The sequence below is a fragment of the Robertmurraya massiliosenegalensis JC6 genome, assembly GCF_000311725.1.
GTDB lineage: Bacteria > Bacillota > Bacilli > Bacillales > Cytobacillaceae > Robertmurraya > Robertmurraya massiliosenegalensis.
The window spans coordinates 253,235-310,905 of record NZ_HE978512.1 but is presented as its reverse complement, the minus strand read 5'-3'; the positions used below and the strand labels follow the sequence as shown (position 1 = coordinate 310,905).

Annotated in this window: 56 protein-coding genes (1 of these 56 cut by a window edge); 54 read left to right on the top strand and 2 right to left on the bottom strand. The window is 35.8% G+C overall.

The window, feature by feature from the left end; genetic code table 11:
* Positions 1–771 precede the first annotated feature (771 nt).
* Complete coding sequence (locus BMSHG_RS25930; RefSeq protein WP_019153873.1) at positions 772–1,824, bottom strand: LCP family protein; 1,053 nt, start codon at positions 1,822–1,824, stop codon at positions 772–774.
* Positions 1,825–2,081: 257 nt separating this feature from the next.
* Positions 2,082–2,717, bottom strand: coding sequence for a YigZ family protein (locus tag BMSHG_RS07750; protein WP_019153872.1), 636 nt, complete (start codon positions 2,715–2,717; stop codon positions 2,082–2,084).
* 502 nt (positions 2,718–3,219) lie between these two features.
* On the opposite strand from BMSHG_RS07750, the gene BMSHG_RS07745 reads away from it, so the two are divergent.
* The 54 genes from BMSHG_RS07745 to BMSHG_RS07480 form a co-directional block, all read left to right on the top strand.
* Positions 3,220–4,359, top strand: a complete 1,140-nt coding sequence (locus BMSHG_RS07745; RefSeq protein WP_019153871.1) for a sensor histidine kinase — start codon at positions 3,220–3,222, stop codon at positions 4,357–4,359.
* 29 nt (positions 4,360–4,388) lie between these two features.
* Positions 4,389–5,075: a response regulator transcription factor gene (locus tag BMSHG_RS07740; protein ID WP_019153870.1), complete on the top strand. Its 687-nt coding sequence runs from the start codon at positions 4,389–4,391 to the stop codon at positions 5,073–5,075.
* A 331-nt stretch (positions 5,076–5,406) separates the two neighbouring features.
* Positions 5,407–6,174, top strand: coding sequence for a PP2C family protein-serine/threonine phosphatase (locus BMSHG_RS07735; RefSeq protein ID WP_019153869.1), 768 nt, complete (start codon positions 5,407–5,409; stop codon positions 6,172–6,174).
* A gap of 15 nt (positions 6,175–6,189) precedes the next feature.
* Positions 6,190–7,875, top strand: coding sequence for a serine/threonine protein kinase (locus tag BMSHG_RS07730; RefSeq protein WP_019153868.1), 1,686 nt, complete (start codon positions 6,190–6,192; stop codon positions 7,873–7,875).
* 13 nt (positions 7,876–7,888) lie between these two features.
* Complete coding sequence (locus BMSHG_RS07725; protein ID WP_019153867.1) at positions 7,889–8,422, top strand: hypothetical protein; 534 nt, start codon at positions 7,889–7,891, stop codon at positions 8,420–8,422.
* 62 nt (positions 8,423–8,484) lie between these two features.
* Positions 8,485–14,799, top strand: a complete 6,315-nt coding sequence (locus BMSHG_RS07720; protein WP_019153866.1) for an InlB B-repeat-containing protein — start codon at positions 8,485–8,487, stop codon at positions 14,797–14,799.
* Positions 14,800–15,429: 630 nt separating this feature from the next.
* Positions 15,430–16,542, top strand: coding sequence for an AAA family ATPase (locus BMSHG_RS07710; RefSeq protein WP_019153864.1), 1,113 nt, complete (start codon positions 15,430–15,432; stop codon positions 16,540–16,542).
* On the top strand, positions 16,535–17,782 hold the full coding sequence (locus BMSHG_RS07705; protein WP_019153863.1) for a CpaF family protein: 1,248 nt from the start codon (positions 16,535–16,537) through the stop codon (positions 17,780–17,782). Before BMSHG_RS07710 ends, BMSHG_RS07705 begins: the two co-directional genes overlap by 8 nt.
* Positions 17,783–18,226: 444 nt before the next feature.
* Entirely contained in the window at positions 18,227–19,129 is a 903-nt protein-coding gene (locus tag BMSHG_RS07700) for a type II secretion system F family protein (protein WP_019153862.1), read from the top strand.
* A 3-nt stretch (positions 19,130–19,132) separates the two neighbouring features.
* Positions 19,133–19,993 (top strand): type II secretion system F family protein, encoded by an 861-nt coding sequence (locus tag BMSHG_RS25925; protein WP_019153861.1) that lies wholly within the window; start codon positions 19,133–19,135, stop codon positions 19,991–19,993.
* A 48-nt stretch (positions 19,994–20,041) separates the two neighbouring features.
* On the top strand, positions 20,042–20,227 hold the full coding sequence (locus BMSHG_RS07690) for a Flp1 family type IVb pilin (protein WP_019153860.1): 186 nt from the start codon (positions 20,042–20,044) through the stop codon (positions 20,225–20,227).
* A 53-nt stretch (positions 20,228–20,280) separates the two neighbouring features.
* The gene (locus BMSHG_RS25920) at positions 20,281–20,922 is read left to right on the top strand and encodes a TadE/TadG family type IV pilus assembly protein (RefSeq protein WP_019153859.1); all 642 of its coding nucleotides are present in this window, start codon (positions 20,281–20,283) and stop codon (positions 20,920–20,922) included.
* Between the two features lie 54 nt (positions 20,923–20,976).
* A complete protein-coding gene (locus tag BMSHG_RS07680) occupies positions 20,977–23,229 on the top strand; it encodes a DUF5702 domain-containing protein (RefSeq protein ID WP_019153858.1) in 2,253 nt (750 codons plus the stop codon).
* 15 nt (positions 23,230–23,244) lie between these two features.
* The gene (locus BMSHG_RS07675) at positions 23,245–23,871 is read left to right on the top strand and encodes a TadE/TadG family type IV pilus assembly protein (protein ID WP_019153857.1); all 627 of its coding nucleotides are present in this window, start codon (positions 23,245–23,247) and stop codon (positions 23,869–23,871) included.
* 14 nt (positions 23,872–23,885) lie between these two features.
* On the top strand, positions 23,886–24,404 hold the full coding sequence (locus BMSHG_RS07670) for an A24 family peptidase (protein ID WP_019153856.1): 519 nt from the start codon (positions 23,886–23,888) through the stop codon (positions 24,402–24,404).
* A 63-nt stretch (positions 24,405–24,467) separates the two neighbouring features.
* Positions 24,468–25,988, top strand: a complete 1,521-nt coding sequence (locus BMSHG_RS07665; protein ID WP_019153855.1) for a DUF6382 domain-containing protein — start codon at positions 24,468–24,470, stop codon at positions 25,986–25,988.
* A gap of 6 nt (positions 25,989–25,994) precedes the next feature.
* Positions 25,995–26,954: a PP2C family protein-serine/threonine phosphatase gene (locus BMSHG_RS27060; protein ID WP_019153854.1), complete on the top strand. Its 960-nt coding sequence runs from the start codon at positions 25,995–25,997 to the stop codon at positions 26,952–26,954.
* Positions 26,955–27,175: 221 nt separating this feature from the next.
* Positions 27,176–27,793, top strand: coding sequence for a hypothetical protein (locus BMSHG_RS07655; RefSeq protein ID WP_019153853.1), 618 nt, complete (start codon positions 27,176–27,178; stop codon positions 27,791–27,793).
* 118 nt (positions 27,794–27,911) lie between these two features.
* Complete coding sequence (locus tag BMSHG_RS07650; RefSeq protein ID WP_019153852.1) at positions 27,912–28,721, top strand: hypothetical protein; 810 nt, start codon at positions 27,912–27,914, stop codon at positions 28,719–28,721.
* 322 nt (positions 28,722–29,043) lie between these two features.
* Complete coding sequence (sda, locus tag BMSHG_RS27435) at positions 29,044–29,178, top strand: sporulation histidine kinase inhibitor Sda (protein WP_019153851.1); 135 nt, start codon at positions 29,044–29,046, stop codon at positions 29,176–29,178.
* A 277-nt stretch (positions 29,179–29,455) separates the two neighbouring features.
* Entirely contained in the window at positions 29,456–30,295 is an 840-nt protein-coding gene (locus tag BMSHG_RS07640) for a DegV family protein (RefSeq protein WP_019153850.1), read from the top strand.
* A gap of 223 nt (positions 30,296–30,518) precedes the next feature.
* Positions 30,519–32,015 (top strand): DEAD/DEAH box helicase, encoded by a 1,497-nt coding sequence (locus tag BMSHG_RS07635; protein WP_019153849.1) that lies wholly within the window; start codon positions 30,519–30,521, stop codon positions 32,013–32,015.
* Positions 32,012–32,719, top strand: a complete 708-nt coding sequence (locus BMSHG_RS07630) for a ComF family protein (RefSeq protein WP_019153848.1) — start codon at positions 32,012–32,014, stop codon at positions 32,717–32,719. The genes BMSHG_RS07635 and BMSHG_RS07630 overlap by 4 nt, the downstream gene beginning before the upstream one ends.
* A 159-nt stretch (positions 32,720–32,878) precedes the next feature.
* A complete protein-coding gene (locus tag BMSHG_RS07625) occupies positions 32,879–33,286 on the top strand; it encodes a TIGR03826 family flagellar region protein (protein ID WP_019153847.1) in 408 nt (135 codons plus the stop codon).
* 142 nt (positions 33,287–33,428) lie between these two features.
* Positions 33,429–33,692, top strand: a complete 264-nt coding sequence (gene flgM / locus BMSHG_RS07620; protein WP_019153846.1) for a flagellar biosynthesis anti-sigma factor FlgM — start codon at positions 33,429–33,431, stop codon at positions 33,690–33,692.
* 23 nt (positions 33,693–33,715) lie between these two features.
* Positions 33,716–34,198 (top strand): flagellar protein FlgN, encoded by a 483-nt coding sequence (locus tag BMSHG_RS07615; RefSeq protein ID WP_019153845.1) that lies wholly within the window; start codon positions 33,716–33,718, stop codon positions 34,196–34,198.
* Positions 34,199–34,213: 15 nt separating this feature from the next.
* A complete protein-coding gene (flgK, locus tag BMSHG_RS07610; protein ID WP_019153844.1) occupies positions 34,214–35,734 on the top strand; it encodes a flagellar hook-associated protein FlgK in 1,521 nt (506 codons plus the stop codon).
* 12 nt (positions 35,735–35,746) lie between these two features.
* Complete coding sequence (gene flgL, locus BMSHG_RS07605) at positions 35,747–36,625, top strand: flagellar hook-associated protein FlgL (protein ID WP_019153843.1); 879 nt, start codon at positions 35,747–35,749, stop codon at positions 36,623–36,625.
* 65 nt (positions 36,626–36,690) lie between these two features.
* Positions 36,691–37,245: a DUF6470 family protein gene (locus BMSHG_RS07600; RefSeq protein ID WP_019153842.1), complete on the top strand. Its 555-nt coding sequence runs from the start codon at positions 36,691–36,693 to the stop codon at positions 37,243–37,245.
* Between the two features lie 23 nt (positions 37,246–37,268).
* The gene (fliW, locus tag BMSHG_RS07595) at positions 37,269–37,706 is read left to right on the top strand and encodes a flagellar assembly protein FliW (RefSeq protein WP_019153841.1); all 438 of its coding nucleotides are present in this window, start codon (positions 37,269–37,271) and stop codon (positions 37,704–37,706) included.
* Entirely contained in the window at positions 37,706–37,927 is a 222-nt protein-coding gene (gene csrA, locus BMSHG_RS07590; RefSeq protein ID WP_019153840.1) for a carbon storage regulator CsrA, read from the top strand. Before fliW ends, csrA begins: the two co-directional genes overlap by 1 nt.
* A 126-nt stretch (positions 37,928–38,053) precedes the next feature.
* Complete coding sequence (locus BMSHG_RS07585) at positions 38,054–38,866, top strand: flagellin N-terminal helical domain-containing protein (protein ID WP_019153839.1); 813 nt, start codon at positions 38,054–38,056, stop codon at positions 38,864–38,866.
* A 114-nt stretch (positions 38,867–38,980) separates the two neighbouring features.
* Entirely contained in the window at positions 38,981–40,726 is a 1,746-nt protein-coding gene (locus tag BMSHG_RS07580) for a motility associated factor glycosyltransferase family protein (protein WP_019153838.1), read from the top strand.
* The gene (locus tag BMSHG_RS07575; protein WP_019153837.1) at positions 40,723–41,085 is read left to right on the top strand and encodes a hypothetical protein; all 363 of its coding nucleotides are present in this window, start codon (positions 40,723–40,725) and stop codon (positions 41,083–41,085) included. Before BMSHG_RS07580 ends, BMSHG_RS07575 begins: the two co-directional genes overlap by 4 nt.
* Positions 41,082–42,446, top strand: a complete 1,365-nt coding sequence (locus tag BMSHG_RS07570) for a motility associated factor glycosyltransferase family protein (protein ID WP_019153836.1) — start codon at positions 41,082–41,084, stop codon at positions 42,444–42,446. Before BMSHG_RS07575 ends, BMSHG_RS07570 begins: the two co-directional genes overlap by 4 nt.
* Before the next feature lie 68 nt (positions 42,447–42,514).
* Positions 42,515–43,483 carry a UDP-N-acetylglucosamine 4,6-dehydratase (inverting) gene (gene pseB / locus BMSHG_RS07565; protein ID WP_019153835.1) on the top strand — a complete coding sequence of 323 codons (969 nt, stop codon included), beginning with the start codon at positions 42,515–42,517 and terminating at the stop codon, positions 43,481–43,483.
* A 94-nt stretch (positions 43,484–43,577) separates the two neighbouring features.
* Entirely contained in the window at positions 43,578–44,399 is an 822-nt protein-coding gene (gene kdsA, locus BMSHG_RS07560) for a 3-deoxy-8-phosphooctulonate synthase (protein WP_019153834.1), read from the top strand.
* Positions 44,400–44,410: 11 nt separating this feature from the next.
* On the top strand, positions 44,411–44,533 hold the full coding sequence (locus BMSHG_RS29260; protein WP_262362259.1) for a hypothetical protein: 123 nt from the start codon (positions 44,411–44,413) through the stop codon (positions 44,531–44,533).
* 71 nt (positions 44,534–44,604) lie between these two features.
* The gene (locus BMSHG_RS27055; protein ID WP_051030915.1) at positions 44,605–44,895 is read left to right on the top strand and encodes an HAD hydrolase family protein; all 291 of its coding nucleotides are present in this window, start codon (positions 44,605–44,607) and stop codon (positions 44,893–44,895) included.
* The gene (locus BMSHG_RS27050; protein ID WP_019153833.1) at positions 44,895–45,551 is read left to right on the top strand and encodes a class I SAM-dependent methyltransferase; all 657 of its coding nucleotides are present in this window, start codon (positions 44,895–44,897) and stop codon (positions 45,549–45,551) included. The genes BMSHG_RS27055 and BMSHG_RS27050 overlap by 1 nt, the downstream gene beginning before the upstream one ends.
* A gap of 42 nt (positions 45,552–45,593) precedes the next feature.
* Positions 45,594–46,004, top strand: coding sequence for a cytidylyltransferase domain-containing protein (locus tag BMSHG_RS28860; RefSeq protein WP_019153832.1), 411 nt, complete (start codon positions 45,594–45,596; stop codon positions 46,002–46,004).
* A gap of 269 nt (positions 46,005–46,273) precedes the next feature.
* Entirely contained in the window at positions 46,274–47,302 is a 1,029-nt protein-coding gene (locus tag BMSHG_RS07540; protein ID WP_019153830.1) for a 6-hydroxymethylpterin diphosphokinase MptE-like protein, read from the top strand.
* Positions 47,303–47,396: 94 nt separating this feature from the next.
* The gene (locus tag BMSHG_RS07535) at positions 47,397–47,915 is read left to right on the top strand and encodes a hypothetical protein (RefSeq protein ID WP_019153829.1); all 519 of its coding nucleotides are present in this window, start codon (positions 47,397–47,399) and stop codon (positions 47,913–47,915) included.
* A gap of 14 nt (positions 47,916–47,929) precedes the next feature.
* Positions 47,930–49,429, top strand: a complete 1,500-nt coding sequence (locus BMSHG_RS07530) for an NTP transferase domain-containing protein (RefSeq protein WP_019153828.1) — start codon at positions 47,930–47,932, stop codon at positions 49,427–49,429.
* Positions 49,426–50,010 (top strand): SIS domain-containing protein, encoded by a 585-nt coding sequence (locus BMSHG_RS07525; protein ID WP_019153827.1) that lies wholly within the window; start codon positions 49,426–49,428, stop codon positions 50,008–50,010. Before BMSHG_RS07530 ends, BMSHG_RS07525 begins: the two co-directional genes overlap by 4 nt.
* Complete coding sequence (locus BMSHG_RS07520; RefSeq protein WP_019153826.1) at positions 50,003–50,395, top strand: HAD family hydrolase; 393 nt, start codon at positions 50,003–50,005, stop codon at positions 50,393–50,395. The genes BMSHG_RS07525 and BMSHG_RS07520 overlap by 8 nt, the downstream gene beginning before the upstream one ends.
* A gap of 11 nt (positions 50,396–50,406) precedes the next feature.
* The gene (locus tag BMSHG_RS25895) at positions 50,407–51,723 is read left to right on the top strand and encodes a Rossmann-fold NAD(P)-binding domain-containing protein (RefSeq protein ID WP_019153825.1); all 1,317 of its coding nucleotides are present in this window, start codon (positions 50,407–50,409) and stop codon (positions 51,721–51,723) included.
* Positions 51,724–51,806: 83 nt separating this feature from the next.
* Positions 51,807–52,616: a CatB-related O-acetyltransferase gene (locus BMSHG_RS29255; RefSeq protein ID WP_019153824.1), complete on the top strand. Its 810-nt coding sequence runs from the start codon at positions 51,807–51,809 to the stop codon at positions 52,614–52,616.
* Positions 52,617–52,666: 50 nt separating this feature from the next.
* Positions 52,667–53,407: an SDR family NAD(P)-dependent oxidoreductase gene (locus BMSHG_RS07505; protein ID WP_019153823.1), complete on the top strand. Its 741-nt coding sequence runs from the start codon at positions 52,667–52,669 to the stop codon at positions 53,405–53,407.
* A 30-nt stretch (positions 53,408–53,437) separates the two neighbouring features.
* Positions 53,438–53,977: a UDP-4-amino-4,6-dideoxy-N-acetyl-beta-L-altrosamine N-acetyltransferase gene (gene pseH, locus BMSHG_RS07500; RefSeq protein ID WP_019153822.1), complete on the top strand. Its 540-nt coding sequence runs from the start codon at positions 53,438–53,440 to the stop codon at positions 53,975–53,977.
* Between the two features lie 72 nt (positions 53,978–54,049).
* Positions 54,050–54,286: an acyl carrier protein gene (locus tag BMSHG_RS07495; protein WP_019153821.1), complete on the top strand. Its 237-nt coding sequence runs from the start codon at positions 54,050–54,052 to the stop codon at positions 54,284–54,286.
* A gap of 58 nt (positions 54,287–54,344) precedes the next feature.
* The gene (locus BMSHG_RS07490; protein WP_019153820.1) at positions 54,345–55,697 is read left to right on the top strand and encodes an AMP-binding protein; all 1,353 of its coding nucleotides are present in this window, start codon (positions 54,345–54,347) and stop codon (positions 55,695–55,697) included.
* The gene (locus BMSHG_RS07485; RefSeq protein ID WP_019153819.1) at positions 55,694–56,755 is read left to right on the top strand and encodes a LuxE/PaaK family acyltransferase; all 1,062 of its coding nucleotides are present in this window, start codon (positions 55,694–55,696) and stop codon (positions 56,753–56,755) included. Before BMSHG_RS07490 ends, BMSHG_RS07485 begins: the two co-directional genes overlap by 4 nt.
* Positions 56,752–57,671, top strand: the 5' portion of a protein-coding gene (locus BMSHG_RS07480; RefSeq protein WP_019153818.1) for an acyl-CoA reductase. Its footprint extends 271 nt past the window's final position; 920 of the gene's 1,191 nt are visible here — the first part of the coding sequence; it begins with the start codon at positions 56,752–56,754; its stop codon lies beyond the right edge, outside the window. Before BMSHG_RS07485 ends, BMSHG_RS07480 begins: the two co-directional genes overlap by 4 nt.

Below are 57,671 nucleotides of genomic sequence, written 5' to 3'. Positions count from 1 at the left end.
AGTCTGAGCATGTTTTTAACGCCTCTATCTGTATTCCTCTTGCATATGCAACCTTAATACTTCGTGTAGAAACCCATTAATTTGTTTGATCCATAGATTCACCTCTTTTTCAGTTGGGTAATTTGAACAAGGAATATTATGAGGAGCGATAATCACAAACCTTAGGGATTTTATCAAGATGTTTTCCGTAAGAAATTGATTCCCATAATTTCTCTTACTCGAACAGTAACATAAATGTAATTATGCAGCTTTCTTCCAAAGCTCAGGATAATCTATTGATTAGAAGTAGAAAATGCGATTCGCCCAAATGTGAACAAACAAAAAAATTGGCTTTTCTCTGTTACTGAAACCGGTGAAAAAGCGAACACCATTTGTCTAAGTGAAACAGAAACAGCGTCGATTTTTATCAATACTCGGTTAAAATTTTTACGATTCTTCCCAATTTACCGTTCTGTTCCCAATGAGAAACTTTATATAATTACATGCCTTGGTAGAAAAATATCCAATTGACATGTACAAATAGCCAACTACTTAAAATTTCTTAAGATAGTTGGCTATTTGTCGTGCGTACCGAAAAGGTATTTATATATTTCATGTTTACAGTATTCGGAGTATTTTTTATTAGAAGCTATCTAAAGGTACCAAATTAAATCAAATGAGAATTGTGAAAAAATGTCAATTTGAATTTAGTAAGAACTATGAGAAATAACAAAACAGAAGAAACAAAACAAGTTAAGTCTGTTTTGTTTCTTCTGTTTCTATTCATTATTGTCACTGACCATGTGCTTGCTCAATGATTTCATCATGGTCGTCTTCGTTTTGACCGTAGCTTGAGGTTCCAAGTTCTAGGTGGGCCTTTAATGTTGATTTTATTTCGATAAGGTTTGGCTCATCAATTTCGTAGTAATAAATACGGTTACCTTTACTATTTGGGATCCACAAGTCTTGACCTTTAAGATTAAGGTTTTCGATGTCTAATGAAGTTCCTGCTGTAGCGTAATTAAAGAAGGACTTCATTTGATTAAATGATAAATCAGTTTCCATGTTAGCTCCGACTGCTTCAATAACATTAGCGTACTTAGTAAATGAACTTGCAGAAATAGACTTGCTAATAATTGATTTAAGAATTTCTTGTTGTCTCTTTCCACGTTCAATATCGCTATCTAGCTTTCGAGTACGTGCTAGGGCGAGAGCTTCTTCCCCATCTAATTGTTGAAGTCCTTCTTCTAAAGTAATCGCGTTTGCCTCATCTTTTGAATTTTGTTCCGAGAATGTATAAGGAACTTCAACCTCAATACCACCAAGTGCATCAACAATGTCAATAAAAGCATTGAAGTTAACTTTTACATAAAAATCGATTGGGATATCGAGTAATCCTTCTACGGTTTCGATTGTTGTGGCAGGTCCACCATGTGCATGGGCATGAGTGATTTTATCTTTATAACCAAGCTTTGGTACATAAACATAAGAATCTCTTGGAATGCTTAAAAGTTTAATAGAATTTGCTTTCTCGTTAAACGTAGCAACCATAAGAGCATCTGAACGTGAAGAATTATTAAATCCTCGCGTAGCACTATCATCTACACCAATGATGAGGATTGAAGTGTTCTCAACCTTTGTATCAGCCGCTGCAACTCGACTCGTATCTCTGTCTAAAGGTTTATAGGAGTCACCCATTACTGATTCGGCTTTATTATATAGAAATATTCCGTAAGAAGTTAATCCAAAACCTAATAATAAGATAGGTAATAAAATCCATGTGAATACTCTTCTTCTTCTCAACTTGCTTTTGTTTTGCCTTATATATTGTCTAGATTTAGACATCATCGTCATCCTTTATCAATTTTGACTTTTAAAAAATTTATTTTAAATTAATAAACGCCTAACAATTTTACTGTAATATTAAAATGTATCATAGTGTCTGCTTTTTCATTTATCTTCATTCATATTAAAAAAATAAAAACAAATACTGTTTTATTTTACTATTTTTTACGTGATTAGTAAAATAGATACTTATAACTAAAGACCCATATGCTGGTAAGGACAGTTTGTGTACCAATTTATAGAGCTAAAACTCCGATTTATTTTGCATCTTCCTCCAAATACAAAACGTCCCCTTCCCAAACCTTACACTGTCCATTCGTTAATTCAATCATCCATGCTCTGAAGATATCGGCTTGACTTTCTTCGACATAAGTTTCGATTTCGACAGCATCTAGATAGTGGATTTCTTTCACTGTATAGATGGATGATCTCAATTCATTTTCAAGCTTCCCAAGCCAAGTGTAGTCGACATTCGTATGCATGACCTTCATCAGCTTTCGTTCAACGACGCCTGTTGCGTTTATGCCTTCTGATGTTGCTTTCCCATATGCACGAATGAGGCCGCCAGCTCCAAGCTTGATTCCGCCAAAATAACGGGTGATTACGACGACTGTATCCTTCAGGTGCCGCTTTTTCAATACCTCAAGAATGGGGACACCAGCCGTACCGCTTGGTTCACCATCGTCATTAGCTTTTTGAATTTGGTCATGTTCTCCAATTAAATAAGCAGAACAATTATGGGTAGCGTTCCAGTGCTGTTTTTTTATCGTCTGAATAAATTCCTGGGCTTCTTCCTCTGTATTTGCTCTTGATATATGTGCGATAAATCGAGATTTATCAATAATTATTTCATTTTCTCCGTATCCCTTAACAGTCAAATAGCTTGGGAGCATGAGATCACTCCTTTTCTTAGTTTAATCAATTTCGTATTGGGGCACACTTTTAATTAAGTTGAAAAGTATGGTAAGTAACCGTAATTGTGGTATATAAAAAAATTCGACAATTCCATTATAATTCGACAAGATGCTTTGTTTCAAATTAACATCTCTCTGTAATGAAACTTTAACAGTGCTGACTTTTTGTCATGATATAATGAAACACGCGGAAAGATATCTCGAAATAATAAACTCTTACAGAAATATGTTGTAAATATCGATTGCAGCATCAGTAAATTGTGGAATGATAGGTAAAAAGTAATATTAATTATAAACTATTCTCCTCCTTTATAACGATTTTTTGACAGTTTTTGAACATTTTCAAGTTAGAAAGATAGTAACTTTTCCTAATTCAAGGTAAAATATTGTAAACTGATCAATTTTTATAATGACTGATGGAGTATTATAAAAAAATTTTCAAATTGTAGAGGGTTTTTGCTTCACTTGGAGGAATTAGTTTATGATAAAAAAATTCGATACAAAAACTCTTGATTTGATTTTGGACAAAATGGTGGAAACCGTTGGAGATAGTAAGGATGAGATTTTTCGCATTGGTGAGCAATGTCGAGGGGACTATGATTCCTTAGTCGAGGAATTAAGAGATGTGCGAAGAATGGTTGGCCAAATCATTGAAGAGGGCGATTCGTTAGAAATTAAATCGCGTGCTGCAAGAAGGCATCTTTCGGAAGTAAGTATGCATTTTAAGGACTATACTGAAGTTCAAGTAAGAGAAGCGTATGAGAAGGCTCATCAAATTCAAATGGATCTCACATTGAATCGACAGGCGGAGAAACAACTTCGTGATCGAAGGGATGATATTGAACGGAGGCTTGTCGGTCTTACAAGGACGATTGAAAGGGCAGAGCATCTTGTTTCGCAAATCACAGTCGTGATGAATTATTTAATGAGTGATTTGAAACAGGTTGGAGAAGCATTGCAGGATGCCAAGCTGAAGCAGGACTTTGGATTGAAGATTATCGAGGCACAGGAAGAGGAGCGGAAGCGTCTATCCCGCGAAATTCATGATGGCCCAGCGCAAATGATGGCAAATGTCATGATGCGTTCAGATTTAATCGAAAGAGTCTATAAGGAATACGGGGCCGATGAAGCATTGACTGAAGTCAAAAACCTTAAGAAAATGGTCAGAAATGCGTTATATGAGGTTCGCCGTATTATCTATGACTTGCGTCCGATGGCTCTTGACGATTTGGGATTAGCACCGACCCTCAAAAAGTATTTACAAACCATCGAAGAATATCATAATACAACGAAGATCTCTTATGTGAATGTTGGGGAAGAAAAGCGACTCCCGACGAAATATGAGGTTGCGCTTTTTCGTCTCATACAGGAGTCTGTGCAAAATGCTTTAAAGCATGCTGATGCAAATGAAATTAAAGTGAAATTGGAAATAGGGAAAGAATATATAACTGTTTTAGTAAAAGACAATGGACAAGGCTTTGATATAGATGAGAGAAAACCAGAGTCTTTTGGAATTATTGGTATGAGAGAAAGAGTGGAATTGTTGGAAGGAAAAATCACGATCAACTCAAAGATTGGAACAGGTACAGCCATTCTTATTCAAGTTCCATTAAAAAAATAATAGAGAGATTATTGGGGAGGCGAACACGCATGATTACGAAGATTATCATTATTGATGACCATCAATTATTTAGAGAAGGCGTAAAGAGGATTCTTGATTTTGAAAAAACATTTGAGGTTGTTGCTGAAGGCGATGATGGTGCAGAAGCGATCAATTTAGTAGAAACTCACCAACCAGATGTTGTGATCATGGATATTAATATGCCAAATGTAAACGGGGTTGAAGCAACACGTCAATTAATTGAGAAATACCCAACAACAAAGGTTATTATTTTATCGATCCATGATGATGAAAGCTATGTACAGCATGCATTGAAAACTGGTGCAACTGGTTATCTTTTAAAGGAAATGGACGCTGATGCCCTAATTGAGGCAGTCAAGGTCGTGGCAGATGGTGGTTCCTATCTCCATCCTAAAGTCACTCATAATCTAGTAAAAGAATATCGTAGATTAGCAGTAGAAGTAGGAGGAAATGGTGGTGGCTACCAATCACAAGTTGAAATTCGTCGCCCACTTCACCTCTTGACTCGACGTGAATGTGAAGTGCTTCAACTACTTGCTGACGGAAAAAGCAACCGTGGAATTGGTGAAGCCCTATTTATTAGTGAAAAAACTGTTAAAAACCATGTAAGTAATATCCTTCAAAAAATGAATGTAAATGATCGAACTCAAGCTGTTGTAGAAGCCATTAAGAATGGTTGGGTAGAGGTAAGATAATTTAATAGATTATATTGTTTTCTTTAAGCGCCGCAATCTGTCGGCGCTTTTTTGTATTTCAATACATACTAAAGTGCTATATACCTATAAGTGATGATGGGTAATTAGTTGTATATTCCTAGTGTTTATAGAAATATAATCGACAATTAATTGTCAACTGTTGTAAGATGTTACTAAACAATAGGAAATTATGGAAGCAACTCCCTTTTCTTATTTAGACCTATGGGCGGATGTTGATTATTGAAAATTAGTTATTAATATACAAATTTTGCATACCTTGTGTATGAGGTAAAAGGTTGATTATTTTTTACATAATAAGGAAGGTTAGAGGATGAAAGTATTAACCGCAACTTGTACAGATGTTGGCATTACAAAAGAAACCAATCAAGACAGCTTATGTTTAAAGGTTGCTGAAACTTCTATTGGAACAATTGTTTTAGCCGTAATTTGTGACGGCATGGGCGGGCTTTCGAAGGGGGAAGTAGCCAGTGCAAGTGTCGTTAATGCTTTTTCTAAGTGGTTTGACGAGGAGCTTCCGATTTATCTTGCAAAAAATGAAGTAAATAAGATTCAGCATCGCTGGAATCAAATGATTCAGGATCAGAATCAGAAAATTGGGGCCTATGGAAAGGAAATCAATGTAAAGCTAGGTACAACATGGACAGCGTTATTGTTCATAGATACAAAGTTTATGCTGATTGGTCATGTTGGAGATTCAAGAGTATATCGGATTCAGCACAAGCTTGAAGTTCTAACAGAAGATCAAACCGTTGTAGGAAGAGATGTCAGAAGTGGGAAGTTAACTACAGAACAAGCCAAGTCAGATCCGAGGAGAAATGTCCTTTTGCAATGTATCGGCGCATCAAAAATTGTGGAACCGCAATTTATACAAGGTACAGCTGTTCCTGGTGAAGTATATATGCTCTGTTCGGACGGTTTTCGTCACATGATCACGGAAGATGAAATGTATGATGCGCTTTCTCCACAAGTGTTAGGCAATGAAACCGTGATGGAAGAAAAAGCGAAAGAACTGGTGGAACTTAATAAGCAAAGGCAGGAAACGGATAACATCAGCGTTATGCTTATTAAAATTTTGTAAGGATGGGGATTGGACTTGGCTTCAATAGGCTCTGTTATAGAAGGTAAATTCGAAATATTGAAACTGATTGGTGAAGGCGGTATGTCAAAGGTGTACTTAGCCATGGACAAACGCTTGAACAAGCAGTGGGCGGTAAAAGAGATTGTTAAAAGAGGAAGAGATGAACGGAACGAAGTGGTCATCCAAAGTGCGATAGCTGAAGCACATATGATTAAAAAGCTTGATCATCCTTCTTTGCCGCGTATTGTAGACATCATAGAACATACAGATGTGATTTATGTGATTATGGACTACATTGAAGGTGAGCCGCTCGACAAAATTTTAGAGGCATATGGTGCACAACCTCAAGAAGTCGTCATTGAATGGGCAAAACAGCTTTGTGAAGTGCTCGATTATTTACATACATATGATCCGCCAATTATTTATCGTGATATGAAACCGGCCAATATTATGATGAAGCCGGATGGGAATCTTAAATTAATAGACTTCGGGATTGCTAGAGAATATAAGCAAGAGAATCTAGCTGATACCGTCAATTTAGGGACAAAAGGATATGCAGCGCCTGAACAATTCGGTGGCAAAGGACAGACGGATCCGAGGACCGATGTGTACTGTCTAGGTGTTACTTTGTATCACCTTGTAACGGGGCATAATCCAGCAGAGCCACCATATGAATTGCGTTTAATTAGAGAATGGGATCCACAGTTATCGAGTGGATTAGAGAAGATTATTCAAAAATGCACTCAACTAAATCCAGAAGATCGCTATCAATCCTGTGCTGAAGTGCTCTATGCACTAAATCATTATGAAAAAGTGGATGACGAATATCGAGCAAAGCAAAAATCAAAACTTCGTGCCTTTAGTATTGTTGCTGGAGCTGCATTATTAAGCTTAGGTGTAGGAATCACGGGCCAAGCGATGAAAAATCAAACCAATAATGCGGATTATCATAACAATATCCAAATGGCGGAGAAAGCTTCTACTGACGAAAATAAGATTGACTATTACTTAAGAGCGATTGATATTAAACCAACAGAGAACCTAGCTTATGAAGGATTACTGAATGCATTCAAAAATGATTTAGCTTTTACCGTAGAGGAAGAAGAGCAATTCCAGAAAAAAATCAACCCTCACCTAGTGGGATTTCGTGAAAATCCAGATTATGCTGATCTTGCCTTCGAAATTGGAAAAATATATTGGTATTACTACGATTATGGAAAAACTCCAGACAATGACAACCAAATCACACGCGTGAAAAGTTCGGTTCAATGGTTTGAAGATGCCATTACGTACGGAAGTGCTGAAAGTGAGTATTACGAAATGGCTACAGTATATCGTGATATAGGGAAGTTCAATCAAGAAATCACCCTTCATATTGAGGAAGCCTCTGATCAAGGGAAATATAGTCCCTATTGGGAAAATATTAAAGTGATGTTAGAGCTGATTGATAATAATCCCAATGAAAGTGAAATTGTAAAACTAGAACTATATAAGTTAACCATCTATTCTATCGAGACCTATGCTAGAAAGTTTAAATCAGATGGCGTCGAGGAAGAGGATATTCGTTCTGTTATAGAATCTGTAAAGAAAAGGACCAATGATGTTGCCGTTACGACGGAGAAAACGGAGCAAATCAAAAATGATGTGATCGATCGCTTTGGTAATACAGAAAAAGCTGTTGATAATGCATTTAGAAAGTAATAGGGGGATTCGAATGGATGCAGCAACTTGGCTTACGATCTCCATCATTGGATATTCCCTGGCAGGTATCTTACTAATTGTCACGATCATCCTGTTTTTTAAGATGAACATACTTGCGATTATTGGGGATTTAACGGGGAGAACAGCAGCCAGACAAATAGCGGAATTACGAGAAATGAACAAAATGACCGGTAATAAGCGGTTGCAGCCTAACGCTTTTAAAGGATTATTATCGAAGCAATTAACTCGGGATCGTCTCGAGAAAACGGAGGAGTCGTCTCAGCCACCCTTGGGTCCTACAGAAATAATTGATGAGACTGAAATTTTAGAGGATTTAGATGCCACTGTCATTCTATCAGAAGACACAGAAGTATTATCAAAAGAGATAGCAGCAACGGAATGGTTGAATGATACATCGGAACTTTCAAATGACAAACCGGGTACGACGGTATTATCCGATTCAGATGAGGATATAGCTATACCGGCCGTTGGATTTAAAAAAGTGAAGGACATCAAAGTTACTCATTCGAATGAAGTCATCAAGTAAGGAAATAGTCATATGATTTTATGGACGCTAGAAAGGAAAATAGAGGGTAAGGAGAGGAAAAGATGAGCAATAGAAAGAGGGCAAAGGTCACGCGCGTCTTAGCTATCCTTTTGACTGTCATGTTGATTGGGTATAATATTCCGGTTATTGCGCTGACGAATGAAGGGACCGAAGAAACGAATTTTACACTTCATGTAATGAATGATGACGGACCTGTTCCAAATGAGGCTGTATCTGTCCAAAGCACAAATGGTGAGGTTAAGGTTACAAAGAATACGAACAGTGATGGAATGGTAGAATTTCCAGAAATTACGCAAGCTGATTTTGAAGATACTTTTCAATTTACAGTTTCTGGGAAAATGGATGGAATTAAGTTAACTGCAGGTTCCACTGCCCAATATAGTTTTGATGTGGTCACCGGTAAGCTAAGTCTTTATGAGCCAGAACCTGAACCAACACAACCGGAGCCTACCCCCGAGCCTGAACCAGATCCAGATCCGATAGATCCAGAACCAACACCAGACCCAGAGCCAAATCCGACAGACCCCGAGCCAACACCGGAACCCGAGCCAACACTAGACCCTGAGGATGTTAAATACGAAGTAACAGTAGATCAAATAGGTTCTGGTAAGGTTGAAATCAATAAAACTGAATACAATGATGAAGAACCTTTTGCATTTATTCAGGGCAGTAATGTTGAAGTGAGAATCACTCCTGGCACAGGTTATGAAATTTCTTCTGTCCTAATAGGTGAGCAGCCTCAAACAATTTCAGATAAAGAGAGCTTTGTAGGTGAAATCAAAGAGATTTCTGAAGATACGTTAATCAAAGTTGAATTTGTTCAGGAATCCTATACGATCACTTTTGGCTCATACCAGAATGGAACCGTAAAAGGAAATTCAAATGAAGTCATTGACCCCAATGGTGGAACTAACAACGTTTTACACGGTGAAGATACATCTTTCTCCGTTGCCCCTGACGCTGGCTACCATATTGAAACGATCACAATTGATGGAGAGAACATTGACATCGAAAATGATCCCAATGACATACTGAAAGATAATGTTTTTACATACACATTTGAAAATGTGGAGAGTAGTCATACCGTTGATGTTAACTTTGCCATTAATAATTATACGATTACATTTAACTATAATAGTGATGAAGGTGCTGTAAAAAAGGATGGAGAGAGTGAAGAAATCATCTCAGATGGTGGAAACATTATTGTCGATTATGGTTCAGAACCTTCCATACTTGTTAGTCCAAAAGAAGGCTATCATATCAAAAGTGTGAAAATTGATGAAGTAGAGCTTGTTAAACCAACAGAAATAAAACAAATCACAGAGGACCGTCAATTTATGTTACCAAAAGTGCGGAAAGATCAAACTGTGACTGTGGAGTTTGAGATCAACACGTATCAGGTGACATCTAGTGTAGAAGGCGGCCATGGAGAAATTACTCCTAAAGTGACGGAAGTTTCCTTCGGCGGGGAAGTGGACTTGAGCATTACGCCAGTAAATAATTCCTACCAAATCGCTTCATTAACTGTTAATGGTGAAACAGTCAGTGACTATGTGGAGAATACAGATGAAGAACTGGTTACGTATACATATACGTTAAAGGACATTCAAGAAGATACGGAAGTAAAAGTTAGCTTTGAAAGTGTGGACACGTTGGATGGAGTTTGGATAGACTTTATTTCCATTGAAGCGACTACAGGTGAATTAGTAGATTCTTATTTTGATGAGAACGATAACGAAGTTCGAGTTTACTCAAAAGATGCAACGGTCGAGATTGTACCTTTAGCGGATTTATTTAATTTTGTTGATATCTTTGGATTTTTCACAAAAAAAGTAACGATTACGGAATCCACTACAATAAATAACATCATCGTAAAAGCAATCGGTTTGTTACCTGGATTTGGCGGCAAGAAAAGAGCGGAAATTGAATTGCCTGGCAAATTAATGATTGCGTTTGATAGACAAAGTCCTTCCATTCAAACACCGAATGTAACAGGTCCTGATCAGGAGACAGTAGATGGTACCAAGTGGTTCAGTGGGGCAGCGACTGTTTCGTTTGGGATTGACAATATTGAGGAATCGATAGGCGACATTGATTACCGTACTGAAATCGCCAAAGTCTATTATCAAAATCTAGAAGACCCAAGCGATACTGGAACTGAAGTTAGCAGCGAAAATGGTAGCTACTCTTTCAATACAGTAGACGAAGATTTTCAAGGTCAATATAAAATCTGGGCTGAAGATGAAGCCGGAAATATTTCAACTGAAGAAATTGTAGACATTCATATTGATAAGACGAAACCAACACTTACCGACGGGGAAGCTGTAACGATTGAAAAAATTAATGACGACATCATATCGGAAATTATTAATTTCCTCACGTTCGGAACCTTCTTTAATAAAGGCTTGAAAGTGACCGTTAATGTCAAAGATGAAGCTTCTGGAATTCAAAATATTGCCTTGCTGACTAGTGATGAGGAGGTAGTTCCAGAATTAGTTGAGAATAGTTTTATCACTAATGGCTTAACCGCTGAAGCGCAATTTATGATCGATGCTGAAAGCTTTGCAGGAACGTTACAAGCAGTGATTACCGATAAAGTTAACAATCATGAAACCTATGATATTACAAGTGAGAATTCAAATACGAATCCTGATGGTGATGGACTCATTATGATTGATCGTGATGCTCCATCGGCAGAAATTAAGGTTAGTCATGAAGACGGTGTTCATTCCTATATTCGAGGAGATGAAACAGAATTCTATAATGAAGATTTACAAGTGATTGTAGAAGCAAAGGATGAGGCTTCTGGTGTAAATCATGTAAATATTAAAATGAACAACGAGACCCATAAGGATTACGATTTTTCAAATGATCCTGAAATGATGAAAAATCCAATACTCGCTCCGATTGAAACAGAAACTCCCGCTGGATCAAATAACGAGTATGGTGTTGCCGTAAATGTTAAGGATAATGCTGGAAACCGAAGCGAGGAAGTAACCAGGAATATTGTCATCGATAAAGGGGTACCGACGCTTATTGAAGGAAATGAAGCGGTTCACTTTGAAGTGATAAATGACAATTCCATCGCAAGATTATTAAATTACCTCACATTCGGTACGTTCTTTAATAAAGAAATTAAGATTACAGTAAAAGTGAAAGACGATGCATCTGGTATTAACGATATTCGCCTGTTTGCTACACCGAAGGGAATAAGCGGCGAGGAAAAGATATTCGTTCCAGAAAAAATTGAAAAGGATGGCTTATCAGCTACTGCAGAGTTTAAGTTCGATGCTGCGAGTTTTGAGGGAGCCTTTTCTGTAGAGGTTAGCGACAATGTAAACAACAAAAGTGACGTTCCATACCTTGTTACGAATGCTAATTCAAATATCGCCGCAGATAACAGTGGAGTAGTCATGATCGAGAAAAAGGCCCCTAAGGCTGAAATTACTGTTACTCCTAAAAATAACCGTCAACCATATGTGGGAATCGAAGAAACTACTGGCAAAAAGACGGAATTTTATAGTGGAGTTGTCACATTTAATGTTGGGGTTGAAGATAAAGAATCAGGTGTAAATGCGGTTGTCATTAAAGTGAATGGCAAGGAAATTCTAAAAGAAGAAGATAAATACAAATACTATTATGATCAGCTCCATGAAAAGCAACTGAGTCCTAAAATTGATTCTTTTAGCACAACACAACTTTCTAATTCAGGTATTAATGTCAATAAAAATGGCTCCTACCACATTTCTGTAGATGTTATAGACAATGCAGGAAATGTGCATAAGGAAGAAAAAACGATTTTTATAGATAGTACAAATCCATTCATCGAAGATTTCACTTTTACTGCTGAAGGTGAGAAGCCTGGTGATTCCACTAACCCGAATAACTATATGGAGTTAAGGGACTATGGATTCTTCTTTAAAAAGACTACTCAGGTTACGGTCCATGCAATAGACCCGGGTGTACCCAATGAGGCAACAACGAAAGTTAAATCAATGATTGTTTATTTACAAGATTATGAGAATGGCAAGATCTATGCGGTTTCTGCCAACGGTTCAATCTCTGAAATTGACAAATCAAACATTGCAAATATTAAACCGATAGCAACAAGCGGTAAGGTCACTTTTAAAGTTCCCGCTTCGTTTAAAGGACAAATTTTTGCCAAAGCGATGGACCATGTAGGAAATATGGGCAAATTTGAGACACCTAATGGCACAGTCATAGAAGATCAGGCTAAGCATGATAGTGAGAAAGACCATATTAAGTTTGAAAGACCGAAAACATCGTATAAAGATAATCAAAATCTTGATCTTTATGCCAAGAACGTACCGGTAAAGCTAACGGTAAAAGATATGTATTCAGGTCTTAAAAAGGTTGAATGGTCAGTTGTCGCTCCATACGATACAGGAAAAAATCAATCGAATAACAGTACTGAAATTGATCATAAAACATCGTATAAGCCAAACAGTAAGATTGGGAATTGGCTTGTAACAAAGACCGAGAAAAATCTTGTGCAAGAAATGACGCAGACCATAAATGTGAGCAATGATAGTAACAGGATTGTCGTGAACGTTAAAATGACCGATAACGCTGGTAATACTTCGGAGGATGAAATCACCTTCAGTATTGACAAAACTTCACCTACGATTGAAGTTTCCTATGATAACAACACAGCGGATCCTCAAAATGCGGATTATTTCAAAGCGGATCGTACTGCAACCATCGTGATTACCGAACGTAATTTCAACCCTGACGATGTAATCTATGAAATTACTAATCGGGATGGAGCTATTCCAAAGCTAGTAGGATGGAAGACCGTCGCGAATGTCAAAGACCCTAATAAAACAACGCACACGGCAACGGTAAAATATACAGCTGACGGTGATTACACATTTGACATTAAATATCAGGACAATGCCAAAAATGCTGCTGCACCATTTAATCAGCATAGTTTTACAATCGATAAAACGAAACCGGTTATTCATGTCTCGTACAACAATCAGTCTGTTACCAACGGAAATTATTACAAAGAAAGCAGAACAGCAACTATTTCTATAACAGAACATAACTTCGAAACGAGTCGTATTCAAGTGACAGGTACCGCTACTGATAACGGAAGTCCGGTGGCATTTCCTGCAACAAGTGGGTGGCGGACTAACGGTGATGTTCATACCGCAACGATCCATTATGCAGCTGATGCCAAGTACAGCTTTGATATCACGTATACGGATATGGCTGGAAATGTGGCGGATGATTATGTGATGGATGAATTTATTGTTGATCAGACAGCACCAGAGCTAACGATTTCAGGGGTAGAGGACCAGTCAGCTAATAATGGCGAAGTAATACCTGTGATTTCTTACTCTGATACAAACTTCAATAAGGATGCAGTGAGTATTGAACTGAAAGGGGCAAACAGAGGTACCGTTGAACTTGCTGGCGCTTACTCAGTTGCAACTAACGGCCAGGTCTTTACGTTCAAAAACTTTGAAGAAACGAAGGAAGTGGATGATCTTTATACTTTAACAGCCACTCTTACTGACTTCGCAGGAAATGAGTCAAGTGAAACGATTACGTTCTCTGTCAACCGTTTTGGTTCAGTGTATGCGTTTGATGATGCCCTGAAGGAAATTGAGGGGAAATTTGTGCAGGAGGAAACGGATATTATCGTAACAGAAACGAATGTTGATACCTTAAATCCTGATACGATCCATGTCAAAATGACGAAGAATGGAACGCCAACTGACTTGGTGAAAGATCAAGATTACACGGTCACTGAAACTGGCGGAGAAGGTACGTGGAGTCAATATACGTATTTGATTAAAAAGGAATTATTTTCAGGAGACGGTCGTTACACGGTAGGAATCTACTCAGAGGATGCAGCAGGGAATATTAATGAAAACATCGATGAAGAGAAAGAGGCAGAAATTTCATTTGGGATTGATAAAACGAACCCAGTTATCGTTCCGATCGACATCGAGAGTGGAGAACAATATCCAGTGGACCGTAAGGATGTAACGATCTCAATCAAGGATAACTTAGTTCTTGATGGGGCTAGCATCTATTTGAATGATAAAAAGGTAGACCATCAAGAAAATGGGGAGAACTTCACTTTCAATATCCCGAGCTCGAATGAGAAACAAAATGTGAGAATCGTCGCAGTCGATGCAGCAGGAAATGAACTTACAAAAGAAGTGAAGGACCTTATCGTATCAACTAACGTATTCGTTCGTTGGTACAACAATACACAGTTATTTGCCGGTTCTCTTGGAGGAGTCGGTGGAGTAGCGGTTGTCGCATTAGGTTACTATCTTTACCGTAAACAAAAAATTCCAAAGGACGTAGTAGAAAAATAGAAATATAGGGATCATCATTCTAATGGACTTGAGTGGAGAAAAGATGCACTCGATACCCTATTTCGGGTGCATCTTTCAGTTTGACATCCATTGAGATGAAAAATTGACGGAGGATTTCCACTTATTATTACAAAATGAACTTCATTCAGTAAAGCATGTAACCAGAAATTCTCCGCTTATTGTGCTTTTCTAGGTTAGACAAATGAGGGATAAGGTGTCTAGGCATTTCCTGAAACAATCAAATGTAAGAATTGGGAAAATTAACTCATAAAAGTGAGTCTTCTTTAATAAAACTAATGGAGGGTGTGTTAAAGGGTAGCTGAAATGAATCGATATATGTGTGAATATGGTTCTATTTCCTTCCTTTAAATCATGCTTTTGTTATAGGACAATGGTTGGAATTTTGGCAAAAACTTGCAAAAACGGTTAATTCTAGTGACACCGAAGTAGGGGGATACTATAATATATGTATGTATTTGGATATTTTTTAGGAGGATGAACGTGGATAAAAAAACGTCCGTGAGAATTGCTGTGCTTTTAGGAGTGTTATCTGCTGTTCTAATTATTGGTGGAATAGCAAAAATGTATCATATTCTATAAATCTATTGATATAGGTAATTGGGGGTTTTTATGAGTAGAGTCAGCATCATCTTTGCAGATCATGATATTAACTACATAAAATCTGTTTCAAGTTTCATACGAACGTCTGATTTTAGCAATCAGCTTGCTGTTAAATATTTTGATAATGAGTCAGACTTAGATACATATTTGCAGGGACAATCAAAAACGAATATCTTACTAACCACACCGGAATTAATGCCTCTCGATACTTCAAAGATAGACACTATCATCGTTCTTTCTGAAACTCAAAGGGACAAATATAAGTCCTACTCCGCATTATTAAAATATCAACCCTTAACGATGTTATTAACTAATGCATTAGCTGAGTTCTTTGAGCAAAATAAAATCGAGAAAATAGTGCGTTCATCTAATGAATCGACAAAGATTATATCCGTATATTCGCCTATTGGGGGCTCTGGTAAAACAACGATAGCAGTTAATTTATCACGCTTTATCGCCAATAAGGGGCAGCGTGTTTTTTATTTAAACCTAGAGCTTTTGAGTTCACTCCCGTTGTTCTTTCAGACGGAAGATGTCGCTGATTCCTCAGAAGTTTTCTATTATTCAAAAGCAAAAGCGGAACAATTGGATGCAAAACTTGATACATTGGTTCGAAAAGATGATCATCAAGTGGATTATTTTAATATTCAAACGCGTCCTGAAGAAATTTTTGATACAAACGAAAAAGATATCGAAACGATTCTCACATCATTGAGGAATCGAGGAGTTTACGATTTTATAATTATTGATTTAGATTCATCTTTAGATGCACGAGTGCTTGCAAGTTTAAAGTTGAGTCATATTACATTATGGCCACTCGTGATGGATATCCAAAGTTTTCATAAGTCAAAGTCTGCTATAGAGGGGTATAAACGCATTCTTCAAGATGATGATTTAGAATACAGGATCGAGTTTGTTCTAAACAAGTACTTAGGAGAACAAAATATGCCTTCCTCATTACGAGACTATGGTTTGGAAATCAATTATCAATTGCCTTATGTTTCAGAATGGAAGACAATTGGAAATGCGAATTCGCTTACGTCACATCACTTTTTTAATGACCAGATAAAAAAGTTATACGAGAAGCTTTTAGAAAAAAATCGGGGTGTCTTAATTGATTGATGAACGTTTAATTGAAAAGCTAAGAGAAGAAATTCACGATATCATTACGACTTCTGATCGTTTTGACGGTGAGGATGGGGACAAAAAGGTTTTTGAATTGGTGGAAAGCAAAGTGTTGGACTTTTCCAAAGAAGTCTACATGACAGCAACGCAGAAACTTCAGCTTGTTAATCGTATTTATGCGACACTTCGTGGGCTAGATGTTCTCCAGCCTTTAATTGATGATAAAACGATTACCGAGATCATGATCAATAGCCATAAAGAGATATTTGTGGAACGAGAAGGTCGTGTTTACCAAGAGTCGCTTACATTTGAAAGTGAAGAAAAACTCGACCAAATTATCAAAAGAATTGTAGGGAAAGTAAATCGTATCGTCAATGAAAGTAGTCCAATCGTTGATGCAAGATTGCTTGATGGTTCACGTGTCAACGTTGTGTTACCACCTATTGCCTTAAAAGGACCGACGATGACGATTCGTAAATTCCCAGAGAACCCGCTAACCATGCAAGACTTAATAAAATGGGGTGCATTACCTGAGGAAGTGTCAGATTTCCTTGAAAAATTAGTCATTGCGAAATATAACATTTTTATCGGTGGTGGTACGGGTTCGGGGAAGACGACCTTTCTTAACGTAATGTCCAATTTTATCCCAAAGGATGAACGTATTATTACGATCGAGGACTCTGCTGAATTACAAATTAAAAATGTCCCTAACTTAGTGAGCATGGAAACACGTAATGCAAATACAGAGGGGAAAGGCGAAATTAATATTCGTGATTTAATCAAGTCTTCTCTCCGGATGAGACCTGACCGTATTGTTGTGGGGGAGGTCCGTGGTCCAGAGGCACTAGATATGCTCCAAGCCATGAATACTGGTCACGATGGTTCCTTATCGACCGGACATGCCAACTCTACAGTGGATATGTTAAGCCGATTAGAAACAATGGTATTAAGTGGGGCATCACTTCCGATTGAAGTAATCCGTAAGCAAATAAGTTCCGCCATCGATATTATGGTTCATTTAGGGCGGTTACGAGATAAGTCCAGGAAAGTCTTGGCCATTAGTGAGGTCTTGGATGTTGTGAATGGCGAAATTCAACTCAATCCATTATTTGAATTTGTTGAAGAGGGCGAAGTTGACGGGAAGGTTATTGGCTGCTTACAACCTACTGGAAATAGAATTAGGAATGACTTCAAATTAAAGATGGCTGGTATGAATCCTGATAAACTCAATTACTAAGGCTCTTATTATATGAAAAAATTGGATAAAATCCGCATGTATCAGTTTTGTGACACAGCTTAATCGACCAAAGCTGCAAAATAGCAGGAGAAATTCCCCTTAATTAGCAAATATCCTGCAAAAGGGCTTAAATAGCAGGAGAAATTCCGCCTATTGACCAGAAAAACTGGAAAATAGCCGTTCTTGGAATGAATAAGCGGAAAAATTCCTGTTATTTACTATGAAAAGCCTTAAGTAAAGCATATAACCGGAAATTCTCCGCTCAATTATAATCGAATTAAGGAAAGTCTCTTAAACGTAAATGGTTTATATCTTTGAGTGTCCGAAAAGTGTTGCAAAAATAACAAGTGCTTACAAATCCTAAGTGTAAATGTCGGCTTTGGGCTGCATAAAGGCTAACCACAGGCCATAAGAAAACAAAGAAAATGAAAGGAGGTGGAACAGATGGAGATTATTATTTTCGCACTGATAGCAGTTACGATAACTGGACTAATCTTCCTGATCATCGATAAACGAAAAAAAGGATCAGATGCAAAACCGGTGAAAAAAAGTACTTCTATTGAGGGAGAATTAGGAATTAAAAAGAGTTCCAATCCTGAACGTATTGATTACTCGGTCTATCACTTGTCCACATTTGAGAGAGTTTTAGCTATATTTATAGGTGCTTTTTTCAGTTTTTTAATAGGTTATCTCTTTTATATGAATCTAATCGTAGCTCTTATTTTCTCCTTACTAGGGTTGTATTTTCCTAAGATTAGAAGGGTGCATCTGAGAGATAAAAGAAAAAGGGAGCTTACACTGCAATTTAAACAAATGTTGTTTTCCCTTTCCTCTGCTCTTTCTGCCGGGAAATCGGTGGATCAGGCTTTAGTCGAAGTGGTAAAGGATCTTCGTCTATTATATCCAGACCCAAATACGTACATAATTCGTGAATTAGAATTAATTAATAGAAGAGTTGCCAACGGGGACTCGATAGCCAGTGCGATTAAGGATTTTAGTGACAGGGCCGATATCGATGATATTACAAACTTTTCCGATGTTTTTATTACGAGTACGAGTACCGGTGGGGACCTTGTAGAAATCATTAGTAGAACTTCCACCATCATTAGTGAAAAGCTTGAAGTACAGCAAGAAATACAGATCCTAGTCTCCGGTAAAAAGTTGGAGTCTAAAATCATGATGATTGCGCCATTAGGGATTATTGGTTTTATGGCGTTCGCTGCAGATGGCTACTTGGATCCGATGTATGAATTTCCTGGTCCGGGACCTGTCATTATGACAGGGTGTATTGCCACTTTAGCCTTTGTGTATTGGCTGCTTCAAAAAATTATGGATATAAGGGTGTGAATTATGCTAGGAATTTATATTTACCTAGGGGTAATATTTCTTATATTTTTGACTTTTTTTATGATGGGTGGAAAAAAGTATAAGGAGTTTATCCAAGAGTATAAGGCAGATTTTAAGTTTACGGCTTTTGCACCGATGTCATTGGCAATGATTGATACATTAAAAATTATGCAACGTTTAGCACCACAACTTACATCTGTGAATCAAAAGGTCATTCAAGTTTATGACTATCGCCGTGGGCACGGGTACACAAAAATGCATATAGCTGAACTCATCTCAATTTCATTTATTTGTTTATTATTTAGTGCATTATTTGGAGCAATAGATGGTGGTGTAGAAATTATAATACTTGGTTTGGTTCTAGCGACACTATTGCCTTTTTTAATTAATAAACAGCTTGATGACAAGATTAAGAAGAAAAAAGAAGATATCATCATTGAATTACCAGAGTTTGTTAGTAAGATCGTGCTTTTGGCAAATGCCGGGTCCAATATTGAAAAGGCGATTGTGAGAACGGTAAGCCAAAGAAAAGACGCCAATACCCATCCATTGTATCGCGAATTAAAAGAAGTAGCAGCTGGTATTAATAATAATAGTAACTTTGCAGAAATCATGGAACAGTTCAATAAACGATGTGGAGTTCAGGAAGTGTCGGTCTTAACATCTACCATTCTATTAAACCACAGACGTGGTAGTGAACTGATTATCTCTTTAAGACATCTATCACGTGATCTTTGGGAGAAACGGAAAACCGTTGCGAAAATTCGTGGAGAGCAAGCTTCAACAAAATTAGTTTTTCCTATGGTCATCATTTTTATAGTGGTGTTAGTTATTATTGGATACCCAGCGATGTCCATGATCTAAATAAGAAAGAACAAGACAAAAAATAAAGAAAAATGAGGAGGAAGTAAAATGAAAAAGATGAAAGAGATGGTAATGAAATTTTGGAACGATGAGGAAGGAATTGGAATGGTAGAAATTCTATTAATCCTTGCTGTTATCATCACGTTAGCATTAATTTTCAGAGAACAAATTACGGCAATGGTAACAAAAATATTCCAAAGTAATAACGATAAAATGGATGAACTATTAGAATAGATAGTACTGAAATAATCATTAAGATTACCTTGTAAAGAAAGAGGGTTATATCAATGTTATACCCTTCAATTAAAAAGCTAAAACATAATGAAAGGGGAAGTTTTGTTATTGAAGCTTCCCTTGTTTTTCCGATTATTTTCTTCATTATTTTAGGGGTTTTGTATTTAAGTATTTATATATATGAACATGTGCAAATGTATTCTTATGCCAATAAGGCGGCAAATCGAATTTCCTATGTTTGGACGAATACCCATATGGATATTGTCACAGGTGAATTAGACTCACCAGGTGAGAGTGACGGTTTATATTGGCGTTTAACGGATGATCAATTACTTGGCCAGTTATTTGGAACTGGTGGTGAAACATCTGCGATTACACTTGGATCTGGTGGAGGTGGAGATCTCGTCAGCCAAAAGCTTTCGAAGGTTACAGGCTCTGCCCTATCTGATTCGGTAACGGGGCATGTTTATTATGATAACGCCATTGTTGAAAAAAAGGTGGTCGTTGAATTAAATAAGCGCCTTCCTTTTCCAAATTTCATTGAGAAACTTCTGGATAACGATGTAAAAGTGAAAGCGAGCGCAACGATAACTGACCCAGTTGAGTTTATCCGTACTGTAGAACTAATTAAGGTCTATGCTAAGGAACTTCAAGAAAACCTAGAAATCCTTAATACTCAAAAGGCCAATGAATAAAGTGGCGAAGGAAAGAAAAAATAAGAGTTTTACGGTTAGCGCGGAGGGATTTATTTGAAAACTCTTTTTAAATCAGAAAAGGGTGTCGTTTCCATCTTTCTGATGATCATTATTTTGGTGGTATTTATCTTTAATGCGATATTAATAGATTATGCTCGCATTTTTATTGCTGAGAAACAAACGGAGCGTGCTGTCAAAACTGGAGTAAGATCCGCCATGTCTGCCTTTGATAAAACGCTCCTTCCCTATGGACTTTATGGCTTGAAAGAAGACCCGAATCAAATCTTTGAAGATGTCGTGAAGAAGAATTTAGCTGTAGAAGACGCAGAATTTCAATTTATTGATACGAAGCTAGAAAAATCATCTGTAGAGGAGTCAGGAGACGCCTATACACTTGCTAATCTTGATGTCTATGAAGAACAAGTATTACAAAATATGAAATATATTGCCCCCATTGAGTATACGAAAATTATTCTTGATAAATTTAATATTGGGGATTTGCAGCAAGATGTGGCTGGAGCATCGGCGTTTGTCGATGTCATGAGTAAGGTAGAGCCTCTATATAATGAGAGAGAAGAGGCGTTAGATGAGTTTGAAACACTGCTTGGTCAAATCAAAAATAGCGTTGAAAAGAAGGAAATGGCCGAAAAGATTACAACATCACGAAATAACGTACCTCCTAATGAACAAAATTGGAAGGCGTTAGGCGTGGTTAAAGTCCTTGAGGACATGATTGCCCAATTGGATATTCTTGCGTTAGTAATAGGCGAAATTGGCATTAAGAAATTAGAGTTAAAACAAAAAGAGGAAGTTCCTGAGGATGAAACAGAAGAAGAGAAAAAAGAAAGAGAAGAAGAGATTGAGGAATTAGAACAGCAAATTACAGATTTGGAAAAATTGGTTGGTAACTATAAAAAGAATTCTATTAAGTTGGCTGGTGAAGTGGAAAAGCATTTTCAAAATCTTGCTAATAACCAACTTGCTAAGGCCATTGCACAACTAAACACGGCGATTGAGAAAAATAATGAAATTAAATCTCTAGTTGATCAAGCAGCAACGGATAACGGTGCAACTACGGATGACATCAACCTGGCAGATATGTATTATGAGCCAAGTATTATGAGTAAGTGGAAAGACTTATTAACTGAGGCAAGCGATAATGTCGATCAATTGGCTCTAAATGCAACTTCCATCAAAAATGTCTTTACTGGGGAATTAAACTGGGAAAATGCAGCTACATTAGTTGCCAAATTAGCTGCTGGGTTAGTAGGAATTCATGACATTCAAGACAGCTATCAAAAGGCAAAAGAAAGTGTGTTATCGTTGCACAGCGATTTTACGGAAAATAGGCAACGATTCTCTGAAGAAGAGATGGCTGAGAAGGAAGAAAATGAAAAAATTGCAGAGGAAGAAACGGAAGCAGCGAAAAAACAGCAGGAAAAGGCTACAGAAATGGTTGCTGATTTGGTTGAGCAGGATGCCATTTACAAAGCGGTCCATGATAAATATTTAGGATACAAAAGTGTTAATGAAAGCATCGAAGAAGCGAAAGCAGCTGAAATGAATTTAGAGGATTATAACAAGGCTGCAGACTCGGCCATGGGCATTATGGATTCGATTATGGGGGCTTTAAGTAAGGGGCTTTATTCATTTAGAGATGAAATTTACTTTAATGAATATATCTTACGGAATTTCACAAGTGGAGAACCGTACTCAATTACGAATAAAGAATCATATTATTTTGCAAAAAAAGAAGTAGAATATATTATTTATGGCTTTCCAACGGCATATGCGAACTATGCCGCAGCCTACTCCCAGCTATTCGCTATGCGTTTTGCATTTCATCTCGTTAGCCAATTGATGGATCCGATTAATAAGGGTCTGGGACATCCGGCACTTATTTTTATCGTAACTGTAGCACGTGCACTCGGTGGTGCTGTGAGAGATATGCAGCTTATGACTGAGAGAGGGGCAGCGACAGAGTTTTTCCCACCTTATATTGCAAGGAAATTCGGTAAAGTTGGAGCTGACTTTATGGTCAATTATCGAGATCACATCCGCTTTTTCCTCTTAACAAATGGAAAGCATGAAAATAAAATGATGAGAACTCAAGCAGTTACTGATTTTAAGACAGGTGTTGATTTATCAACAAGACCGGTTCAGGCCGTAGGAGAGGCCACTAGTTCTGTTAGTTTATGGTTCTTGCCGGGAGCCTTAGATTTCTTAGGAAAGACAGGCGTTTTAGACGGGCAAGTGATTGACAAGGATCGTTTTGAATTTACGAAAAAAGGCGCTTTTTCTTATTAAGGAGGGGGGATAAAGTTGTTATTTTTGAAGAAAGAAAACGGAAGTATTATTGTCGAGGCTTCCTTAACCCTCCCCATTTTTCTTTTATTTGTGATTTTGCTAACGAGCATGGTGAAGTTGGGTATATACGAAGGAGCAGTTGATCATGCAACAGCGGAGGCGACGAAACAGATCGCATCACATGTATATCCAGTTGCGGTAGTGAATGATATGGCCAAAAATGCTTTTGAAAATACCCATGTTGGGAAGCAATTTAAATATTATGCTGAAACCGCAGGAGATATGAAGGCGAAAGTGGATAGTAATGTAGGACTTCTGAGTGGGATCTTTGATTCTTCTATTGGAAAATATTATAATATGCCATTTGATAAATTAAAAAGTCTCGTTAATTCAGGGATCCCTCTTACTGGTGGTGCAGCATCTTTGTTCGATCCGGTCGTTCTTCATTATATGGATGTTAATTTAGCAAATGAAGAGGATTTAAAAGTAACGAAAGTAGAGTTGCCCAATTTATTAACATCTGGGGGTTCTCCATACTTTGGAATGGAAGTAACCTATAAGGTCGACCTTCCACTGCCATTTTTTAAGAAACAGATAGAAATAAAAAAACAAGCCTATGAGCGCGTTTGGATTGGAAAGTAGAAAGGAATGACCTTATGGCTTTATATTTTTATCCATTCATCATTTTCCTGCTTGCAGCACTATATTTTGATGCCAAATATCAAAAAATCCCCAACTGGTTAACGGTAAGTGGAGCTGTGTTGGGATTACTCGTACATCTGACGTTGGATGGTATGGATGGTTTGATTTTTTCTCTTATTGGGCTTCTAGCAGGATTTATCATTATGTTAATTTTGTATGTTTTTAAAGCCATCGGCGCAGGAGATGTTAAATTATTCGGTGCTATCGGAGCGTTTGCTGGAATCGAATTTACGCTGTATGGAATTATGTACTCAGTTATTTTCGCAGGATTAATTGGTTTATTTATCTTATTAGTAAGCAAAGAATTTATTAGAAGGATGAAGGGTGTTTTTTATAAGGTTTTTGAATTAAAGCTTTCTGCGAATAAACAGGAAGTATTAGAAGATTACAAGAAACATCAGGTTCTTACTTTTCCGTTTATGTATGCTGTTATACCTGGCATGATTACGACCTATTATTATGTTATTTTATAAGGTTCTTTTCTCAACCTAACGATTGTGAGAACAGCTTTTTATAAAAAAAGGAGGGGAGAATTAGTGAGCAAGCTTTATTCCTTCGATTATCGATTATACGATAGTGGTTCTAAACGATTTATTGAAGTATTTAAGAATAATCCTGCCATCACAAGTGAAGAATTAGACTATTTATCTAGCAAAATGATTCAAGCTAATTCAATTCCTTTATTAGTCCCTTTAGAAATGGAAGAAATTAATTTAGATGTGACGTTTCATTACCAAATAACGGAATTACAGACGTTAACAAGTTATATTCAAAACCGGAAGATCACAGCTAAGGAATTTTTTGAATTGCTGAATAGACTTTTAATGAAATTGGAAGCAAGTAAAGAATTTATGCTTAACGAAAGTAAATTTGTCATTCAGAGTGACTTTATTTATGTGAAGAACAATCTGGATGATATACGATTGTTGTATTTGCCTTTAACCGAAATTCCATCTAAACCACCTTTTCAAGTTGAATTAAGAGATTTAATGATTCATGTAATCGGCAGTGTAACCGATCTATCAGGAAATGGCTTTCAAGAAATCTTGAATTACTTGAAAAGTGATGATTTTAAAATAGAACGATTGCGTGATTTACTTAATCAACATATTCATTCCATAAACAGTTTTAAACAACCACCTGTCAGGGCGCAAGTAATTGCCGAACAAGAGAATAAGATTATTGAACCACAGCGAGAAGTTTCCGCACCAAAGACAAAGAAATCAAGTAAGAAACCTTTTGCCAATAAAGTAAAAAAGGGGAAGAAAAAAGATACAACGGCAGACAGGAATGCTGAAGAAATCAAACAGCCTTCAGAAAGAGTCAAGTTAATCACGATATTAGCTGCAATTGTAGTCGTTGCGTTAATTTGGAAAACGTATTTAGATTATCCTAGTGAAGGTCTGCTATTTGTTAGTAGTGGATTGTCCATACTAATTTTCAACATTGTTTTTATTATTCTTGTGATTATTAAGCCTGGAAGTAGGGCCGTACAGTCTAAAAAAGGAGCTACTTCAATCGAAAAGAAAAAGGGCAAATCAATCTTTCAATGGAAAAGTAAGAAGTCTAAAAATAAAGATGCTGTACCAAATGAAATCCTAAGTTCGCAAGTCGAGAATGTGCGACAATATCAGAGTCCTGCTGAGTACTATCAAAATCTACAAAATCAAACAACCCTATTATCAAAACCAGCTACTAATAAAGCAGAGGTCGCAGCAACGGTTTTACTATCTGACGTAGAAGATAAAATGAAACAGTACCCGTATATTGAATTAGTTCATAACGGAATCAGTCAGAAGGTGACTATTGATAAAGACATTTTTATATTTGGCAGAAACCCAGAGGTGTGTGATTATACATTACAAGTAACTGGAGTGTCACGGACACATTTTGAAATTGTTTGTGATAGTGGGGGATATGGCATAAGAGACTTAAACTCCAGTAATGGGACGAAATTGAATGATCAAAAGCTTGTACCTCATCGCATCTATCCATTAAAAGACGAAGATATCATTGTAGTTGCCAAACAACGATATACCTTTCATAGGGAGTTCTAATCAACTGTGAAGATAGCTTGGGAGTATGGACTCTCTACACATGTTGGACCTATAAAGAAAGTGAATGAGGACCGATCATTTTTTCGTTTTTCTAATCAGAGTAAAGTGAATAATTATGCGATTGCATTGATGGCTGACGGTATGGGGGGGTATCAAGCAGGGGATAGGGCAAGTGAATTCGCAGTATCCAAAATAAAACAGTGGTGGGATCATCGTAGTATTCAGATTGAATATGGTGAGCTAACATTGACCGAAAGTATTGAAAGCTTAAAAACAGTATTTTTTGAAATTAATGATGAACTTATCAAGATTAGTCATCAGGATGGTATTATAGCTGGCACGACCTTATCTGTCATTTTGTTTCACCAGAATCAATACGTTATTTGTCATGTTGGAGACAGTCGGATTTATCAACTTTCGCAGAAAATGATTTCCCCTATTAGAAAAATGAGTGATTATGCCTATGCGATTACCGAACCGCTTAGTGAGGGGAGTAATCCGACTCACCCATTAACAGATGAGATGAGGAATATATATCCAGTAAACACTAGTAGTCTCAAAGGATTGACACAGTTGACTGTCGATCACTCCTGGGTAGAAGCAGAAATCAGAAATAGTCGTCTAACAAGAGAAGAGGCAAGGGTCCACCCTAGGAGAAACGTCCTACTGCAATGTTTGGGCATCGAACCTGCTCTTGAAGTATTTGTAAACTCAGGTTATAGTAACGGGGAAGATCTGTTTTTACTATGTAGCGATGGTTTTCACTCCCTTTTTTCCGACTCAATCATCGAAGAACTGCTCCTTTCTAGAACAAGTCAAAACGTAAAGTTGCAATCCATTTCAGATGAGTTAGTGGAGCTGGCTAATCAGCATAAGGACGCTGTAGATAATATCTCTGTAATGTTATTGCAAAGAAAGAAGTTAGAGCGGAATGCCTTAATGAAGTTTTTTTCGAATTTGATTTAAGCTAAGAGGGGAGAGTTTTATGGGAAAAAATTTTTTCGTGGCAACTTAGCTTTTGGTGATCAATTAACTGCTAATGAAGTGCACTGGGAGTTTCTGGATGAATAAGAATTAAGGTTTATAGAGGCAATTGGACATTTACATAAAACTGTGTTGTAGAATGTTTTGTTTCCATATAGAAACAGTACAATTTATTTACTAAAAAGCGCAAAGGGTGATTTTTTATGAAAAAATTATACTATTTATTAACATTAATCCTAGCAATCTCACTAATTGCTGCATGTTCAAATGATGCAGGCAATTCAGAACCAAATGAAGAAGCTGTACCACAAGAGACAGACTCAGAAGAGGTTGATGATACAACGACTGATGATTCGAATGAAGAGGACACTGAAGCAGAAGCTGATGAAGATGCTGGATCAGACATAAGTTTTAAAGATGATATTAAATACCTTCAAATTGGTGAAACAGGATCGTTCCGTGCAACGATTGGTAGTTACGAGATCACACCTGAAAGTTATGAGTTTATCGATAGTTATGGTGATGGAAAGACTTCTAACTATGGAAACCTAATCGAATTTACTCTTCGTTTTAAAAATCTTTCAGATAAGCCGCTAGAAACAGTGTCACTACTATATACGAACGGAAGGGTCATTCCTCTCTCAGATGAAATAATCTTTGGCTTGTCTGTTCATGTAACAGACGAGGTGGAGTTCATCGAGCCAAATGAGACAGTTACAATGAAAGTTGTCTATGATGCAATAGAAGACGATGAATACCATCTTGCGTTCGGTGATCAAATGACTTCAAACGAAATTCATTGGGAATTCCCAGGTAAATAAAGATTGAAAGAATAAACAAAAAGATCTCCGTATACTTACAGGGGTCTTTTTGTAATGAAGTATTGTTTCTTTTAAAGTCAAAATAATTGATTTTCTATATAGGAAAAGGGTGTTTTCTGTGAAAAAATTATATTATTTATTAACATTAATCTTAGCACTCTCACTAATTGCTGCCTGTTCAAATGATGCAGGTAATTCAGAACCAAGTGAAGAAGTTGTACCAGAAGAGGTTGAGGATAAAACTCCTGATTCTAGTGGAGAGGATATCGATGAAGAAGATAATTCTAAAGACGAAAATGAGACAGGATTAGTGCCTGATGTAATACCAGGTGAGTCTGAATTGAAAGAGTTAGAGATTTTATCAGAAACAAGAACTTTTGAGACTGCCGAAGGTCCTATGACTCTTAACGGAGTATATGAAGTGATCGATGAAGATGATCTAGACATCTTAAGAAAATCAGATTTTAAATATGTAAATGAGTCGATTGATTACAATGTGACCTATTTAATTATGGATTACTCGATAAAAGGCGGTTACTTCGTGGATCTTGAACAAACTATATGGTTAAGCAATAGAACAATTCCGAGGTACTTTAATCCTGATGATGAAGGTACTTTAGATGTTGGCTTACTTGTAAAGGAGATCGTGGAGGACCATGAGGAAGAGTTAAACCAAGTAGCAGACAAATATGGATTTGTTGCAGATATCGGAGATAAAAAAGTACAGGAGTTTTTGACAAGTGATGATGGAAGTAGAATCAGAGTGCTTTATCGAGTGATATTAGAGAAGCATGAACAATTAAAACAAGGTGGATATGCTAGCGATGATCCCCTTTACTTACTTATAAGGAAGCCTTTAGTAATAGATGGGGAAGATACCCGAACAGAAGAAGAAAGAAGACACATAATAGAAGTGAAGAAAAACTAAAATTTCTAGTTTTTGGCAAGTGTCAAAACTTCTATGAAAACAAAATAGAAGACGATGAATATTAACATCAAACGAAATTCATTGGAAATTTTCAGTTGAATAATAATACGGTTCAAAAAAAGGTGTGAGTTTAGCGTAATGCAAAGCTCATGCCTTTTATTATGCCAAAAAAACGGTCTTTGACTGTGGTTGCTCTATAAAAAATGATCAAAAATATTAATATAGTGAACAAATTGTTAAATCGTGATTCGAATCATTTACATTTTCCTTTAAAAAAGGTAATAATAGGACATATAGCACAAGCCTAAAGGAGGATTCGAACATGACTTCTTTAAAGATACTTTCGGATAGCGAGTTAAAGGTGGCTTTATACAAAGCGATCGAGAAAAAATTAGAACAGGATTTTATTGATCTTCTAAATATGGAATTAAGAAATAGAGGAATCCAAATTAGTTAAATAGAAATCACATTTCCACTTAATTAATGCAATTTCGTTTACTTTCATATAAAATGGATACTAAACATATAGTAAGTAGCAGGCTCTTTTCCCAATAGTTGTTTTGCCTCATCATTCATCTAGACATGACCATCCAGTTAATCTCTTACATAGCACTTATCATATCTATACTTTTAACTGGAATTACTGTTGATGGGACAAACATTTTTTTCTTCTAAAAATAAATAATCTATACGGAAAAACCTAGTACAAAATGAGTAAGGATGGTATCCCATTTATGAAAACGGCAGTTGTCACGGATAGTACAGCGTACATCCCGAAGGAATTGCGCGATAAGCTAAATATCCATATGATTCCCTTGAGTGTGAATTTCGGCAACGAAACTTATAAAGAAGAAATCGAGATTCAAGCAGATGAATTTTACGAAGAAGTGAAGACCAAAGACCTCCCAACCACCTCCCAGCCTGCAATCGGAGAATTTGTAACCCTATTTGAGAAACTAGCTAAAGATTATGATTCTGTCATTAGTATCCATCTTTCAAGTGGAATTAGTGGTACATTCCAAGGCTCTGTCTCAGCAGGAGCAATGGTTGAGGGAATTGATGTCTATGCGTTTGATTCTGAAATTAGTTGTATGGTGCAAGGTTTTTACGCAATAGAAGCAGCAGAAATGGCAAACGCTGGAAAGGGACACGAGGAAATCCTCGCTCGGCTAACGGAAATGAAAGAATCGGTCCGTGCTTATTTCATGGTCGATGACCTTAGCCATTTACAACGTGGTGGACGTCTTTCCAGTGCCCAAGCGATCATTGGTAGCTTATTACAAGTCAAGCCGCTCCTTCACTTTGAAAACAAACTCATCGTTCCGTTTGAAAAGATTCGTACTCGTAAAAAAGCAATGAAGCGAATCGTAGATCTACTTGAAGAAGATGTTAAAAGCGGCGATGCTTACAAAGCTGTTATCATCCACGCCAAACGTGAAGACGAAGCAAACGAATGGAAAGCTGAACTTGAGGCTAAGTTTCCAAATGTTGAATTTATGCTAAGTTACTTCGGACCAGTAATCGGCACGCATCTCGGCGAAGGCTCCATGGGTCTCGGCTGGGTGAAAAAATAACCGTAAGTGAAATCAAACGTCATTCATCATAAGGTTGGGTGGCGTTTTTGATAAGGATTTTCTCGGAAACAGAGGTACCGTGTGTCCTTACATCGTTGAATTCTGGAAAAAACGGATGGAATTCTGGAAAAAAAGAATTAATTCCTGAACTTTTATCTATAATTCCGTAACTTCTCACAATAATTCCGGAAATCCACCAAATCCCCCATAAAGAGGTGTTAAAATGAGATTTGCCCGTAAAAATGAAATACTCGTACCAGACCGATTGCTCGATGATTCACAACTCACACAAACAATCGCTGAGCTCGATCAACTTCCACATCCACCACGTAATCCTCAGTTTCAAATCAATCCCGAGATTCGAACGCTCCTAATCGGAAAGCAGCTCCTACTCGATGAAATCCCGCACTCATTAGAAGAAATTCAACTGCATTACGAAAATGGCTATATCGCTCTTCGCAAAGGAATGGTCCATTCGAAGAGTCGTCCTCAATGTCAAAGATGTGGAAACAACGATCCACACTGGTTTGCCACTTTTCCATGTTCCAGATGTCAGAAACGGTGCACCTATTGCCGAAAATGTATTATGATGGGAAGAGTGAGCACATGCACGCCTCTTTATAGTTGGGTGGATGCTGAAGGGGGAGAGATTCCGGCAGCAACAAAACTTGAATGGAAGGGCACTCTTTCGCCAGGTCAACAGCTAGCTTCAGACGAAGTTGTTCAAGCAATTTCCAGAAACGAAGATACGTTGATCTGGGCAGTATGCGGAGCTGGAAAAACAGAAGTGCTCTTCGAGGGAATTCACTCTGCCTTATCACAACAAAAGCGAGTTTGTATCGCCACCCCCAGAACCGATGTCGTTCTTGAATTAGCACCTCGCCTTCAAGCAGTTTTTCCCAAAATAGATGTTGCTTCTCTATATGGCGGCTCTGAGGACCGTCATAAATGTTCTCCACTGACAATTTCCACGACGCATCAACTTTTCCGCTTCTATCAAGCCTTTGACACGATGATTGTAGATGAAGTTGATGCATTCCCCTATTCGATGGACGAAACATTGCAATTTGCCGTCCAAAACGCCCGCAAGCCGAATTCTTCGATGATCTATTTAACCGCTACCCCCAACACCCAATGGCAAAAAGATTGTCGCTTAGGAAAAAGAAATTATGTCACCATTCCAGCCCGTTATCATCGTCATCCTTTACCCGTTCCGAGATTTGAATGGTGTGGGAATTGGGATAAGGCATTAAAACAGGGCAAGCTTCCGAAAAATGTGATGAAATGGCTTAAACAGCGACTCGCAACAGAAAAACAGGCACTCTTTTTCATCCCTAGAATTGATTTAATCCCTAAGATCTTATCCATTCTCCGTCAACTTGATCCGCGGATAGAAGCCGTCCATGCAGAAGATCCGGAACGAAAAACGAAGGTCCAATTCATGCGTGATAAAAAAATCCCGATTCTCGTCACGACAACCATTTTAGAAAGAGGTGTGACCTTTCCTAATCTAGATGTGGCCATTCTCGGCTCAGAGGAACAAATTTTCACCGAAAGTGCTCTCGTGCAAATTGCCGGTAGGGTAGGGCGGAGCGCTCAATTTCCAACAGGCGATATACGTTTTTTCCATAATGGGCAGACAGAAGCGATGAACCTAGCAAGGAAGCAAATTCATTCGATGAATAAGGAAGCGGCGAAGAAAGGACTGATTGATACATGAGTGAATACTGTCTTTTTTGTCATGAAGAAATGATTGAGCATATGAGCTGGGCCACTTTTTTTACGCAAAAAGAAGCAGCATTTCTTTGCTCGACTTGTCAGGAGCAATTAGAAGAAATTTCGGGAGCACAATGTGAAATTTGTAGTCGTCCCCTAGAAAAGTTGGATCCTCAATACGTGATCGGAAACCGGTGCTCCGATTGTGTCCGTTGGGAAGAGGATGAGGAGTGGAAGGGGTATTTGCAATCCAATCTGTCCATCTATGTATACAACGATTTCTTAAAAGAGTTGATTAGTCAGTACAAATTCCGTGGGGATTACATACTGGCAAAAGTGTTTTCAAAAAAACTTCAAAACTTTCTTCAAAAAGGACCTTTTGATTATTTAGTTCCAATTCCTTTAAGCTTGGAAAGACAATTTGAACGTGGTTTTAATCAATCAGAGGCGTTGATTGTAGAGGCGGGTTTAGCTCCTACGCAACTTCTTCAGAGAACCCATAGTGAAAAACAATCAAAGAAATCGCGCAATGATCGGATTCATCTTCCGCAAATTTTCCAAGTACATGATACATTTGAACTGAAAAATAAAAGTATCCTCCTTGTAGATGATATTTACACAACTGGTTCCACTTTAAGGCATGCAGCGAAAATTCTTAAGAAAGAGGGGGCACAGAGTATCTCAGCTCTGACGATTGCACGTGGCTAGCATAGTGATAGAATAACGCTAGCATAAAGCTATCACAGGTGCTGTCAAAAGCGTTTGGATTGCATCTTCCATCAATTGTCTCTAAATTTTCATATTCATCCTTCCCCCTTCACGCTATAATGATTTTAAAGAGAAGCATTCTTTAGGGGGATCTAAAAAATGGATCAATTATCAAACTGTCCAAAATGCGATGCTATTTTTGTGAAAAATAAATTTCGTGATCTTTGCCAGAAGTGCTGGAAGGAAGAAGAAGAAGCGTACGAAACGGTTTATCAGTTTATTCGAAAACGTGAGAATCGTATGGCAACCATGCTGCAGGTAGAAGAGGCGACAGGTGTCGAGGAAGAACTCATTTTAAAATTTGTGAAAACCGGTCGTTTAAAGCTAGCCCAATTTCCGAATCTAGGCTATCCTTGTGACAAATGTGGAAAGATTATCCAAAAAGGGAAGCTTTGTAATCCTTGTGCTGATACGCTAAAAAAAGAACTTGAGATGTTCAAGAAAGAAGAAGAGCGCAAAAAGGAAATAGAAAATCAAGATAAACATAAAACATATTTCACCAGATAAAGAGCCGTGTGCTGAATGCATGCGGTTTTTTAATGTTAATTATAAATTAATGCTTCTTTTTAAAATTTCTAGTAAATAATTAGCTTAGTTGAGCCGATAATAAAAGTAAGAATATGATCGGTATCGAAAGTGAGGGTATATGATGAAAATAAATAATTTAGGAACATCAGGTATCAATCCATATAAAAGACAAATGAATAAATTAGAAAACATGAGTAAGACTTCGAAACCTACTATAGATAAAGTTGAAATTTCATCTACTGCAAAAGAGATGCGACAAGTAACAAGTTATTCTGTCGAGCGACAGGAAAAGGTTGAAAAGTTAAAAGTCCAATTAGAAAATGGGAACTATAAAGTTGATACGAGGGAAGTCGCTCAAAGTTTGTACAACTTTTATAAGATTTAAGTTGAAAGAATTGAGGGGTAGAAATGTCTGCTGAAAGATTGTTTAAATTAATGGAACAACTTTTAAAATTGCATAAAAGTCTTTTGGGAATTGCTGTGAAAAAGACAGATATTATAAAAAAAAGTGACATTGAACCTCTTGAGCTAGTCTTAAAGGAGGAACAAAAGCATATAGCAGCGATTCGCAAAATAGAAGAAGAGCGGGAAAAATCAACGAGTGCACTATTTCCGAATTTAGATTCACCTACTATAAAAGACTGTATAGAGGTAATGGATGGTACCGAGAAACAGCGGCTGACGGAAGTTGCTAATAACTTAAATAATGTACTAAAAGAGTTAAAGGAACAAAATCATTTAAATCAACAACTCATTCAACAATCGTTGCACTTTGTAAATGTCACTCTAAATCTATTTACCCCTCAGCCTGAATCTATAAATTATAGTCCCCCTAAAGGGAATATAAAAACAAATGTGAAAATAGACAGATTTTTTAACTCAAAAGCATAATTGGAGGAAAATCTTATGAGTTCAACTTTTTTTGGGCTGGAAACAGCCCGTAGAGCTTTAGCTACTCAACAAAGTGCTTTATATACAACTGGTCATAATATTGCGAATGCAAATACTTTAGGTTACTCTAGACAAAGTGTGAATTTTACAGCAACGACTCCATTTCCTTCAGTAGGATTAAATAGTCCTAAGATACCTGGACAAATGGGGACAGGAGTAGAAGCAGGTTCAGTTACAAGAATAAGAGATGCATTCATAGATTCTCAATACCGTGATGAAAGTAATAAATTAGGTTATTGGGAATCCCGTTCACAAGCGATTTCACAAATGGAAGATTTCTTAAATGAGCCTAGCGAGTATGGACTATCTAAATCGATGGATCAATTTTGGAGTTCCCTTCAAGATTTAAGTGTAAATCCAGAAAACGATGGTGCTCGGGCAGTGGTGGTACAAAGAGCAGTTGCAGTTGCAGATTCTTTTAATTATATTCATGAATCCCTTTCTAAAATTCAGGATAATTTAGGAAATGAGATGAGTATATCTTTGCAAAGTGTTAATTCAATTTTATCGCAAATTGCAGAGCTGAACCAGCAGATTTCAACTGTTGAACCAAATGGGTATTTACCTAATGACTTATATGATAAGCGTGATCTTTTACTAGATGAACTCTCTCAATATATTAAATTTGATGTGCAATACACAAAATCAGGTGGAAATACACTGCCGATAGCAGACGGGATAGCCACTATTTCAATTTCTGATGGGAACGGTGGGAAAATTCAATTAGTTAGCGGGAACAAGAATCTTGAATTTAGGGTAAGTCCTTCAAATGCAACAGCATCTACCATGAATGAAAAATTGAAACCAACAGGTCCAATTACAGGGTTTACATTTGTTCAAGTGGATGAAAATGGGAATGAAAGTGGTCCCAATCCACCGACCCCAACCATTGCACCTGAAAAGATGGCAAATGGGAAAATCAGAGCAATTATGCATTCGTTTGGTTATGGTGATAATAAGGGCGTATATCCAGAGATGATTTCTGAGATTGATAAGTTGGCAAAGGCATATGCAGAGGCTTTCAATGCTCAGCATGGTGACCCAGAGTTTTTCTCTGAGATTACATCAGCAGGAACAATTAAGGTAAATCAAGCAATTATAGATAATCCAAGTTTGATAGCCGCCACATCTGTTCCGGGTGAAGAAGGGAATGGAAAAAATGCTCTTGCGTTAGCGGATGTGAAGTTTAAAGAACTTGCTGATTTAGGAGGTGCTTCTTTCCAAACATATTTTGAGGGTGTAATTGGTCAAATGGGTGTAAATGGTCAAGAAGCACAGAGAATGGCCTTTAATTCTGCAACATTACAGCTAGCTGTCGAAGAGAGAAAAGCATCTGTAAGTTCTGTTTCGTTAGATGAAGAAATGACGAATATGATAAGATTCCAGCATGCCTATAATGCAGCAGCTAGAAGTCTTACAGCAGTAGATGAAATTTTAGATAAAGTTATAAATGGGATGGGAAGAGTAGGATTATAGGAGGTGTAGGACGTGAGAGTTACTCAATCAATGCTTTCTAACAATATGCTTAGAAATTTAACAAGCAGTTATGAACAACTAGGGAAGTATCAAGAACAATTGACAACGGGTAAAAAAATAAATAAACCATCTGATAACCCAGTAATTGCCATGAAGGGCATTACCTATCGTACTAATTTGGATCAAGTTACGCAGTATCAGCGTAATATTGGAGAAGTATATAGTTGGTTAGATAGCTCGGATGATGCATTAGATAAAGTGGGTTCAACAATTCAACGGATACAAGAACTTATGGTTCAAGCGTCGTCAGACTCATTAACACCGGACGATCGTGAAAAACTCAAAAGTGAGATTGAACAGCTGCAAGAGCATATACAAAGTCTAGGTAATACAAAAGTCGGGGACAAATACATTTTTAGTGGGACAAAAACGAATACCCCACTTTTTGATTCTGACGGTACTCCTAATCCTGATACGAATGAAACTGGTATAAAAATCGAAGTTTATAATGGTGTTGAACTCCAAGTGAACACAAAGGGAAAGGCACTGTTCGAAAATATGAATCAAATTCTAAGTGATATCTCTTCTGATCTAAGTGATAATACGTTAAGTGGTGCTGATTTTAACAAATACTTAACACAGCTTGACGGACAAATGAATCAAATTTTAACTGCACGAGCAGATATTGGTGCTAGACAAAATCGAGCGGAAATGATGGAGAATCGCTTAGATACGCAAGAAGTAATTGTCACAAAGCAACTATCAGAGAATGAAGATATAGATTACGAAAAAACGATAACGGATCTTATTACACAAGAAAGTATTCATAGAGCGGCATTAAGTGTAGGATCGCGTATCATTCAACCAACTCTGATGGACTTTTTAAGATAATATAAAAAACTATCTTTGATAAAAAGATAGTTTTTTTAAAATCCTTCAAAAAATAGGAGGGAAAAATGAGGCTCCCGCAAATTCAAATTGAGACAACGAAAGCGCAACTTGGTTTAAATATAGAAAAACCGCAGCAATATATACAGCAACCACAAGCAGAATTGCATATAGAGCAACCTGATGCAATTCTTAATATAAACATGAGTCCGGCGAAATTAACGATCGATCAATCGAGGGCATGGCGAGATTTAAATTTGATTGGTCCTCTTGCATCAACTCAACAGTTTGCTCAAAAAGGGAAACAAGAGCTTCTGCAAGGAATCGCACGACGCTCAAGTGAGGGGGAGAAATTGATGCGGATTGAAAATAGAGGTAGTGTGATACCTTCTCTAGCAAAGGGGAAAGGAATGCGTGAATATAAATCTTATAGTATTAAATTTGTTCCCTCCGTTAATGCTGTAAAAATAAACTACCATCCTGAACAAACAAATATTCGCGTTGAAACGAAAAAGCCGATTATAAATAATTATGCCAATAAGCCAATTCATAGTTATCAACCAGGAAAAGTTTCTGGTTATATGATTCAATATCCTTCTATAGAAGTTGATGTCGTCCAATAAAACAAGAGTAAAGGATGTTATTGATGAAGATTCAAACAAAATTTTTAGATGAGATAGAAATCAAAGTAGAAGAGATTATTAACTTTCCAAATGGAATCCCGGGTTTTGAGGGGGAAAAAAGATTCGTTTTACTACCTTTGGAGGATGAATCCCCGTTTCGTATATTACAGTCTGTGACGAAAGAGCAAGTTGGTTTTATACTTGGATTTCCATTTGTATTTAATAAAGATTATTCTTTTGTTATTTCAGATGAAGATAAAGAGTTCTTAAATGTAAAAAAAGAAGAAGACGTTATTGTCTACTCAATTGTTTCCATAAAAGAGCCATTTCGTGAATCTACATTAAATTTAAAAGCACCATTACTAATGAATTTGCAAAGCAAAATCGGAAAGCAAATTATTCTTCATGACGAAAAGTTTTCTCTTAGATATCCTATTGATTTATCTAAGGGGGAATTCTAATGCTTGTTTTATCAAGGAAAATAAAAGAATCGATTATTGTGGGTGATCAAATTGAAATATCGATTCTATCAATTGACGGGGATCAAGTAAAAATAGGCATTAATGCTCCAAAATCAATTGATGTGCATAGAAAAGAAATTTATACATCAATACAGCAAGAGAATCAAAGTGCAGTATCCACTGATAAGAGTCTAATTAAATTTATTAAAAAAAATAATTGAAAAACTCTTTAACATTTTAATCTTATGTCGATATATGTTATGAGGGTAGGGAACGGTACGGCCGATCGTTCCAAGCTCGATTCTACAAGGATGTAGACTATTAAAAATTCAAGGAGGAATCTCATAATGAGAATTCAACACAATATTTCTGCGTTAAATACGCACCGTCAATTAGGCTTCAACAATACTCAAGCTGGTAAAAACTTAGAAAAATTATCTTCTGGTTACCGTATCAACCGTGCTGGAGACGATGCAGCTGGTCTAGCAATCTCTGAAAAAATGCGCGGACAAATTCGTGGGCTTGAAATGGCATCTAAAAATGCTCAGGACTCAATTTCTTTAGTACAAACAGCTGAAGGCGCATTAACTGAAACACATGCAATCCTTCAACGTATGCGTGAACTTGCTGTTCAAGCATCAAACGATACAAACGTAACTGCTGACCGTACAGCGATTAAAAGTGAGATCGATGCTTTAGCATCTGAAATTACACGTATTGCGGAGAATACTGAGTTCAATACACAAAAACTTTTAGATGGCGATTTCTCTGATAAAACATTCCACATCGGTGCGAACAGTGGACAGTCTATCACTCTATCAATTAGCAACATGGACGCATCTACTTTAGGTGTAGATGGCCTAGACCTTGAGACGCAATCTGGTGCAAATTCAGCTATTGATACAATCAATACAGCAATCGAGACTGTTTCAACACAACGTTCAAAACTAGGTGCTGTTCAAAATCGTTTAGAGCATACTATCAACAATTTAGGTGCTACATCTGAAAACTTAACAGCTGCTGAATCTCGTATTCGTGACGTAGATATGGCTAAAGAAATGATGGGCTTCACTAAGAATAACATCTTAATGCAAGCTGCCCAGTCAATGCTTGCTCAAGCTAATCAACAACCACAAGGTGTACTACAGTTACTTCAATAAAAAAATAAAAAAATAAAAAAATAAAAAAATCAGGTCTGAGATTCGGATCTGGTTTTTTTATTTTTTTATTCATAATTATATAATTTTGTCGAAATATAGTGTAGAGGTGTAATTATGAATAAATATAAAGTTATTAAAGAAGTATCAAGATCTGGATATCCAATATACAAAGTTAACGATTACTATCTGCATAGCAAATATGATCCGATAAAAGAAGCAGAAAAAGTAGCAGATAAATATTTTAATAAAAATCATGTTCATATTATTTTTGGGCATGGTGCTGGTTATTTAACTCGTGCAATTCAAGAAAAAATTAGTGAAAATGAATTTGTTGTTGTTATAGAACCAATAGAAGAAATAGCAAAAGAGGTGTTATTGGATAGCGATAAAAATCATAAGCGAACGTTAATTTTAGTTGGGGATGAAATTTCGAAATTTCGAATTTTATTTTCAAAAATTGTCAATAGTTATAGAAATAGAGTTATCATATGCTCTGCTTCAAACTATGAAAAATTCTTACCAGAATATTATAAAGATATCCTCAAAATTGTGGATGAAGAAGTAAAGATAAACCAAGTTAACGTAAACACCATTAATCGTTACGCCTCGGATTGGCAGAAAAACTACACTTTAAATTTATTTTATGCTTTTAATGATGTCTCATTGAAAGAATTTTTTAACTGTATTAATACCCCTTTGGTTGTTGCGGCAGGTGGTCCGTCTTTGACAAAACAATTACCATTATTGAAAAAAATTAAAGATAAGATAATATTAGTTGCAGCAGGTTCCACTGTTAATACATTATTGAAAAATAATATTGAGCCAGACCTAGTTATTACTATTGATGGTGGAATTGCGAATTATGACCATTTTAAATCCGTTTTTTTAAATGATAGTGAAATTATTTATTCTTTGTCACATCACCATTTAATACTTGACCATTTTAATAAACGTTCTATTTCATTTCTAAATGAGGTCGACTTTGAAATTCAGCCTTATGCTGAATATATGTTGGATAGAAAAATGACTGTTTTGCCTCCTCGTCCATCAGTGGCCAATTCAGCACTTGATATTTCATATAAATTGACAACTGGTCCAATTGTGCTAATTGGTCAAGACTTGGCATATACAAACGATCAGACTCACGCTGAAGCTAACAAAAATTTCAAAAAAATAGATGATGATTATAAAAAACAAAGGAATATGGTACGAGCAGAAGGCTATAATGGTGAGATTGTATGGACAGATTATGGATTTTTATCCATGAAAAAAAACTTTGAGGAATATATTGAAAAATTAGATGATAAAGAAAGAGTTTTTAACGCAACTGAAGGTGGTATAAAATTACGGGGATATCAGCAAATAACTTTTGATGACTTTGTTGGAAGATTTGTGAGTGATCGAAAAAAAGAACGATTAAGTAATTTATCCAGTTTTACCAATAGGTCTTTAGAGGATTGGAATGGATTTTTGGAAAGAGTCAATCAAGAAATAAAAACTCATAATCGAGTAAAACAGTTGCTCCAAAAAGGACAAAAAGCACTTAAGCGAAATTCCTTAAAAACAGCATTTGAACCCAGAGTAATTAAGCAACTTGATCTGGTAGATAGGGAATTAAAGCCGTTGTATGGTAAAGGAATGGTATCATTTATAACAAAGCCTATTTTGTTAGATATTTTTAATGATTATCTTCCAAAAGAAAATGAAACGAGTGAAGAAACATATAATAGAGTTTACTCAAGATCGTTTGATTTATATAGTAGATTAGAAAAGTCTGCCGAGGAATCTAAAGCCTATTTTATAGAATTAAAAGAGAAGATAGAGACAAAAATAAAAATGATGGAAAGAGAGATAGTATGACAAATATTATTTTCGAAACACAACAGTCTTTTTATGAATATATAAATAACGTATCAAATGGCTCTCAAGAGATTTCCGATGCTTTACGTGAGGACAGAATAGGAGAATCTTTAGGAATGATCATCCAATTTACAGAAGGTGTAGGTTGGATCTCTCAGGTCATTTCTTTAATGCAAGAGCAAAATTATTTTATTGATATTGATACCAGTCAAATCCATGAATTTTTGGAAGAAATCAATGATGGCTTAGAAATACAGGATTTTATTGTTGTTGCGGATATGTTTGAATATGAAATTCAACCTTTCTTTGAGGAGGCAGCAAAGAAGAGTTTTAATGAAATCAAGGATGATGAAGAGTGAAGTTTTGGGAGGAAAATCTACAAGCGGGAAGACATCTGTGTCTAGACACTTTGGTTAAGCAATCGAGTCTAGTTGAGTCAGAGAGCACTCTAGAAATTTCGAAAATCGGGGCATATACGCTAAAAGTAAATGGCCACTATATTTACAGTAAGTATGACCCAATAAAGGATGCAAAAAAGTTTATTGAATCACAAATCGAAGATAACGTAAAAGAATATTATTTATTCGGATTTGGGCTTGGCTATCATGCTTTAGCCCTTATTGCATTGGAGCCTGACAAGCCAATCTATATTGTTGAATCAGACATGAATATGTTAAGAATGGCTTTAGACAGAATCGACTTAAGGAAGTTGTTATCGCGATCGAATATAAAATTTATTACGCATCAAAATCTTCATGAATATATTCATTCTTACGATGATAGTACAAGTAAATTAATCATTCCAGGAGCATGGTTAAATGCTTTATCAAAAGACCATCCTCTCAAAGAGTTATTACAAGATATTAAAATGAAAAAGATAACATATGAGCGATTTTCTCAAAGGATGAAGGAGAACTTCCAACATAATATTAAGCAATACGATTTGGATTTTGATGTCTTTATTGAGAAGTTTAGCGGTCTAAAAGCCGTATTAGTATCAGCTGGGCCTTCATTGGAAGACAATATAGGATATTTAAAACAGTTAAAAGATAGGTATTTTATTTTCTCTGTAGGTTCTGCTTTACGAGTATTGTTAAATAGTGGTGTAATTCCTAATGCTGTTATTGTGACGGATCCTCAGGATGCTTTATTCGACCAATTAAGCGGGTTGAATTGGATGGGACCTTTAGTTTTTTTGCCTACAGCTAATTCGAGAGCGGTTGAGGCTCATAAAGGGTTAAAAGTGATTGCTTTTCAAAATGGGTATTTACTTTCAGAAAAGTATGTGAGAAGCAGAAATTTGTCTCTTGTCGAAACAGGTGGTTCTGTAGCTACAACGGGTCTAGATTTATTGATAAGAATGGGGTTCACTGAAATAGTGTTCTTTGGTCAAGATCTGGCAATGCCGAATATGCAAAGTCACGCGGAAGGTTCGAATTCTAAAAGTAAAATTGTAACAGATTTAAACCTTATCGAAGTCATTGCAAATGACGGGACAGTGGTAAAAACAAAGAATAACCTTAATTTATATAGAAAGTGGATTGAAAAAAAGATAAAAGAAACCCCTATGGTGGCTTATAAAAATACAGCTTATCAAGGAGCAAAAATAACGGGAGCACCTTATGTGGCTGCCGAAGATATTATCCAAGAAACAAATAATATGGAAAAGATAACCCTTTTCGATGACATAATTACCAGTATTGGAAAGAAAAATTTGTAATAAACACTCAAAAAAATGTCGATATATGTAATAAGATAGTATGAGGCAAAAGAAGAAGGAGTAATCGCATGGATCAATTTAAAAATAAAACGGTACTCGTTACTGGTGGTACAGGATCATTCGGCAGAAAGTTTGTCAATACCGTACTGCAATCAAATGTGAAAAAGGTCATTATTTTCAGTCGGGATGAATTGAAACAATATGAAATGAAACAAGTCTTCAACGATGAAAGGATTCGTTTCTTTATTGGGGATGTTCGTGACAAGGACCGTTTATATCGTGCATTTGAAGGAGTAGATATTGTCATTCACGCTGCAGCAATGAAGCACGTTGATGCTTGTGAATACAACCCATTTGAGGCAGTGAAAACAAATATTCATGGTGCGCAAAACATTATAGAAGCAGCAATTGATAAAGGTGTAGACAAGGTAATTGCATTATCGACTGATAAGGCAGCTGCACCCGTAAATCTGTATGGAGCAACGAAATTAGCTTCGGATAAATTATTTATTGCGGCAAATGCCTATGTAGGTGAAAAACATACGAAATTTTCGGTTGTTCGTTACGGAAATGTCGTCGGTAGTAGGGGCAGTGTAGTGCCTTTTTTTAAGAAGATAAGAGAAACAGGCGTACTACCTGTTACTGACGAACGTATGACCCGTTTTTGGATTACCTTAGATCAAGGCGTACAATTTGTTATAGATAATCTTAAACGTATGCGGGGTGGGGAACTATTTGTACCTAAAATTCCAAGCATGAAAATCCTAGATTTGGCAAAAGCAATTGCTCCAGAATGTGACATTAAAATCGTTGGTATTCGACCTGGTGAAAAACTCCATGAAACGATGATTACAGTGGATGATTCACGTCATACGATAGAATTTGATGATTATTATGTAATTGCACCAGAGTTTTCATGGTGGTCTGAAGAAGTTTCAAAAGGACGTTCCATACCAGAAGACTTTGAATACAATAGTTTAACAAATGAACAATGGTTGACTGTTGAAGAATTGAGAGAAATTGTTGAGGAGTTTTAAGAACGACCTATTGAGAACGATAAAAATATAGTATTTTATTTTCCTATTGAAACATTTAGGGAACGAATAGTATTTTGACGAGAGGAAACTAATTATGAATAAATTAGCAATAGGGGACTTTGAAACTGGAGATAATCTTCCATTTTTTCTAATAGCTGGTCCGTGTGTAATTGAATCGGAAAAATTGGTAATGGATATTGCAGGTCAATTAAAGGAAATTACTAACAAACTAGGAATTAAGCTTGTTTTTAAGTCGTCATTTGATAAAGCAAATAGGTCTTCGGTATCTTCATTTAGGGGTTTAGGAATAAATGAAGGTCTGAGAATATTGAATAAAGTTAAACGAGAATTCGAAGTCCCGGTCCTTACTGATATACATTTACATGAGCATGCTGATGAAGTAGGACAAGTTGTTGATATTTTACAAATTCCAGCATTCCTATGTAGGCAAACTGATTTACTAGAAGCGGCAGCTAAAACAGGTAAAGTTATTAATGTGAAAAAGGGGCAGTTTTTATCGCCTAATGAGATGGTAAATGTGGTCGACAAGTTCGAAAAATTTGGAAATAACAATGTAATGTTGTGTGAGAGAGGTACAACTTTTGGCTATAATAACTTAATCGTTGATATGTCAGGAATTGTAGAAATGAAAAAGTTCGGGAAACCTGTGATATTTGATGGTACACATAGTGTCCAAAAGCCTGGAGGAAATGGTACATCAACAGGAGGAAACAGAGAAAATGTAGCACATCTATCTCGAGCTGCGGTTGCGGTAGGCATAGATGGTTTGTTTTTAGAGACACATCCTGATCCAGATAATGCATTATCAGATGGGCCAAACATGGTTAAGACAACGGAGATAGAAGAACTTTTGAAAGTCTTGCAAGAAATAGATTTTATTGTCAAAAAGGTGTGAATCGAATTAAAATGGGAATAAAGCTATTTATTATGGATGTTGATGGAACGTTAACAGACGGGTCAATTAATTTAGGAGAAAAAGGTGAAGTGTTTAAATCTTTCAACGTTAAAGATGGTTATAGCGATTATTAAGGGAAACAGGAGTCAAAACAGCATTTATTACAGGGCGTCAGTCTGAAATAGTTAACAATAGAGCTGTAGAATTGGACATTGATTATGTTTTTCAAAATGTAGCGAATAAAGTTGAGGTTTATACTGAATTAAGAAAAAAGCTAAAACTAGGTGATGAGGATATTGCAGTTGTCGGTGATGATCTGAATGATTTAGAAATAATGAAAATCGCTAAATATTCTTTTACAGTAGCCGATGGTCTACAAGAGTTAAAAAATATAGCAAAATATGTATCCATTTATGATGGTGGTAAAGGTGCAGTGCGGGATATTATTCAATTTTGTATAAAAGAGAAGATAATAAATTTTGAGGAGAATGATTGATGGTGGTAACTAGGAGGAAATTAGATTCTACTGTATTTGGTAATGAGGCAATAAACCACTTAGTGGATAAGTATGAGTTTGAGTCAGTGTTAGATATTGGATGTGGAGAGGGCCTTCACAGTGATTACTTTATGGAAGTTGGAAAAAAAGTAACAGCTTTAGACTATGGGGAATCAGTATATTTTAAAAAGAACAAAAAGAAAATTACCCCAATTATTGCAGACTTTAATCAACATAATTTTGATGAGCAATATGATTGTGTTTGGTGTTGTCATGTTTTAGAACACCAGTTAAATGTTAACATTTTCTTGAAAAAGATTAATTCAGTACTAAAAGAAGGTGGTATTGTAGCAATAACTGTCCCACCTTTAAAACACGATATTGTTGGTGGACATGTTACCCTGTGGAACGCGGGATTATTACTTTATAACTTAATATTAGCTGGGTTTGATTGTAGACATGCTAGTATTAAACAGTATGGGTACAATATCAGTGTTATTTTAAAGAAGAGGACTATCGATGTTTCGTCTGTTCTCTCATATGATTGTGGTGATATCCAAGCAATAACACCATATCTTCCAGAAAAATTAGAATGGAAACCCAATACAAGAGATACACCATTCAATGGTCAAATCTATGAGTTGAATTGGAATTAAAAGTTAAAGTAATAGAAAATGAATATGGTGAAGGTGAGCATTTTGAAGGTAGTTGCATTAGTCCCAATTAAGACCAATAATGAAAGATTGCCAAATAAGAATACGAAAGTATTTAAGAACGGTCGTCCTTTAATAAAGTATATACAAGAAACATTAAAAAAGGTCCAACTACTTGATGAAATATATATTTTTTGTAGCGATACTTCAATTAAAGAGTATTTATTACCTGAAGTATGTTTCTTAGAGCGTTCGACGAGGTTAGATTCTCCTACTACAACTTCAAATGATATTTTGAAATCATTCATTGATGAGGTTCAAGCGGATATCTATATTTTAGCCCATGCTACATCACCATTTATTAGCAAAGAGAGTATTGAAAGAGGTTTAGAAAATGTCATCCAAAATGGCTATGATTCTGCACTCTCAGTTAAGAAAATTCAAGATTTCTTATGAGTAGAGGGTAAACCGTTTAACTACAACTTAAAAAACATACCACGTACCCAAGATTTAGATCCAATGTATATAGAGACCAGTGGATTTTATATCTTTAACAAGAATGTGTTTACAAAGTCCTTTAGAAGAATAGGGGATAAGCCATTTTTAGTAGAGGTTACAGATTTAGAAAGTATTGATATAGATACCTATGAAAATTTCGAATTTGCGGAAGCTCTAGTGAATTACAAATTATTGAAATAGATAAGATGGAGTAGGTGTAGCGCGATATGGGTCTGAATTTAAAGGATAAGACTATTTTTGTTTTTGGAACAGGAGAAGCAGCGGGGCAGTTTGTTAATTTAAATAAAGAAATAAAAGTAGACTTTTATCTAGATAATGATAAAACCAAGTGGGGATCAGAATTTATGGGTTCCCCAGTGAAGTCTCCTGCTTATTTAGAAAGTTTTTCTAAAGGCGAAGTATATATTTTTATATCAAGTATGTATTTTCCGGAAATTAGAAAACAATTAATAGGAATGGGTTTTCAGGAATATATACATTTTCAATATGGATTAAATAATCTCGAATATTCAAATAGATTTAAGAACGAACTGAAAGATAAACATAAAGGTGAAAGAGTATTTCTAATTGGTAATGGACCGAGTTTAACAATTGGAGATCTAGATCTTTTAAAAAATGAATTTACCTTTGCAGCTAATAAAATATTCTTATCCTATGAAAATACAGAATGGCGCCCAACATATTATTTTTTATTGGATGATTTAATGGCGAAAAGTACTATAGAAGCCCTATATTCTATGGAAGAACCCATATTTTTTTCTAGTAGAATTGAACAAATTTTAGATAAAACTCAACTCAAAAGCCAAAATGTCCATTGGATAGAACCAATAGAATCTAGAGAGCTTGAGGTTGAGAACCAAATATTTTCAGAAGAGCTATCCTACTATTATTCAGAAGGTTCAACTGTGATGTATTTAATGATACAAATGGCTGTATACATGGGTTTTGAAGAAATTTACTTCCTAGGTCTAGATTTTTCATATAACAAGTCTAAGGAAGACTTAGTGTATGGAGGATTTAAAATTCTAGAATATGAAGGGAAAGCTGAACATTTTCATCCTAAATATAGAGAAAAGGGTGAACAATTTTACTCACCTAATGTTCAGAAAATATATGCAGGCTATAGCAAGGCCCTAAGGGTACTAAAGGAAAAGAATATAAAAGTAGCAAATTGTTCTAGAAGTACTGAACTCGATATATTTCCACGCATAAAACTTGAGGAAATTATTAAATAGAGTATTTAACTACAGATTAATAAGAAATAGTGTGCAATTTTTAAAGATCCATCAGATAGCATTAAATGGTTTCTTAGTTGGGAGATGATGTTATATGGAATTGAAAACAGTGTTACAAGAAAAACTGAATTTTGCATACGAAGGTAGAAATCTTTGGATTGAACTCATGAAAAATGTAAACTTTGGTGTAAATGATTATGTTATTCTTATGCCTTCAGATGATAAAGAAGTAAATTATTATACATTACTATACTTAAATCAATTTGCTGAAGTCAAGAATGTTGAGAAAATCTATTTAGTAACATTTGATAAGAATATAATGAAGTCATATTCACTATTTATAAATAAACCGACGCAATGCATTAACCTTTCAAGGGAGAATATAGAGAAACTTATGAATTTCTATAACTTGTATATGTTCACAGACAAGTTAATAATTGCATCGTTAGATGAGTTAAAAGGACGAACTGCTAAGAATTTAGTAGATAAAAAAGGAATTACTTTAGAGGAAATTATAAGTATAGGTATTTTGCAAAACCGTAAGTTTATCAAGGAAGATCCAATAACTTATACAGGTAATGACAAGTTTACTGACCTATTTTTGAACTTGTAAGGGAGATGAAATTCGTGTCATGTGATTATATTATCGTTCAAGCGGGTGGTAAAGGTACTAGAATGGATTATTTGACAAAGAATAAACCAAAGTGTTTAGTACCTATAAATAATTTACCAATGCTTTTTCATCTCTTTAATAAATTTCCTGACAAGAAATTTATTATAATTGGTGACTATAAATTTGATGTGCTTAGAGAGTATTTAAAAGCCTTCGCGAAAGTAAATTATTTGCTTATAGATACCGAAGGGAAAAAAGGCACACTTGCAGGTATAAGAACAGCATTAGATTATATACCTGATAATAAGAACTTCATGCTGATATGGTCAGACTTAGTACTTTCTGAGGATTTCACTCTGCCGAAGGAAGGGCAGTTTATTGGAATATCGAAGGATTTTCAATGTCGTTGGAAATACGAAAGTAATGAGTTTGTGGAAGAATCTTCTAAGGAGTTTGGTGTAGCAGGTTTATTTACTTTTTTGGATAAGAGTGGCTTAGATGATATTCCTGAGGAGGGAGAATTTGTTCGATGGCTACAAAAGAAAAAACTGCAATTTAGAGAATTACCTTTGAATAAATCAAAAGAATATGGTCTTATTTCAGAATATAATAAATTGGAAGTTCAAAAATGTCGACCTTTTAATAGGTTGTTAGTAGAAGATGGACGTATTATGAAAACAGGTATTAATGAGCAGGGAAGGCAGTTAGCTCAAAAAGAAAAAGACTGGTATCGCTTTGTAAATGAAATTGGTTATGATAAAGTTCCTGAAATTCACAGCTACGAACCATTCGTAATGGAACGAATTATTGGAAGTAATGTATATGAATATAAAGAATTGAGTCTATTTGAAAAAAGGGAAATCTTAAAAAATATAATTGATAATCTCAGATTACTTCATCAAAAGGGTACGTGTGAGACCGATTATTTTAGTGTGAAGGATGCCTATATTAGTAAGACATTCAAAAGACTTTCGGTCGTAAGGGATATGATTCCATTTGCAGATCAAAAAATAATTAGAGTAAATGGTAGAGATTGTAGAAATATTTATTTTTATCAAAAAGAACTAGAAGCAAAATTAAATAAATTGCATGTAGAAAGTTTCAAGGTACTACACGGTGATTGTACTTTTTCGAATATGATATTAAAGGAAGATTTGACGCCTGTATTAATAGATCCTCGGGGCTACTTTGGAAAGACAAAATACTATGGAGATCCAGCATATGATTGGGCGAAGTTATACTACTCTCTTGTTGGGAACTATGATCAATTTAATCTTAAAAATTTTAGGCTGGAAATGAAAGAAGGTAATGTAAGCTTAGAAATAAAATCAAATGGCTGGGAAGAATTAGAAGATTTGTTTTTTGATCTACTAAGAGATGATGTTTCTCAAGAACAAATCAAGATAATTCATGCAGTTATTTGGCTTTCATTGACAACCTACGCATGGGAAGATTTTGATGCTATTTGTGGAGCATTTTATAACGGGATCTATCATTTGGAGGAAGTGCTGTGATTGATTATTTCAAACATTTAATAAGTGTTATAAATTATTCAATTGAACAAATTGATGAAAAGGTATTTCTAAAGCTTGTGAATGATAGTGTAGATACCTTAAATAGAAACAATAAAATAATTGTCTCAGGCTTAGGTAAAAATGTTCCGATTTGTGATAAATTTGTCGGAACAATGGTATCACTTGGGTTGGATGCTTGCTTTCTTCATACTAATTCGGCTATTCACGGAGATTTGGGTGTTGTTAAAGAAGGTGACCTAGTTATAATCCTGACAAAGAGTGGAGAAACAGAAGAGTCTATCTATCTATCGAGATTATTAACGAAAAGGAACATAAATCCATGGTTAATAACTTTTAGGGACAATAGTACATTAACAAATGAAATAGAAAATAAATTAGTTATTCATCTGGAACACGAAGGTGATTTGTGGAATGTGATGCCAAATAATTCGACAACATTAAATTTAATCGTTTTGCAGGCAGTTGCCATGCAGATAGCTAAAAAGAAAAATATAAAGCTTGAGGATTTTAAAATGAATCATCCAGGTGGTTATATTGGAGAGATGTTAAAAAATGAGTAACAATGATGAGTTTAATACTCTAAATGTATCAACTTTGAGTAAAACATGGATTATGGATATTGATGGTACCATTGTCAAACACAATGGTTATAAAATAGATGGAAAAGATACATTATTATCAGGTGCAAAGGAGTTCTTTCAAAATTTATCTGATGAGGACAACATTATTTTTGTAACATCTAGAAGTGAAAAATATAAAGAGGTTACAGAGGAATTTCTAGATAGCCAAGGGATTCGTTTTAATCAAATTATATATGATGTTCCCTACGGTGAGAGAATCCTTATTAATGATAAAAAGCCCTCTGGTTTGTTAACAGCCCACGCTATTAATACTCTCAGGGATAAATTTTGTGAAACAAAATTTATTGTAAATCGTGATCTATAGGAGGAAAATGGGTGAAAGGAGAACTGTTAGCGAAACTATTTGAGAATTTGAATAACTTATTAAATACGAGAGTACTAGAGAACAAAAAAATTGTTATTTTCGGGGCAAATGCACCTGGAACTATCATGATAAATTATTTTAATAAGATGGGAATCACAGTAGACTCGGTTATAGATAATAACGTACTTCTTCATGGGAAAAATTTCATGGATATTAAAATCGATTCTCCAGAGGATATTTTAAGAAAATTTAAGGACGATACAATTATTCTTATTAGCTCGAAATATTATGAAGAAATGAAATTACAGCTTGAAAGAATGGGGTATCTGGAGGATAAACATATTCTCCGAGTCTTGGATATGAACGAAAATATGAACTTTGATTTATCCCTAGATTCTGTAAACTATGCTGAAGAGAGAGTCCTTCAAGGTTTTGATATATATGAAAATTTACAAAAAAAATATGGTGATGCTCTAGTCATTATGTCTCCGGTTAGACCAAACGGTGATATTTATATTATTTGTTCGTATCTTAAAAGTTATATTGAAAAGGTTAATAAAGGATTTGAAACAAAATTTGTCTTAACTGTCATAGGAAAATCGTGTGAAAAAACTGCAAAACTATTCAATATTGAAAATATAGAAGTTCTTTCATGGGATGATAGCGATAAATTAGCTCAATTGGCTCACTTTTTACCTGAAAAAATAAAGGTAATCAATCCTTATTTCTCTCATTTAGAACTTTATCAGTATTTAGATGGTTATAAAGGGCTCAATTTTATAGATGATATTAAACTTGGTTTGTTGGGTCTCGATGAAGAAAGTAAATTTGTTAAACCAACAAATTTGAGAAAAGAAGAATATGTAAATGAACTGTTTAAAGAAAATGGATTAATAGAAGGAAAAACGGTTATACTAGCTCCATATGCAAATAGTATTCCTCAAATAAAATGGGAGTTCTGGGCGAATCTTGCAAAAAAATTAAAAAACGAAAATTATATAGTGTGTACTAATTGTGGTTCAAAAGAAGAAGGACCAATTGATGGGACTATTCCACTCTACTTTGATTTTAGAGAAGCCGTTGCTGTTACTGAAAAGGCAGGATATGTGATAGCTTATAGAAGTGGTTTTTGTGATATTATAGCTAATAGTACATGTAAAAAGATTATCGTTTATCCAGATCATTATTCAGGTTTATCTAGATTAGATGAACTTTTTGGAATGAAACATGAATTGTATGAGCAAGAAAATTTAATCGAAATTGTACATTGTTTTGATACAACAGATGAATTAGTTATTAGTGTTATGAATAACTTTGAAATACAGTAAAATTCATTTATTCTAGGAGAATAATATGGTGTAATTTGTACATTTAATTTTGAATTGGAAGATTAGTATTTCGAGGTTAAAGAATGGACTTATTTGAAGAAACCTTAAATTATAAAGTAATAACTATATATGGAACTGGTAGTGGTGCCTATCGTATTTTGAAAGAGTTAGGACCGCAGCAGGATAAAATAGATTTTTTTATCGATGATCATTCTCCCAATAAATTATTTTGCGGAAAAGAAGTGAAAGATTTTAGAGAAGTGAATTACAGTAATATTGATTTAATTATTATCGCATCTTCTTTTTATGAGGAAATTATAAGAAAATTATCTCTTCCGAATAATATTAAGATTATTACTCCGTTTATGAAGACGGTACATGTTGGTGCTAAAACTTATGGATTAAATTTTAATAATGGTAATTCAGAAAAAATAGTTAGGGAAGTTGGAAAGTATTGCTCGATCAATAGTTCTGCATCAATTGGTCTCTATCCGCACCCATTGGAATTTATATCCACTCATCCATTTCTATTTGAGAAAAGTAGAGGGATTTTGGAAGAAGATAATGAGAAAGTCATCTCTAAGCTGGAAGCTGATAGACTATTAATAGGAAACGATGTTTGGATTGGTGCGAATGCGTCTATCATGAATGGGATTACAATTGGAGACGGAGCAGTAGTTGCTGCTGGTGCTGTTGTTACAAAAGATGTACCTCCGTATGCCATAGTGGGTGGGGTACCAGCGAGAGTGATTCGATTCCGTTACACAGCTAACATTATAGAGGCATTACTCAAAATTAAACCGTGGGATTGGGATGATGAGAAAATAAAAGAAAATATTGAATTATTCTATACCCCAGAAGAATTTATAAAAGTTCATTCTCCACCGGAATAGGGTTTTGGGTATATATAATGATGATTCCTACTTAAATGGAGATGAGGAAAGTGATTAAAGGAAAAACTATTTTTATTACTGGCGCTACCCGAGGAATTGGTCGTGCTACCGCCCTGACATGTGCTAAACACGGTGCTAGTCTTATTATTCATGGACGGAATGAAGAAGCACTAAACGAACTGAAAAATTCAATTCAAAAAGAATATGATGTTCAAGTTCATACAATTGTCTACGACGTTCGTGATACGGAAGAAGTCAAAAAAGCCTTCATATGGATAAAGAAAAACATTGGACAACTTGATATATTAGTTAACAATGCAGGTGTTTTAGATGATGCATTACTAGGTATGATCAATGAAAAACAAGTCTCCAATACGTTCTCTATTAATATTGAGGCAGTTATTTATCATATGCAGTATGCTGCACGCATGATGATGAAAAGGAAGAGTGGTTCCATCATTAATGTTAGTTCAATTATTGGTCGGACTGGAAATACTGGACAAACAGTTTATGGAGCAAGTAAAGCAGCGGTAATAGGAGCTACTTATTCAGCAGCAAAAGAACTAGGACCTTATAACATTCGAGTTAATGCTGTTGCTCCAGGTTTTATTGATACAGATATGACAAAACAATTATCAGAAGACAAGTACGCTCAAAGGTTAAATGAAATTAAGATGATGCGTATTGGGAAACCAGAAGAAGTAGCTAACACTATTTTATTTTTGGCTTCAGATTTGTCTTCATATGTCACAGGACAAGTTATAGGTGTTGATGGAGGCATGGTATTATAATATCATGCTCTTCTTTAATGAGGTGATAGAGTGATAACATTCAAAAAAATAAATGAAACTGATTTGGAACAAGTTCTGGAGTGGCGGACGAGTGAACATGTAACAAAGTATATGTATACGGATATAAAGAGAGATTTGGACAACCAAAAACGTTGGTTTGAGGCTATTTCAGAAGATTCTACACAATATTATTGGATGATTGAATACAAAGGGAAATCTATTGGGCTTATATCCTTAAATAATATCGATATGCAGCATAAAAAGGCGACATTTGGATATTATATTGGGGATTTGAACTTTGCGATTATTGCGGGGCGAATCCAACCTTATCTATATAACCATGCTTTTTTTGGTTTAGGCTTGAATAAGCTCTATGCTGAAGTAATGGCTGGTAATGAAGGAATGATGAAAATGCATCTGCACTATGGATTTACCCATACGGCAACCTACAAGGAACATATATTCAAATATGATAAATTTCATGATGTAGAGTATTTTGAGCTTTTGGCTTCCACTTGGAATAATGAGTGTGAAAAATTCCATAAATATAAAGCAAATTTTGATATTTAATCAACGGAGATTAAAAGATTTAATGCTTTCTCCGATAATATAAGTATAGAAAAAGTTAGGTAGGGATTTAAAATGAATGAAGAAAAATTACGCTCCATATTCTCTGAAGTGTTAGGAATTGATAAGACACAAGTAACGGACGAATTAACTTATAATACTATTTCTGAATGGGATTCAGTTGGACACATGGCCTTGATTGCAGAGATTGATGATCAATTTAATACAATGCTTGATACGGATGATGTCTTGGAAATGAGTTCATTTGCAAAAGCCAAAGAAATCTTAGCTAAATACGATATACAATTTTGAAGAAGATGGAGGGTGTGGTAATGATACCATACCTTTTCCATTTGAAGGGGATACATAGATGAGTTTCTTTGAATTGAAAGAATCAGATCGCCTAGCAGTTATAACAAAAGAGAAAAATTTTTCGTACTCACAATTACTTTTAGAACTCAAAAAGTATCAATTCGATTCAATGAAGAAAGAACTAGTACTTATAATTTGTGAAAATAAAGTAGAAGTACTAGCTGCCTATTTAGCAGCATTAAGTTCTCGGCAAGCAGTAATATTAATGAATGCTGATACTAATCAGGAACTGCTTCAGACAATTGTAACAAGTTATCAACCGAAATGGATTGTCGGAAATGCTCAAACATTTTCAGGGTATGAAAAAGCTTCCTTCTATCAAGTACGTCAGATGAAGGTAGAAATAGATATACACCCAGAACTAGCACTCTTACTTAGTACTTCTGGTACAACTGGTAGCCAAAAGTTTGTGCGGCTCTCTTACGATAATATCCAGTCAAATGCAGAGTCGATTGTGGAATATCTTCAAATCGATGAAAATGAGCGTGCAGTTATGAATCTGCCCTTGTCTTATTCTTATGGTATGTCGATTGTTAACAGTCACTTGCAAGTAGGGGCTACATTACTTCTTTCAGATGATAGTGTCATTTCTAAAGATTTTTGGGAGTGTGTTGAGAAGCACGCAGCTACATCCATACCAGGGGTACCTTTTACTTATCAAATGCTCCATCGCATTGGTTTTTTGAAAATGGAATTACCGCATTTAAAAACGTTAACCCAGGCAGGTGGGCGTCTTAGCGAGAAGCTTGTAAAAATGTTTGCAGAGTATGCAATCGAAAAAGATAAGCGATTTTATGTCATGTACGGACAAACTGAGGCTTCTCCACGAATGTCATTTGTACCACCAGAACGAATTCAGGAGAAATCTGGCTCAATCGGTATAGCCATTCCAAATGGCGAACTTCTACTGGATTCAAATACAAATGAATTAATCTATAAGGGTCCTAATGTAATGATGGGGTATGCAGAATGTCTAGATGATTTAACAAAAGGTGATGAAATGAATGGGGTGCTTCATACTGGTGATACTGCAGAGACGGATGATGAAGGTTATTTTATCATTACAGGCCGGATGAAGCGATTTATTAAATTATTTGGTTTACGAATTAATATGGATGAAGTGGAAAAAAAGCTTGAATCTAATTTACAAACTACTATAGCCTGTACTGGAAATGACGATAAATTAGTTATAGTGATTGAAAATGAACTATTACTTGGAGATGTCAAAACGGAAATTGAACGGTTATATAAGCTTCACAAAACGTCTTATAAAGTGATGGTTTTAGAAAAAATTCCGCATCTAACTAATGGGAAAATAGATTATGTAACATTGAAGGAGAATTGTTTATGACGATTCCTTATCATTTAACAAAAGAAAACAAGGAGCCGATGCTTTTAGAAAAGATGAACGATTTAACCAAATGGCACTTTGAACAAAGTGAAGCATATCGTTTGATGATAAGTAAAAGTAAATTAGACATTGAAGCTCAGACTTTATACGATGTACCTTTTTTACCAGTCCAACTGTTTAAACTTATGGACCTAGTTTCTGTACCAAAAGAAGAAATCGTAAAAGTTCTTACTTCCAGTGGTACGACAGGACAGCAAGTTTCTAAGATATATTTAGATAAAGAAACCTCCATCGCTCAAACGAAAGCACTTGTAGAAGTAATGAAGCCGATCCTTGGATCGAAACGTATGCCCATGATTATTTTAGATACGAAGTCAGTGTTAAAGAATCGGAACTCATTCAGTGCCCGAGGAGCCGGGATTTTGGGGTTTTCAAATTTTGGTCGTAAGCATTTTTATGCATTAAATGATGATATGTCGCTAGATGTTGACGGTTTAAGAGCTTTTCTGGAAGAATACAAAGGGCAACGTATTTTGTTGTTTGGGTTCACCTTTATGATTTGGCAGTATATATACAAGGAATCGATGCAACGAGGATATAAAATTGACTTTGGAGAAAGTATTTTAATTCACGGTGGTGGGTGGAAAAAGTTGAAGGATGAAGCCGTTGATTCGGAGACCTTCAATCAACTATTAAAGAGTGAGCTTGGCATTCGTGAAGTGCATAATTATTATGGCATGGTAGAACAAGTAGGCTCAATCTTTGTAGAATGTACTAAAGGGCATTTACATACACCTAATTATGCTGATGTCATTATTCGCGATCCGATTACTTTTGAGGTTCTTTCCCACGGGAATCAAGGATTAGTACAGGTCTTAAGTGAATTGCCACATAGTTATCCAGGACATTCATTATTAACAGAAGACCTAGGCACTATTATAGGCGAGGATAACTGTGAATGCGGTTGGAAAGGCAAATACTTTAACATATTAGGTCGTATTCCAAAAGCAGAATTACGTGGATGTAGTGATACATTTCAAGGAGTTACAAGAACATGAAACTATATTGGCCAAACAATGTTGAATTTGATCATGCATTAAAAAATCTTACTAGGCAAAAAATCTTTGAGCCATTTGATCAGGAAGTTCTAAAGTTTATACAAGCGTTATCTAAGAAACTTATTCGTATTCGTAGTAACCCAGAAATTGTCTCATTAGGCTATTGGCTAAGAAAAGCAAATATTCAAGAAATGTATCAGGCTTGGGAAATAGAAAACTCTAGAAAGATTATCAAGGGGAGGGGAACTGTTTTTCACATTGCACCCTCGAATGTAGATACGATCTTTGTATATTCATGGATGTTGTCACTCCTCGCAGGTAATCGCAATATTATTCGTGTATCCGGGAAAGGTCAGTCGAACGGTTTACTAGACCAAATATTACAGGTGATAGCACTTCCCGAATTTGAAAGTGTCGCGAGTCGGACGATAATATGTACATATGGACATGAAGAAAAAATCACAGAAAAAATAAGCATGTCCTGTCATACACGTGTTATTTGGGGTGGAGATTCAACAATTTCAACTATTCGTCAATCTAGACTTGCTCCAATGGCGAATGAATTAACATTTCCAGATCGATTTTCATTAGCTGCTCTATCAGCAGAGGCAGTGGTCGATCTAGATGTTCAAGCATTAGATAAGCTTATCGAACAATTTTATAATGATGTCTTTTGGTTCGATCAGATGGCTTGTTCATCACCGAGACTTGTCATTTGGAGTGGAACGGGTATAGAAAGTGCTCAATCTCGTTTTTGGGCAGCTTTCGAGAAGAAGATACAAGAAAAGAAATATGAGCTCATGGCATCTACGCAGGTTCTGAAATATTCAACTGCTCTTTGGCTAGCAACGAGTAATGATGTAGAAGAAGTAAAGAACGCAACCTTTTTTTCACGAGTACAATTTAAAGATTTGCC

Excerpts from the sequence above, each read along its gene's own strand:
- BMSHG_RS07740 (WP_019153870.1), top strand. The coding sequence starts at position 4,389 with ATGATTACGAAGATTATCATTATTGATGACCATCAATTATTTAGAGAA.
- BMSHG_RS29255 (WP_019153824.1), top strand. The coding sequence starts at position 51,807 with ATGGACTTATTTGAAGAAACCTTAAATTATAAAGTAATAACTATATAT.
- BMSHG_RS25920 (WP_019153859.1), top strand. The coding sequence starts at position 20,281 with ATGTTATACCCTTCAATTAAAAAGCTAAAACATAATGAAAGGGGAAGT.
- pseB (WP_019153835.1), top strand. The coding sequence starts at position 42,515 with ATGGATCAATTTAAAAATAAAACGGTACTCGTTACTGGTGGTACAGGA.
- BMSHG_RS07630 (WP_019153848.1), top strand. The coding sequence starts at position 32,012 with ATGAGTGAATACTGTCTTTTTTGTCATGAAGAAATGATTGAGCATATG.
- BMSHG_RS07535 (WP_019153829.1), top strand. The coding sequence starts at position 47,397 with ATGGAATTGAAAACAGTGTTACAAGAAAAACTGAATTTTGCATACGAA.
- kdsA (WP_019153834.1), top strand. The coding sequence starts at position 43,578 with ATGAATAAATTAGCAATAGGGGACTTTGAAACTGGAGATAATCTTCCA.
- BMSHG_RS07490 (WP_019153820.1), top strand. The coding sequence starts at position 54,345 with ATGAGTTTCTTTGAATTGAAAGAATCAGATCGCCTAGCAGTTATAACA.
- BMSHG_RS07725 (WP_019153867.1), top strand. The coding sequence starts at position 7,889 with ATGGATGCAGCAACTTGGCTTACGATCTCCATCATTGGATATTCCCTG.
- BMSHG_RS07585 (WP_019153839.1), top strand. The coding sequence starts at position 38,054 with ATGAGAATTCAACACAATATTTCTGCGTTAAATACGCACCGTCAATTA.
- fliW (WP_019153841.1), top strand. The coding sequence starts at position 37,269 with ATGAAGATTCAAACAAAATTTTTAGATGAGATAGAAATCAAAGTAGAA.
- BMSHG_RS07540 (WP_019153830.1), top strand. The coding sequence starts at position 46,274 with ATGGGTCTGAATTTAAAGGATAAGACTATTTTTGTTTTTGGAACAGGA.
- BMSHG_RS07495 (WP_019153821.1), top strand. The coding sequence starts at position 54,050 with ATGAATGAAGAAAAATTACGCTCCATATTCTCTGAAGTGTTAGGAATT.
- BMSHG_RS07600 (WP_019153842.1), top strand. The coding sequence starts at position 36,691 with ATGAGGCTCCCGCAAATTCAAATTGAGACAACGAAAGCGCAACTTGGT.
- BMSHG_RS07640 (WP_019153850.1), top strand. The coding sequence starts at position 29,456 with ATGAAAACGGCAGTTGTCACGGATAGTACAGCGTACATCCCGAAGGAA.
- flgK (WP_019153844.1), top strand. The coding sequence starts at position 34,214 with ATGAGTTCAACTTTTTTTGGGCTGGAAACAGCCCGTAGAGCTTTAGCT.
- flgM (WP_019153846.1), top strand. The coding sequence starts at position 33,429 with ATGAAAATAAATAATTTAGGAACATCAGGTATCAATCCATATAAAAGA.
- BMSHG_RS07485 (WP_019153819.1), top strand. The coding sequence starts at position 55,694 with ATGACGATTCCTTATCATTTAACAAAAGAAAACAAGGAGCCGATGCTT.
- BMSHG_RS27050 (WP_019153833.1), top strand. The coding sequence starts at position 44,895 with ATGGTGGTAACTAGGAGGAAATTAGATTCTACTGTATTTGGTAATGAG.
- BMSHG_RS07580 (WP_019153838.1), top strand. The coding sequence starts at position 38,981 with ATGAATAAATATAAAGTTATTAAAGAAGTATCAAGATCTGGATATCCA.
- BMSHG_RS07745 (WP_019153871.1), top strand. The coding sequence starts at position 3,220 with ATGATAAAAAAATTCGATACAAAAACTCTTGATTTGATTTTGGACAAA.
- BMSHG_RS07670 (WP_019153856.1), top strand. The coding sequence starts at position 23,886 with ATGGCTTTATATTTTTATCCATTCATCATTTTCCTGCTTGCAGCACTA.
- BMSHG_RS25925 (WP_019153861.1), top strand. The coding sequence starts at position 19,133 with ATGCTAGGAATTTATATTTACCTAGGGGTAATATTTCTTATATTTTTG.
- BMSHG_RS07750 (WP_019153872.1), bottom strand. The coding sequence starts at position 2,717 with ATGCTCCCAAGCTATTTGACTGTTAAGGGATACGGAGAAAATGAAATA.
- BMSHG_RS07655 (WP_019153853.1), top strand. The coding sequence starts at position 27,176 with ATGAAAAAATTATACTATTTATTAACATTAATCCTAGCAATCTCACTA.
- BMSHG_RS29260 (WP_262362259.1), top strand. The coding sequence starts at position 44,411 with ATGGGAATAAAGCTATTTATTATGGATGTTGATGGAACGTTAACAGAC.
- BMSHG_RS07520 (WP_019153826.1), top strand. The coding sequence starts at position 50,003 with ATGAGTAACAATGATGAGTTTAATACTCTAAATGTATCAACTTTGAGT.
- BMSHG_RS07690 (WP_019153860.1), top strand. The coding sequence starts at position 20,042 with ATGAAAAAGATGAAAGAGATGGTAATGAAATTTTGGAACGATGAGGAA.
- BMSHG_RS07710 (WP_019153864.1), top strand. The coding sequence starts at position 15,430 with ATGAGTAGAGTCAGCATCATCTTTGCAGATCATGATATTAACTACATA.
- BMSHG_RS07635 (WP_019153849.1), top strand. The coding sequence starts at position 30,519 with ATGAGATTTGCCCGTAAAAATGAAATACTCGTACCAGACCGATTGCTC.
- BMSHG_RS07575 (WP_019153837.1), top strand. The coding sequence starts at position 40,723 with ATGACAAATATTATTTTCGAAACACAACAGTCTTTTTATGAATATATA.
- BMSHG_RS25930 (WP_019153873.1), bottom strand. The coding sequence starts at position 1,824 with ATGTCTAAATCTAGACAATATATAAGGCAAAACAAAAGCAAGTTGAGA.
- BMSHG_RS07625 (WP_019153847.1), top strand. The coding sequence starts at position 32,879 with ATGGATCAATTATCAAACTGTCCAAAATGCGATGCTATTTTTGTGAAA.
- csrA (WP_019153840.1), top strand. The coding sequence starts at position 37,706 with ATGCTTGTTTTATCAAGGAAAATAAAAGAATCGATTATTGTGGGTGAT.
- sda (WP_019153851.1), top strand. The coding sequence starts at position 29,044 with ATGACTTCTTTAAAGATACTTTCGGATAGCGAGTTAAAGGTGGCTTTA.
- BMSHG_RS07700 (WP_019153862.1), top strand. The coding sequence starts at position 18,227 with ATGGAGATTATTATTTTCGCACTGATAGCAGTTACGATAACTGGACTA.
- BMSHG_RS07720 (WP_019153866.1), top strand. The coding sequence starts at position 8,485 with ATGAGCAATAGAAAGAGGGCAAAGGTCACGCGCGTCTTAGCTATCCTT.
- BMSHG_RS07615 (WP_019153845.1), top strand. The coding sequence starts at position 33,716 with ATGTCTGCTGAAAGATTGTTTAAATTAATGGAACAACTTTTAAAATTG.
- BMSHG_RS07735 (WP_019153869.1), top strand. The coding sequence starts at position 5,407 with ATGAAAGTATTAACCGCAACTTGTACAGATGTTGGCATTACAAAAGAA.